This window comes from Cytobacillus sp. IB215316, from assembly GCF_033963865.1.
GTDB classification, from domain to species: Bacteria; Bacillota; Bacilli; order Bacillales; family SM2101; genus Nanhaiella; species Nanhaiella sioensis.
The window spans coordinates 1-57,671 of the sequence record NZ_JAXBMC010000019.1; the positions used below are offsets into that span (position 1 = coordinate 1).

General features: G+C 37.5%; 72 protein-coding genes and 2 other annotated features (1 of these 74 running past the window's edge). Of the genes, 2 read left to right on the top strand and 70 right to left on the bottom strand.

The window, feature by feature from the left end:
- Positions 1–395: 395 nt before the first annotated feature.
- Complete coding sequence (locus tag SLH48_RS19730) at positions 396–623, bottom strand: hypothetical protein (protein WP_214483817.1); 228 nt, start codon at positions 621–623, stop codon at positions 396–398.
- 273 nt (positions 624–896) lie between these two features.
- On the opposite strand from SLH48_RS19730, the gene pdaB reads away from it, so the two are divergent.
- Positions 897–1,658: a polysaccharide deacetylase family sporulation protein PdaB gene (pdaB, locus tag SLH48_RS19735; RefSeq protein WP_320259545.1), complete on the top strand. Its 762-nt coding sequence runs from the start codon at positions 897–899 to the stop codon at positions 1,656–1,658.
- A gap of 81 nt (positions 1,659–1,739) precedes the next feature.
- Here pdaB and SLH48_RS19740 read toward each other — a convergent pair whose 3' ends face one another.
- Positions 1,740–2,336: a KinB-signaling pathway activation protein gene (locus SLH48_RS19740; RefSeq protein WP_320259546.1), complete on the bottom strand. Its 597-nt coding sequence runs from the start codon at positions 2,334–2,336 to the stop codon at positions 1,740–1,742.
- A gap of 145 nt (positions 2,337–2,481) precedes the next feature.
- On the opposite strand from SLH48_RS19740, the gene gerD reads away from it, so the two are divergent.
- A complete protein-coding gene (gene gerD, locus SLH48_RS19745; protein WP_320259547.1) occupies positions 2,482–3,111 on the top strand; it encodes a spore germination lipoprotein GerD in 630 nt (209 codons plus the stop codon).
- Positions 3,112–3,211: 100 nt separating this feature from the next.
- On the opposite strand, the gene SLH48_RS19750 is transcribed toward gerD, so the two are convergent.
- The 68 genes from SLH48_RS19750 to clpC form a co-directional block, all read right to left on the bottom strand.
- Positions 3,212–4,267 carry a P-loop NTPase gene (locus SLH48_RS19750; protein ID WP_214483821.1) on the bottom strand — a complete coding sequence of 352 codons (1,056 nt, stop codon included), beginning with the start codon at positions 4,265–4,267 and terminating at the stop codon, positions 3,212–3,214.
- 99 nt (positions 4,268–4,366) lie between these two features.
- A complete protein-coding gene (gene cwlD, locus SLH48_RS19755; RefSeq protein WP_320259548.1) occupies positions 4,367–5,080 on the bottom strand; it encodes an N-acetylmuramoyl-L-alanine amidase CwlD in 714 nt (237 codons plus the stop codon).
- Positions 5,081–5,237: 157 nt separating this feature from the next.
- Positions 5,238–5,681: a YbaK family protein gene (locus SLH48_RS19760; RefSeq protein ID WP_320259549.1), complete on the bottom strand. Its 444-nt coding sequence runs from the start codon at positions 5,679–5,681 to the stop codon at positions 5,238–5,240.
- Positions 5,682–6,400: 719 nt separating this feature from the next.
- Positions 6,401–6,793, bottom strand: a complete 393-nt coding sequence (gene rpsI / locus SLH48_RS19765) for a 30S ribosomal protein S9 (protein ID WP_214483824.1) — start codon at positions 6,791–6,793, stop codon at positions 6,401–6,403.
- 20 nt (positions 6,794–6,813) lie between these two features.
- A complete protein-coding gene (gene rplM, locus SLH48_RS19770; RefSeq protein ID WP_214483825.1) occupies positions 6,814–7,251 on the bottom strand; it encodes a 50S ribosomal protein L13 in 438 nt (145 codons plus the stop codon).
- Between the two features lie 148 nt (positions 7,252–7,399).
- Complete coding sequence (gene truA, locus SLH48_RS19775; protein ID WP_320259550.1) at positions 7,400–8,149, bottom strand: tRNA pseudouridine(38-40) synthase TruA; 750 nt, start codon at positions 8,147–8,149, stop codon at positions 7,400–7,402.
- Between the two features lie 19 nt (positions 8,150–8,168).
- Positions 8,169–8,966 (bottom strand): energy-coupling factor transporter transmembrane component T, encoded by a 798-nt coding sequence (locus tag SLH48_RS19780; RefSeq protein ID WP_320259551.1) that lies wholly within the window; start codon positions 8,964–8,966, stop codon positions 8,169–8,171.
- Positions 8,956–9,831 carry an energy-coupling factor ABC transporter ATP-binding protein gene (locus tag SLH48_RS19785; RefSeq protein ID WP_320259552.1) on the bottom strand — a complete coding sequence of 292 codons (876 nt, stop codon included), beginning with the start codon at positions 9,829–9,831 and terminating at the stop codon, positions 8,956–8,958. Before SLH48_RS19785 ends, SLH48_RS19780 begins: the two co-directional genes overlap by 11 nt.
- Positions 9,807–10,646: an energy-coupling factor ABC transporter ATP-binding protein gene (locus SLH48_RS19790; protein ID WP_214483829.1), complete on the bottom strand. Its 840-nt coding sequence runs from the start codon at positions 10,644–10,646 to the stop codon at positions 9,807–9,809. Before SLH48_RS19790 ends, SLH48_RS19785 begins: the two co-directional genes overlap by 25 nt.
- 364 nt (positions 10,647–11,010) lie before the next feature.
- Entirely contained in the window at positions 11,011–11,373 is a 363-nt protein-coding gene (rplQ, locus tag SLH48_RS19795; RefSeq protein ID WP_214483830.1) for a 50S ribosomal protein L17, read from the bottom strand.
- Positions 11,374–11,448: 75 nt separating this feature from the next.
- On the bottom strand, positions 11,449–12,393 hold the full coding sequence (locus SLH48_RS19800; RefSeq protein WP_320211083.1) for a DNA-directed RNA polymerase subunit alpha: 945 nt from the start codon (positions 12,391–12,393) through the stop codon (positions 11,449–11,451).
- A gap of 194 nt (positions 12,394–12,587) precedes the next feature.
- Entirely contained in the window at positions 12,588–12,977 is a 390-nt protein-coding gene (rpsK, locus tag SLH48_RS19805) for a 30S ribosomal protein S11 (RefSeq protein WP_214483831.1), read from the bottom strand.
- Positions 12,978–12,996: 19 nt separating this feature from the next.
- Positions 12,997–13,362 (bottom strand): 30S ribosomal protein S13, encoded by a 366-nt coding sequence (rpsM, locus tag SLH48_RS19810; protein WP_214483832.1) that lies wholly within the window; start codon positions 13,360–13,362, stop codon positions 12,997–12,999.
- 21 nt (positions 13,363–13,383) lie between these two features.
- Positions 13,384–13,497 (bottom strand): 50S ribosomal protein L36, encoded by a 114-nt coding sequence (gene rpmJ / locus SLH48_RS19815; protein WP_017473641.1) that lies wholly within the window; start codon positions 13,495–13,497, stop codon positions 13,384–13,386.
- Between the two features lie 33 nt (positions 13,498–13,530).
- A complete protein-coding gene (infA, locus tag SLH48_RS19820; RefSeq protein ID WP_003348578.1) occupies positions 13,531–13,749 on the bottom strand; it encodes a translation initiation factor IF-1 in 219 nt (72 codons plus the stop codon).
- Positions 13,727–14,062 (bottom strand): KOW domain-containing RNA-binding protein, encoded by a 336-nt coding sequence (locus tag SLH48_RS19825; RefSeq protein ID WP_214483833.1) that lies wholly within the window; start codon positions 14,060–14,062, stop codon positions 13,727–13,729. Before SLH48_RS19825 ends, infA begins: the two co-directional genes overlap by 23 nt.
- A 16-nt stretch (positions 14,063–14,078) precedes the next feature.
- Positions 14,079–14,825: a type I methionyl aminopeptidase gene (gene map, locus SLH48_RS19830; protein ID WP_320211084.1), complete on the bottom strand. Its 747-nt coding sequence runs from the start codon at positions 14,823–14,825 to the stop codon at positions 14,079–14,081.
- A complete protein-coding gene (locus SLH48_RS19835) occupies positions 14,822–15,475 on the bottom strand; it encodes an adenylate kinase (RefSeq protein ID WP_320259553.1) in 654 nt (217 codons plus the stop codon). The genes map and SLH48_RS19835 overlap by 4 nt, the downstream gene beginning before the upstream one ends.
- Before the next feature lie 49 nt (positions 15,476–15,524).
- A complete protein-coding gene (gene secY / locus SLH48_RS19840) occupies positions 15,525–16,820 on the bottom strand; it encodes a preprotein translocase subunit SecY (RefSeq protein WP_214483835.1) in 1,296 nt (431 codons plus the stop codon).
- Complete coding sequence (gene rplO / locus SLH48_RS19845; protein WP_214483836.1) at positions 16,820–17,260, bottom strand: 50S ribosomal protein L15; 441 nt, start codon at positions 17,258–17,260, stop codon at positions 16,820–16,822. The genes secY and rplO overlap by 1 nt, the downstream gene beginning before the upstream one ends.
- Before the next feature lie 31 nt (positions 17,261–17,291).
- Complete coding sequence (gene rpmD, locus SLH48_RS19850; protein WP_214483837.1) at positions 17,292–17,474, bottom strand: 50S ribosomal protein L30; 183 nt, start codon at positions 17,472–17,474, stop codon at positions 17,292–17,294.
- 13 nt (positions 17,475–17,487) lie between these two features.
- Positions 17,488–17,988 (bottom strand): 30S ribosomal protein S5, encoded by a 501-nt coding sequence (gene rpsE / locus SLH48_RS19855; RefSeq protein ID WP_214483838.1) that lies wholly within the window; start codon positions 17,986–17,988, stop codon positions 17,488–17,490.
- A 20-nt stretch (positions 17,989–18,008) separates the two neighbouring features.
- The gene (gene rplR / locus SLH48_RS19860) at positions 18,009–18,371 is read right to left on the bottom strand and encodes a 50S ribosomal protein L18 (protein WP_214483839.1); all 363 of its coding nucleotides are present in this window, start codon (positions 18,369–18,371) and stop codon (positions 18,009–18,011) included.
- Between the two features lie 34 nt (positions 18,372–18,405).
- Complete coding sequence (gene rplF, locus SLH48_RS19865) at positions 18,406–18,942, bottom strand: 50S ribosomal protein L6 (protein ID WP_320259554.1); 537 nt, start codon at positions 18,940–18,942, stop codon at positions 18,406–18,408.
- Between the two features lie 29 nt (positions 18,943–18,971).
- A complete protein-coding gene (rpsH, locus tag SLH48_RS19870; protein ID WP_320259555.1) occupies positions 18,972–19,370 on the bottom strand; it encodes a 30S ribosomal protein S8 in 399 nt (132 codons plus the stop codon).
- 31 nt (positions 19,371–19,401) lie between these two features.
- Positions 19,402–19,587, bottom strand: coding sequence for a type Z 30S ribosomal protein S14 (locus SLH48_RS19875; RefSeq protein ID WP_214483842.1), 186 nt, complete (start codon positions 19,585–19,587; stop codon positions 19,402–19,404).
- 32 nt (positions 19,588–19,619) lie between these two features.
- On the bottom strand, positions 19,620–20,159 hold the full coding sequence (gene rplE, locus SLH48_RS19880; RefSeq protein ID WP_214483843.1) for a 50S ribosomal protein L5: 540 nt from the start codon (positions 20,157–20,159) through the stop codon (positions 19,620–19,622).
- A gap of 25 nt (positions 20,160–20,184) precedes the next feature.
- The gene (gene rplX, locus SLH48_RS19885; protein WP_214483844.1) at positions 20,185–20,496 is read right to left on the bottom strand and encodes a 50S ribosomal protein L24; all 312 of its coding nucleotides are present in this window, start codon (positions 20,494–20,496) and stop codon (positions 20,185–20,187) included.
- A 40-nt stretch (positions 20,497–20,536) separates the two neighbouring features.
- Positions 20,537–20,905 (bottom strand): 50S ribosomal protein L14, encoded by a 369-nt coding sequence (gene rplN, locus SLH48_RS19890; RefSeq protein WP_214483845.1) that lies wholly within the window; start codon positions 20,903–20,905, stop codon positions 20,537–20,539.
- 43 nt (positions 20,906–20,948) lie between these two features.
- Positions 20,949–21,212: a 30S ribosomal protein S17 gene (gene rpsQ / locus SLH48_RS19895; RefSeq protein WP_320259556.1), complete on the bottom strand. Its 264-nt coding sequence runs from the start codon at positions 21,210–21,212 to the stop codon at positions 20,949–20,951.
- A 20-nt stretch (positions 21,213–21,232) separates the two neighbouring features.
- Positions 21,233–21,436, bottom strand: coding sequence for a 50S ribosomal protein L29 (gene rpmC, locus SLH48_RS19900; RefSeq protein ID WP_214483847.1), 204 nt, complete (start codon positions 21,434–21,436; stop codon positions 21,233–21,235).
- A complete protein-coding gene (gene rplP / locus SLH48_RS19905; protein WP_214483848.1) occupies positions 21,426–21,860 on the bottom strand; it encodes a 50S ribosomal protein L16 in 435 nt (144 codons plus the stop codon). The genes rpmC and rplP overlap by 11 nt, the downstream gene beginning before the upstream one ends.
- A gap of 2 nt (positions 21,861–21,862) precedes the next feature.
- Positions 21,863–22,519, bottom strand: a complete 657-nt coding sequence (gene rpsC, locus SLH48_RS19910; protein ID WP_320259557.1) for a 30S ribosomal protein S3 — start codon at positions 22,517–22,519, stop codon at positions 21,863–21,865.
- A gap of 3 nt (positions 22,520–22,522) precedes the next feature.
- A complete protein-coding gene (gene rplV / locus SLH48_RS19915) occupies positions 22,523–22,864 on the bottom strand; it encodes a 50S ribosomal protein L22 (protein ID WP_214483850.1) in 342 nt (113 codons plus the stop codon).
- A gap of 17 nt (positions 22,865–22,881) precedes the next feature.
- Positions 22,882–23,160 (bottom strand): 30S ribosomal protein S19, encoded by a 279-nt coding sequence (gene rpsS / locus SLH48_RS19920; RefSeq protein WP_214483851.1) that lies wholly within the window; start codon positions 23,158–23,160, stop codon positions 22,882–22,884.
- A gap of 57 nt (positions 23,161–23,217) precedes the next feature.
- Positions 23,218–24,048 carry a 50S ribosomal protein L2 gene (gene rplB, locus SLH48_RS19925; protein WP_214483852.1) on the bottom strand — a complete coding sequence of 277 codons (831 nt, stop codon included), beginning with the start codon at positions 24,046–24,048 and terminating at the stop codon, positions 23,218–23,220.
- Positions 24,049–24,075: 27 nt separating this feature from the next.
- Positions 24,076–24,363, bottom strand: a complete 288-nt coding sequence (gene rplW / locus SLH48_RS19930) for a 50S ribosomal protein L23 (RefSeq protein ID WP_214483853.1) — start codon at positions 24,361–24,363, stop codon at positions 24,076–24,078.
- On the bottom strand, positions 24,363–24,986 hold the full coding sequence (rplD, locus tag SLH48_RS19935) for a 50S ribosomal protein L4 (protein WP_320259558.1): 624 nt from the start codon (positions 24,984–24,986) through the stop codon (positions 24,363–24,365). The genes rplW and rplD overlap by 1 nt, the downstream gene beginning before the upstream one ends.
- 27 nt (positions 24,987–25,013) lie before the next feature.
- Positions 25,014–25,640: a 50S ribosomal protein L3 gene (gene rplC, locus SLH48_RS19940; protein WP_214483855.1), complete on the bottom strand. Its 627-nt coding sequence runs from the start codon at positions 25,638–25,640 to the stop codon at positions 25,014–25,016.
- Positions 25,641–25,674: 34 nt separating this feature from the next.
- Complete coding sequence (gene rpsJ / locus SLH48_RS19945) at positions 25,675–25,983, bottom strand: 30S ribosomal protein S10 (protein WP_214483856.1); 309 nt, start codon at positions 25,981–25,983, stop codon at positions 25,675–25,677.
- A 371-nt stretch (positions 25,984–26,354) separates the two neighbouring features.
- The gene (tuf, locus tag SLH48_RS19950; protein ID WP_320211093.1) at positions 26,355–27,542 is read right to left on the bottom strand and encodes an elongation factor Tu; all 1,188 of its coding nucleotides are present in this window, start codon (positions 27,540–27,542) and stop codon (positions 26,355–26,357) included.
- Positions 27,543–27,657: 115 nt separating this feature from the next.
- On the bottom strand, positions 27,658–29,736 hold the full coding sequence (fusA, locus tag SLH48_RS19955; RefSeq protein WP_320259559.1) for an elongation factor G: 2,079 nt from the start codon (positions 29,734–29,736) through the stop codon (positions 27,658–27,660).
- A 121-nt stretch (positions 29,737–29,857) separates the two neighbouring features.
- Positions 29,858–30,328 (bottom strand): 30S ribosomal protein S7, encoded by a 471-nt coding sequence (rpsG, locus tag SLH48_RS19960; RefSeq protein ID WP_214483859.1) that lies wholly within the window; start codon positions 30,326–30,328, stop codon positions 29,858–29,860.
- A 38-nt stretch (positions 30,329–30,366) separates the two neighbouring features.
- Positions 30,367–30,789, bottom strand: a complete 423-nt coding sequence (gene rpsL, locus SLH48_RS19965; RefSeq protein ID WP_320211095.1) for a 30S ribosomal protein S12 — start codon at positions 30,787–30,789, stop codon at positions 30,367–30,369.
- Positions 30,790–30,893: 104 nt separating this feature from the next.
- The gene (locus SLH48_RS19970; RefSeq protein WP_320259560.1) at positions 30,894–31,142 is read right to left on the bottom strand and encodes a 50S ribosomal protein L7ae-like protein; all 249 of its coding nucleotides are present in this window, start codon (positions 31,140–31,142) and stop codon (positions 30,894–30,896) included.
- Between the two features lie 125 nt (positions 31,143–31,267).
- Positions 31,268–34,870: a DNA-directed RNA polymerase subunit beta' gene (rpoC, locus tag SLH48_RS19975; protein ID WP_320259561.1), complete on the bottom strand. Its 3,603-nt coding sequence runs from the start codon at positions 34,868–34,870 to the stop codon at positions 31,268–31,270.
- Positions 34,871–35,067: 197 nt separating this feature from the next.
- Positions 35,068–38,628: a DNA-directed RNA polymerase subunit beta gene (gene rpoB, locus SLH48_RS19980; RefSeq protein ID WP_320259562.1), complete on the bottom strand. Its 3,561-nt coding sequence runs from the start codon at positions 38,626–38,628 to the stop codon at positions 35,068–35,070.
- Between the two features lie 256 nt (positions 38,629–38,884).
- Complete coding sequence (locus SLH48_RS19985) at positions 38,885–39,487, bottom strand: class I SAM-dependent methyltransferase (protein ID WP_320259563.1); 603 nt, start codon at positions 39,485–39,487, stop codon at positions 38,885–38,887.
- Between the two features lie 301 nt (positions 39,488–39,788).
- Entirely contained in the window at positions 39,789–40,154 is a 366-nt protein-coding gene (gene rplL, locus SLH48_RS19990) for a 50S ribosomal protein L7/L12 (RefSeq protein ID WP_214483864.1), read from the bottom strand.
- A 59-nt stretch (positions 40,155–40,213) separates the two neighbouring features.
- Positions 40,214–40,714 (bottom strand): 50S ribosomal protein L10, encoded by a 501-nt coding sequence (gene rplJ, locus SLH48_RS19995; protein ID WP_214483865.1) that lies wholly within the window; start codon positions 40,712–40,714, stop codon positions 40,214–40,216.
- A 67-nt stretch (positions 40,715–40,781) separates the two neighbouring features.
- Positions 40,782–40,936, bottom strand: a sequence feature (ribosomal protein L10 leader region).
- Positions 40,937–40,992: 56 nt separating this feature from the next.
- The gene (rplA, locus tag SLH48_RS20000; RefSeq protein ID WP_320211100.1) at positions 40,993–41,694 is read right to left on the bottom strand and encodes a 50S ribosomal protein L1; all 702 of its coding nucleotides are present in this window, start codon (positions 41,692–41,694) and stop codon (positions 40,993–40,995) included.
- 110 nt (positions 41,695–41,804) lie between these two features.
- Positions 41,805–42,230: a 50S ribosomal protein L11 gene (rplK, locus tag SLH48_RS20005; RefSeq protein ID WP_214483867.1), complete on the bottom strand. Its 426-nt coding sequence runs from the start codon at positions 42,228–42,230 to the stop codon at positions 41,805–41,807.
- Positions 42,231–42,549: 319 nt separating this feature from the next.
- Positions 42,550–43,083 (bottom strand): transcription termination/antitermination protein NusG, encoded by a 534-nt coding sequence (gene nusG / locus SLH48_RS20010; protein ID WP_214483868.1) that lies wholly within the window; start codon positions 43,081–43,083, stop codon positions 42,550–42,552.
- A gap of 498 nt (positions 43,084–43,581) precedes the next feature.
- Positions 43,582–43,764, bottom strand: a complete 183-nt coding sequence (secE, locus tag SLH48_RS20015) for a preprotein translocase subunit SecE (RefSeq protein ID WP_214483869.1) — start codon at positions 43,762–43,764, stop codon at positions 43,582–43,584.
- 48 nt (positions 43,765–43,812) lie between these two features.
- Positions 43,813–43,962, bottom strand: coding sequence for a 50S ribosomal protein L33 (rpmG, locus tag SLH48_RS20020; protein ID WP_214483870.1), 150 nt, complete (start codon positions 43,960–43,962; stop codon positions 43,813–43,815).
- Between the two features lie 88 nt (positions 43,963–44,050).
- Entirely contained in the window at positions 44,051–44,707 is a 657-nt protein-coding gene (sigH, locus tag SLH48_RS20025) for an RNA polymerase sporulation sigma factor SigH (RefSeq protein ID WP_214483885.1), read from the bottom strand.
- Positions 44,708–44,764: 57 nt separating this feature from the next.
- Positions 44,765–45,274 carry an NYN domain-containing protein gene (locus SLH48_RS20030; RefSeq protein WP_320259565.1) on the bottom strand — a complete coding sequence of 170 codons (510 nt, stop codon included), beginning with the start codon at positions 45,272–45,274 and terminating at the stop codon, positions 44,765–44,767.
- Positions 45,275–45,279: 5 nt separating this feature from the next.
- Positions 45,280–46,023: a 23S rRNA (guanosine(2251)-2'-O)-methyltransferase RlmB gene (rlmB, locus tag SLH48_RS20035; RefSeq protein ID WP_320259566.1), complete on the bottom strand. Its 744-nt coding sequence runs from the start codon at positions 46,021–46,023 to the stop codon at positions 45,280–45,282.
- Positions 46,023–46,445, bottom strand: coding sequence for a Mini-ribonuclease 3 (locus SLH48_RS20040; RefSeq protein WP_320259567.1), 423 nt, complete (start codon positions 46,443–46,445; stop codon positions 46,023–46,025). Before SLH48_RS20040 ends, rlmB begins: the two co-directional genes overlap by 1 nt.
- A gap of 5 nt (positions 46,446–46,450) precedes the next feature.
- Positions 46,451–47,848 carry a cysteine--tRNA ligase gene (cysS, locus tag SLH48_RS20045; RefSeq protein ID WP_320259568.1) on the bottom strand — a complete coding sequence of 466 codons (1,398 nt, stop codon included), beginning with the start codon at positions 47,846–47,848 and terminating at the stop codon, positions 46,451–46,453.
- On the bottom strand, positions 47,829–48,494 hold the full coding sequence (epsC, locus tag SLH48_RS20050) for a serine O-acetyltransferase EpsC (protein WP_410626603.1): 666 nt from the start codon (positions 48,492–48,494) through the stop codon (positions 47,829–47,831). Before epsC ends, cysS begins: the two co-directional genes overlap by 20 nt.
- A gap of 414 nt (positions 48,495–48,908) precedes the next feature.
- Positions 48,909–49,148, bottom strand: a binding site (T-box leader).
- 157 nt (positions 49,149–49,305) lie between these two features.
- Complete coding sequence (gene gltX / locus SLH48_RS20055) at positions 49,306–50,763, bottom strand: glutamate--tRNA ligase (protein WP_320259569.1); 1,458 nt, start codon at positions 50,761–50,763, stop codon at positions 49,306–49,308.
- Between the two features lie 86 nt (positions 50,764–50,849).
- Complete coding sequence (gene ispF / locus SLH48_RS20060; RefSeq protein ID WP_320259570.1) at positions 50,850–51,326, bottom strand: 2-C-methyl-D-erythritol 2,4-cyclodiphosphate synthase; 477 nt, start codon at positions 51,324–51,326, stop codon at positions 50,850–50,852.
- Between the two features lie 52 nt (positions 51,327–51,378).
- Positions 51,379–52,053 carry a 2-C-methyl-D-erythritol 4-phosphate cytidylyltransferase gene (gene ispD / locus SLH48_RS20065; protein WP_320259578.1) on the bottom strand — a complete coding sequence of 225 codons (675 nt, stop codon included), beginning with the start codon at positions 52,051–52,053 and terminating at the stop codon, positions 51,379–51,381.
- 99 nt (positions 52,054–52,152) lie between these two features.
- Positions 52,153–53,244, bottom strand: coding sequence for a PIN/TRAM domain-containing protein (locus tag SLH48_RS20070; RefSeq protein WP_320259571.1), 1,092 nt, complete (start codon positions 53,242–53,244; stop codon positions 52,153–52,155).
- A gap of 158 nt (positions 53,245–53,402) precedes the next feature.
- Positions 53,403–54,473: a DNA integrity scanning diadenylate cyclase DisA gene (gene disA / locus SLH48_RS20075; RefSeq protein WP_214483879.1), complete on the bottom strand. Its 1,071-nt coding sequence runs from the start codon at positions 54,471–54,473 to the stop codon at positions 53,403–53,405.
- A gap of 7 nt (positions 54,474–54,480) precedes the next feature.
- Positions 54,481–55,857, bottom strand: a complete 1,377-nt coding sequence (radA, locus tag SLH48_RS20080; protein WP_320259572.1) for a DNA repair protein RadA — start codon at positions 55,855–55,857, stop codon at positions 54,481–54,483.
- 127 nt (positions 55,858–55,984) lie between these two features.
- Positions 55,985–57,671 carry the 3' portion of an ATP-dependent protease ATP-binding subunit ClpC gene (gene clpC, locus SLH48_RS20085; RefSeq protein ID WP_320259573.1) on the bottom strand. The gene runs 764 nt beyond the window's last position, so the window shows 1,687 of its 2,451 coding nt (coding positions 765–2,451); the start codon falls outside the window, past its right edge — the gene reads right to left on this strand; the stop codon is at positions 55,985–55,987.

Here is a 57,671-nt window from a genome sequence, read left to right on the forward strand (position 1 = left end):
GCACGCCGCCAGCGTTCGTCCTGAGCCAGGATCAAACTCTCCAATAAAGTTTGATTGCTCATTTGTTCAAAAAATTAACGTTGACGCTTTTGCTTTGTTTAGTTTTCAAAGAACATTTTTTGTTGCTATCGCTCAGAAGCGACTTTATTAATTTAACATTTTTCTTTATTGATGTCAACATTTTTTTAAATGTTTTTTCATGCTGTCATCTATGTTATCGCGTTGTTTATCAGCGACGTTTATTAATATATCACCCTCATACTATGATGTCAATATGTTTTTTTGCTTTTTTAAAAGAACAAAATGTCGTAACAAGATTTAAATAATAAGCATTGGGTATGAACGCTATATATTTATAATTCAAAAGGTCTTCAATGCTTTTATATCATCACTTATCATTCTGAAAAATATGCTTTTTTTGAGCGAACATACCGATTACACTCTGACGGTGTTGCAACCTTTCTAAATAGTTGAAACAATATTTGATATCTTTCCTCCATTGCACGCTTAACTACATAGTCAATTCGAGAATCTTGAAAATCAAGTAGCAATTCTTCTAACTCTCTTTTTATTAAGTATTCAATTTCTTTTATTTCCTTTTTTGTTACTAAAAGTCCAAGCATAATGTCACCTCACTATTAGTTATTCTAGTTATTTCCACTGTGAAACAGTTTTATGAAATTTTTTCTTTAGTAGTCAGTCTTTTATCATATCTTCTATTAGGGAGCATAGTATGTAGACAAGTAATCGTGTAAGCTAGGCTTTTTCGTAAACTTTGTTGTTATTAGGTTCTAGCAAAAAGGATGATACGCATCTTAATAGGTTACATATTTATTTCTTAGTACAAAAAACAACAATGAATACGAACCAGCTGTAAGAAAAGAGGAGGGGGTTATATGAATTTCTTTGTCGTTGTAAATGGTAAAAAGGGAAAACAAGCACTAATAATTATTGTTGCTGCTTTATTTACAGCTATTTTTCTTTATCTTGAAAACGCGCTAAATAATACAGTTTTTTCGACTGAGGATGGTCCTAGAGCTATTTATAAAGGAGATGAACGAGGGGAGAAAATAGCTTTAACATTTGATGTCAATTGGGGTGACGAACATATATTAAACATCCTAGAGGTATTAAAAAAAGAAAAAGTGAATTCAACTTTTTTCATTTTAGCAGATTGGGCTGAACGACATCCTGAAGTCGTAACTCAAATTGCAGAAGACGGACATGAAATAGGCAGCAAAGGATATAGTTATAAGGATTATTCAGAGCTAGAAGCTAGTGAGATTAAAACCGATATTTTAAAATCTAAGGACGTATTTAAGGTATTACAAGTAAAAGCTGCCCCGCTACTACGACCACCTACTGGGAATATAAATGAAGAAGTGATTACTACCGCATCCGAAGTTGGATACACTGTTGTACATTGGAGCATAGATTCACAAGACTGGCTACGGCCTGGTACGAAAGAAATAACTAAAAATGTTACAAAAAACCTTAATGGTGGAGACATTATTTTACTTCACGCCTCTGACTCTGCCAGTCAAACGGCTGAGGCACTTCCATCAATTATTCAATTTATAAAAAAGAAAGGATACAAAAATGTTACAGTGACTGAACTTATTACAAACACAGATACAAAAAGCGGAGAAATTAATTGAGATGACGGGAATAAGAAATTCCTCTCTATTTGAAAAAAAATGAGTGGGTTAAACCTCCACTCATTTTTTTGAAACAAATTATTAGCTATTAGTAAATTTCGGTAATATTAGTAGCTGGTACATGTTACATAGCAATAGGGGAAAAAGCATCAAATATAACCAACTATCATCATTTGCTTGAACCGCTGGTATTAACTCTATAATTGTTACGACTATCATAAAAAACATAGCTGGGACAAATGCCTGTTTATTTGTTTGTTGCTTTTTTAACAATGCAACAACAATGCCTACAAGAGCAATGATTAAAGCTACTACGATGTACGAGAATATTGAATCTCCCTCATCTGCAAACAATTTATATCTAAAATATATAAGATCAAATAACACAAATACAACTAATACAATTTGTACTGCATTCCATAACTTCACCGACCGAAAGATCCCTAAGCCAAAACGATGGATCGTTAAATAAGCAAAAAATCCCATTTGACTAATAACACTAAATATAAGGCCTACACCAACAAACCAAATAAATGCCAATACAATATCCATAAATTCAAACGAAGAGAATAGTTCTTTGTATTCACTCCACTTTACAATAAATCCAATAATACCTGCGCTAATTCCTCCAACAGCTAAGGTCGACATAAATAAACGAACCCAATTTCGACTATTCACAGCAAGACTCCTCCATTACACATTCTCCTAATGATTGTACCAATCGACTGGTGAAAATACCACATTTTCAGTATTAACAACGTATAATTTTTTGTAGATAAACTATCCTAAAGTATAGGACAACCCTGAAAGGAGTTAGTGAGCAATGAAAACAAACGTGTTGCTCCTATTTATCATAGTCACAATTTTAACGGCTAGTGGGTGCGGACAGCAGGAACAAGCACAAGAATTGGATTATGAACAATCAAAGAAAATGATTGTTGATATTTTAAAGACTGATGAAGGAAAAAAGGCGATTCAAGACATTATGTCTGAGGACGGCATGAAGCAACAATTAATTATGGACCAAACAATTGTTACAGCTGCAATTGAAAAATCACTTACTTCTAAAGAAGCTACTGATTTTTGGAAAGAAAGTCTATCAGATCCTGAATTTGCAGAAAGCTTTGCAAAGGGCCTGCAAGAAGAACAGGAAAAATTAATAAAGGAATTAATGAAAGATCCTGAATACCAAGGAATGATGCTAGAACTTTTTCAAAATCCAGAGATGGAACAGCAAACTTTAACTGTGCTTAAAGGTAAAGAATATCGGACTCACCTACAAAAGGTTATAACAGAAACAATAGAAAGCCCCTTATTTAAAGTTAAGATTCAAGAAATTCTATTAAAAGGTGCGGAGGAATTACAAAGCGGTGAAAAGGGCGACGATGAAGAACAAAGCGCTGATAATGAAGAAGGTGGAGATGATTCAGGAGGTAATGGAGGGGGAGGGTAACCTCTTACAAGTATTTGAAAGAAGCAAATAAAAAGGGTCTACCTTACAATTACAAAAAATTGTAGGGTTGACCCTCTGTCTAATAAGAATCTACGACCATTTATACAATCGATGTAACCCTTTCAGCCATGTTCATATAAATTTTACCAAGTTGATGATCTTCAGCATAAATAGAAGGTGCAAAATCATCATCATCCCAATCTGGTTGCTGTAACGGGAGTTGTCCTAGCAGTTCTGTTTGTAGCTCCTTCGCTAATTTCGTGCCACCGCCATTTCCAAAGACATATTCCTTTTCCCCTGTCAGCTTGCTTTCAAAATAAGACATATTTTCAATGACACCAATAACTTCATGCTCAGTGCGCAGAGCCATAGCACCTGCACGAGCAGCTACAAAAGCGGCAGTAGGATGTGGTGTTGTCACAATAATTTCCTTACAAGAAGGTAGCATTGCATGGACATCTAACGCAACATCCCCTGTTCCAGGAGGTAAATCTAACAATAGATAATCCAACTCGCCCCATTCTACCTCTTGAAAAAAGCTATTAAGCATCTTTCCTAACATTGGGCCTCTCCAAATAATAGGTGCATTATCTTCGACAAAGAATCCCATTGAAACCACTTTTACTCCTAATCTTTCAACAGGAATGATTTTCTCGCCTCTAACAACTGGTCTCTTCGTAATACCCATCATGTCTGGTACACTAAATCCATATATATCAGCATCTACTAGGCCTACTTTTTTCCCTAGCCGTGCTAAAGATACAGCTAAATTAACAGAAACAGTTGATTTTCCAACCCCACCTTTACCACTTGCAATCGCAATAAACTTAGTGTTGCTACCTGTTGATAATGGTGAATTACTACCTTCCTCAGAGGGTGATGGACTTTCCGACTTGGCAGTTTTGTCCTTCGGTAATTCTGAAAAACGCAGCCCAACAGATTTAGCACCGGCATCCTTTAATACTTGTACGATATGTCCTTGTATTTGCAACTGCTCGGATGTACCAATCTTTGATAATGCAATTTTTACACTTACATGCCCTTTCTCTTCTTTAATATTTATGTCCTGGATCGCACCGGTTTCTTCAAAAGTTTTATGTAAAAATGGATCTTTTAATTGACGTAATAGCTCAACTACTTGATCTTTCGTTATCAATTATTACACCGTCCTTTTTGTGTATTCGTTTTCATACGTTCACCTGTTAGTATACCATAATTACATATGACGGCTAAAAGAATTCACAATAATTAACTATTACTCAGGAGCCTTCTCCTCGTTAGAGAAATATCTAATAATCCCTTTATATATGGAAAACGCTAGTTTTTCTTGATATGTGTCATCAGATAGTAAATCCCTTTCAGCACTATTAGACAAAAATCCTACTTCGACCAAGGAACCAGGTATATTTGCATTTTTCAATAAGTACACACCACTAATTGCCTTAGCTTTTCTCGTAGTATTCTCTAGAGTTGTTCGAAACTCATCTTGTATAAACCTTGCGATTTCTTTATTTTCAATATAATTGGGGTTATAAAACGTTTGTGCCCCCCTATATTTTGATGAAGGTATCGCATTTAAGTGAACACTGATAAATAAGTCCCCTTGCGACTCATTAATCATTTCTGCTCTTTTTTTCAAATCCTCAGTCTTCCTTTTGCTATAGCCCTTTGTACCGCTAGATGCGAGGTCGTGATCATCTTCACGGGTCAAAATAACGAGCGCACCCTGTTCCTGCAGAAGATCTTTCAATAAAATACTAACCTTTAAAGCTACATCTTTCTCAAGCACATCACCACCAACTGCCCCTCCGTCAGGGCCACCGTGGCCAGGGTCTAAAATAATTATCTTACCAGATAGAGGTAAATTCCACGATTTCCATGAAGCATTTTCTGTAAACTGGTATTGAACGATTATTAGTAGGATAATAAAGCCTATTAAGTATCCAGCAAATTTCAGTTTTTTCTTCACTTTGTCTCTGCCTCCCACTTTTTCCTTGTAAACACTATATGGGACAAGAGGCAAAAATAGACCATCTAGCTTTATGCCTATCGTTAAAAATGCAAGATGAGCTGCGAAGAACATGATCAACTTATTTTTTTATGTTATAGACACCTATCACCGTTTGCTAGTGCAATTTCATTCGATACCGTTTTTCCCCTTTATAAAAACCTTCATTAAACCAATAACTAACAAAATGTTCGCATGTGTAATACATTGATTCATTCATTAAACTAAAATCATCCACGTTCCCCCAATATATAACGTAATCATACAAAGTATTAATTAAATACTTTTCTTCTGTTATACACCTTAACTTTACCTTTTCTAAAGGTTCACCAAAATAACCAAATCGACTATAGCTTGCTCCCAGCAAATATGATTCTACAGCGACGTCAACACATCCATCCTCAATAGCACTAATCGCCACAACACCTAGTTTGTAAAAATCACTAAAAGTTTGTTCAACTTGTTTTTTTAAAATTTCAAGAGATAGCTCTCTTAGCATTTTCCGTTCGTAAATGACTTGCTTTTCCTTCTGCTTTGCAGCAAAAGTTGTTATAACGTTCATTTCTTATTCAACCCCTTTTGAAAGTAGTTTACACTTCCCTAAAAGCTTCATACGTTACTGTCTTTACCAATTAAGAAAAGTTGAGGACATCTCTATCTCTTATAACATGCTCCCATTCAGTAGGCACTGCTGATCTTCTTTAGCTAAGAATAGGCGCTCCATATATCTGTATAACAAGTAGTACGAAAGGCTTTATTCGTAAACTTTGTTGCTTTTTTCATTTACATATAAGTAACTGATGTGTTTAAAGAAAAGGTGCCACGAAGGCTAGTGTATACGTGCTTCTACCTATGAACGAAAAACACCAATTAACACAAAACAGCCATTAGAAAAGAATGCCCTGCTGTTTGACCACGACAAACGTTAGATAGTGTTTTTTGTCTTAATGAAAAGAGGTGAGTGGAGTGACTTCCTGGGGACATGCGGCGAAACTGCATGTGATCGAACTTTTTTGATATTCCCATCGTTTTAAGGGTTTATTCATCTGAACACTAGTTAGTCATAACATTTAGTAAGTATGTTAATTTAAAAATAGTTGAACAAAAGGCTTTTTTATCGTAACCTTTGTTGCTATTGTCGATTTTTCAACAGAAGTAATTGGTGTCATACACTCTAGTAGTGTATGTATTACTTAATTCAAAAAACAATAATCAGTAGAAACAGTCAATAAAAAAGACCCCCAACCAATTTGGTTGAGAGTCTTTGAAACGTAAATAAAATTAACGTTTTGAGAACTGTGGTGCACGACGAGCGCCTTTAAGACCGTATTTTTTACGTTCTTTCATACGAGCATCACGAGTTAATAAACCAGCACGCTTTAATGTTGGGCGAAATTCTGGATCAGCTTGTAGTAACGCACGTGCGATACCGTGACGAATTGCACCAGCTTGCCCAGTATATCCACCGCCATGAACGTTAACTAAAACGTCATAAGCACCTGTAGTTTCAGTTGCTTCAAGTGGTTGTTTTACAACTTCTCTTAATGCTGCAAATGGAATATAGTTTTCAATATCACGATCGTTGATCACGATACGTCCGTCACCAGGAACTAAACGTACACGAGCAACAGAGCTTTTACGACGGCCTGTGCCATAATATTGTACCTGTGCCAAATTAATACCCTCCTAAAATATTATCCGCGAAGTTCGTAAACTTCAGGTTGTTGTGCTTGATGTGGATGTTCGTTACCAGCATATACATGTAACTTTTTAAACATTTGACGACCTAATGAGCCTTTTGGTAACATACCACGAATTGCGCCTTCTAGCATTCTTTCTGGATAGTTCGTACGCATTTCAAGCGCAGTTCTTACTTTTAATCCGCCTGGATGTTGACTATGACGGTAATATAGTTTGTCAGTTAATTTCTTACCTGTAAGTTCAATTTTCTCTGCATTGATGATGATTACATGATCACCAGTATCAACATGTGGTGTATAAGTTGGTTTATGTTTACCACGTAAAATCGATGCAATTTCGCTTGCAAGACGACCTAAAGTCTTTCCTTCAGCATCAACCACGTACCATTTACGTTGTACTTCTGCTGGCTTTGCCATAAAAGTTGTACGCATGATTTTCCCTCCTAAATAAAAAAATCCATGATTGGTTACATATATTATTCAACACGATTTTTCCGGGGCTAATCGTGGTTTTAAAATACATACCATATGATATAATAAATCTTTATGAGACTATTGTCAAGAAAATGTTACACCAGGTTTAGTTGTCATAATTCACTTGCCATAAATACAATCCATGAGATGGCGCCGTTTGCCCCGCTAGCATCCGATTTTTTTGCTCTAAAATAGTTTTTATATCCTGAGGCTTTATTTTTCCTTGACCTACTTTTAATAATGTACCGACAAGAATTCTCACCATATTATATAAAAACCCTGACCCATTAAAGTGCAAAATCAGCTCATCGTTTTCTTCATACAAATCTATATAATAAATTGTTCGAACTTTATCTTCTTTTGCCGTTTTAGCTGAGCAAAAGCTTGTAAAATCATGAGTACCAATTAAATATTCTTTCGCCATTTTCATAGCTGAAAGATCAAGGGGATATGGATAATGATATACATACTTTCTAGTGAATACATCATATTGTTTTGACCTTAGTATTTTATACCTATATTCCTTTGAAGTTACATCGTAGCGCGCATGAAATGTTGGGTCTACCTGCACGACTTCCTTAATAACAATGTCACCAGGGACAATCGAATTTAATGCAGCGGGCCACCTGTTCGCAGGAATATCTAATGGTGAGTCGAAATGGATGACCTGTCCATAAGCATGAACACCCGAATCTGTTCTTCCTGAAGCATAGATTGCAACATGATGTCCCTTATGAATTTTCATTAAGGCTTTCTCAAGGTAACCTTGCACGGTCCGCTGATTTGGTAGAGTCTGAGTTTGAAATCCATTAAATTGTGACCCATCATAGGCTATTGTACATTTTAAACGTTGCATGATTTTTCTACCTTCTCCATTAACTTCTTAATAAAAATAACAAAACAGATACTAATAAAGGACTAATAATTACAATGGTATCTCTACTATGCCACTGCAATTGATGAAATTTCGTTCTACCCTCACCACCACGATAACCTCTTGCCTCCATGGCTGTTGCTAAATCTTCAGCTCTCTTAAACGCGCTAATAAACAGAGGAATTAACAAAGGAACAATTGACTTTATTCGATCTTTTATTGGTCCACTTGTGAAGTCTGCTCCCCTAGCTGTTTGAGCCTTAATTATTTTTTCTGTTTCTTGCATTAATGTCGGTATAAACCGAAGTGATATAGACATCATTAAAGCAATCTCATGAACAGGCAAACCAAACCGTTTGAATGGGTTTAATAGACTTTCCATCCCATCTGTAATTTCTATTGGTGTTGTCGTTAACGTAAGCATAGACGTCATTAAAATCAAATTTAAAAAACGTAGGGAGATAAATACACCTTGCCTGATGCCTTCTTCATAGATTTCAATCCATCCTAAACTAAATAATAGTGCACCTTCCTTAGTTACAAAAATATGTAATATGAAAGTAAAAATAATAATCCAAAATATGAGTTTTAGCCCTTTCAAAATAAAGCGAATAGGTATTCGAGTTAGCAACATCATACCTATTGTATATAAACATAAAATCCCATATGTAAGCTCATTATTTGCTAAAAAAACAACTATGACATAAAGAAATATTAATGATAATTTCGAACGAGGGTCCAACTGATGGACAATTGAAGAACCTGGTACATACCTACCTATTATAATTTTATCCATCATGCTGCTTCACCTTACCCATAATCAATTGTGCTTGTTCTAGTGCATCGTCGATCGTAAGGCATGTGGACGATAGCTGAATACCAAATTTGCTTTCTAGCTTCATCTTGAACTTTAATGCTTCAGGAACATCTAACCCTAGCTTGACTAGCTCCTGTGGCTGAGAAAATACTTCTTCTGGTTTCCCCTTCATTCTAATCGTACCATTATCCATGACAACAATCTCATCAGCATACTTTGCTGCATCCTCCATGCTATGAGTTACCAATACCGTCGTTATCTTCTTCTGTTGATGTAGTTTATAGAACATATCCATTATCTCTGTACGCCCTCTAGGATCTAACCCAGCTGTTGGCTCATCTAACACAAGAACTTCTGGTTCCATTGCTAAAACTCCAGCAATTGCTACTCTTCTCATTTGACCACCACTTAAGTCAAAGGGTGACCTTTGCAAAAATTCACTTGGTAATCCAACTAACTCCAACGCTTCCTGTGCCTTCTTCTTCGCTTCTTTCTCTGATACACCAAAGTTAGTTGGACCAAAACATATATCTTTTTCTACTGTTTCCTCAAATAATTGATGTTCAGGAAATTGAAATACAATGCCAACTTTTTGTCTAAGCTTCTTTATCTTTTTATTCTTTTTCTCAGAGTCGATTGTCATATCACCAACGGTTAAACTTCCTACTGTCGGTTTTAATAGACCATTCAAATGTTGTAACAAAGTCGATTTTCCTGAACCAGTGTGTCCAATGATTGCTAGAAAAGTTCCTGAATTAATAGCTAAATTAATATCGTAAAGTGCTAATCGTTCAAGAGGCGTATGTTGATGATATTTATGTTCTACATTTTGTATTGTAATGTCCATAACTCATCCACCAATCCTTCATCTGTTAAATGATCAACTGTCAAAGGAATACCTGCTCGCCTCATTTTTTTACTAAGTCTAACGGAGAAAGGAAGATCAAGACCTATATTAACGAGCTCCTTCTCTAAAGCAAAAATATCTTCGGGTCGTCCCTCCGTGAAAATATTACCCTTATTCATAACCAATATACGATCAGCTTTACTTGCTTCATCCAAATCATGCGTGATTGAAATGACCGATATAACTTGCTCATCTTTAAGTTTTCTAATTGTTCTTAAGACTTCTTCTTTCCCTTTAGGATCAAGCATAGATGTCGCTTCATCTAAAATAATAATATCAGGCCTCACAGCTAACACACCAGCAATTGCAACTCTTTGTTTCTGTCCTCCGGAGAGATTATGTGGCTCTTGATCAACAAACGCTTCCATTTTCACTCTATTAATTGCTTCGTCCACGCGATCTACCATTTCCGAACGTTCTACCCCATTATTTTCTAACCCAAAAGCTACATCATCAATGACAGTTGTACCAACAAATTGGTTGTCTGGATTTTGGAACACCATACCAATTTTCTTACGAACATCCCAAATCGACTCATTTGTAAGTGTGATACCAGCCACTGATACCTCTCCAGACTCTGGTATTAACAACCCATTCAATATTCTCGCCAGTGTTGATTTTCCAGAACCATTATGGCCTACAATTGCTAACCATTCACCATTTTTAAGTGAAAATGATATATCTTTTAACGCATAATGTGATTGGTCATTATAGCGAAAGGAAACACCTTTGACTGATAATAGTTCATTCCCCATATCCTTTCCTCCTCTATTATTCGACATATTTCCTAAGAAATAAAAAAAACTTTATTGCATCATTAGTTCTGATGGTAAGATGAGGAGACTTAAAGGAGATATGCACTGAGGGTGGACAGTTCGTTAAGCGTAGACTCTCGATTTACCTCAATCCGCCTAATAATTTTCAAGAGTAATTGTAATGCCCCTTGTTGGCCCCTGCTATCATTATAAAGAGAAAAATATGAAGCATCATAGTTTAGACATTTATTAATAGTATAAAAACAATAGCAAAAAAGGGCATAGATTCAGTCATTAAAACTGTCCTGCCCTCATTTACTCATACAAAGATGTTCAAAAATCTCCTTTTGAACATTCAGTAGTATTAAACTAATTCAATAATAACCATTGGTGCTCCGTCTCCACGACGTGGACCCATTTTCATAATACGAGTGTAACCACCTTGGCGTTCTTCATAACGTGGTGCAATATCGCCAAATAACTTTTGAAGAGCGTCGTCACCTGTTTCTTCATTCGCAACTTCATTACGAATAAATGCTGCAGCTTGACGGCGAGCATGTAAATCTCCACGCTTACCTAAAGTTATCATTTTATCTACAAGAGAACGTAATTCTTTTGCACGTGTCTCTGTTGTTTGAATGCGTTCATTGATAATTAAATCAGTAGTTAAATCACGTAGTAACGCTTTACGTTGAGCGCTTGTACGTCCTAATTTACGATATGACATGAGATGTCCCTCCTTTTTAGAGTGTTATCATAGCAGTAAGGAAAACATGAAAATGGCTAGTTAAGAGTCTCATAACTAGTCATCTTTTCGCAATCCCAACCCTAACTCATCAAGCTTTGCTTTAACCTCTTCTAAAGACTTACGACCTAGGTTTCGTACTTTCATCATGTCTTCTTCGGTTTTATGAGCTAGTTCTTGTACAGTGTTAATACCTGCACGTTTTAAACAATTATAAGAACGAACTGAAAGATCTAATTCTTCAATTGTCATCTCAAGCACTTTTTCTTTTTGGTCTTCTTCTTTTTCAACCATGATTTCAGCATTTTGCGCTTCGTCAGTTAAACCAACAAAAATATTTAAGTGCTCAGTCAAAATTTTCGATCCAAGAGCAATAGCCTCTTTAGGACCTGTGCTTCCATCTGCCCATACGTCAAATGTTAGTTTATCAAAATTTGACAACTGACCTACACGAGTGTTTTCAACTTGATATGAAACACGAGATACCGGTGTGAAAATCGAATCAATTGGAATCACTCCTATTGGTTGATCCTCACTTTTATTTGCATCAGCTGAAGTATATCCACGTCCACGTCTTGCGGTTAATCTCATACGCAAATGACCATCTTTTGCTAAAGTAGCGATATGAAGGTCAGGGTTAAGAATTTCCACATCACTATCATGTGTAATATCAGCAGCTGTTACAGCTCCTTCACCTTGTATATCAATTTCAAGCGTCTTGTCCTCGTCTGAATAAATTTTCAATCCGAGTTTCTTTACGTGTAAAATAATAGACGTTACATCTTCCACGACGCCTTCAATTGTTGAGAACTCATGCAGTACACCATCTATTTGAATAGATGTGACAGCTGCACCAGGTAGTGAGGATAATAGAATACGACGTAAGGAGTTACCCAAAGTTGTACCATATCCACGCTCAAGTGGCTCGATGACGAATTTACCGTATTTGGCATCATCGCTGATCTCAACCGTTTCGATTTTTGGTTTTTCAATTTCTATCATTACAAACCCTCCTTCAAAACGTCGAAACCCCGGCTAGACAATTTAATGTTAGTTTGTCTATGGATGTCTAACCGAAATTCCCCAATAATAAGTTCCCGAATGTGCACAACAACTAAAATAATTAATCTGTTTCGCAATAAAAATGATTTATCATAACCCATTATTGACATGAATTCAAAATCTATACAGAGAAATTATACACGGCGACGTTTTGGTGGACGACATCCGTTATGTGGAACAGGTGTAACATCCTTAATTGCAGTAACTTCAAGTCCTGCTGCTTGAAGTGCACGGATAGCAGCTTCACGTCCAGCTCCAGGTCCTTTTACAGTTACTTCAAGTGTTTTTAAGCCATTTTCTATAGAAGTCTTGGCAGCCGTTTCTGCAGCCATTTGAGCAGCAAAAGGAGTAGATTTTTTAGAACCTTTGAAACCTAATGCACCGGCGCTAGACCAAGAAATCGCGTTACCATGAACGTCAGTGATCGTAACGATTGTATTATTAAACGTTGAACGAATATGTGCAATACCAGACTCAATATTCTTTTTCACACGACGTTTACGTGTATTTGTTTTACGTGCCATTTCTTAAGAACCTCCTTTACTATTTCTTCTTATTCGCTACAGTACGACGTGGACCTTTACGTGTACGAGCATTATTTTTAGAATTTTGTCCTCGAACTGGTAATCCACGACGATGACGAATTCCTCTATATGAACCGATTTCGATTAGACGTTTAATATTTAATGATACTTCACGACGAAGGTCACCCTCTACTTTATAGCCGTCGATGATATCACGGATTTTCCCTAATTCTTCTTCAGTTAAATCACGCACACGAGTATCTTCTGAAACTCCTGCATCAGCTAGAATTTTCTCTGCTTTTGTGCGTCCAATACCAAAAATATATGTTAATGATACTACAACACGTTTATCACGAGGAATATCTACACCAGCAATACGCGCCATTATACGTGCACCTCCTTATGCTTATCCTTGTTTTTGTTTATGTTTTGGGTTTTCACAAATAACCATTACTTTTCCATTTCTGCGAATAACTTTACATTTTTCACAAATAGGTTTAACTGATGGTCTTACCTTCACTGTTCTAACCTCCTTGGTAATAACGGAGTTTAATTATTTAAAGCGGTACGTAATCCGTCCGCGAGTTAAATCATATGGTGATAATTCTACAGTAACTTTATCTCCTGGTAAGATTCGAATGAAATGCATACGAATTTTACCTGAAACATGTGCTAATACTGTATGTCCGTTTTCAAGTTCTACCTTAAACATTGCATTTGGTAATGTTTCTACGACAGTACCTTCAACTTCAATTACATCGTCTTTCGCCATCTAAAAGCTCTCCCTTCTTCAAATCAGTAACTTGCTCATTGACAAACTTTGTTAATGCATAGCGCAATTTCCCGTTTGTCACACGACCAGTTTCACTTATACTGTTCTGAACTTCCGGAGATACGTAATCAAAAAACTCAAGGTGTTGAATATTCTTCTTTTTTGGCCGATCATATTTTCGCTTTTCTCCATCCGCAAGTAAAACAAATCGCTCATCAACACTTTTTATAATTATTGCATACTGTCCAGCGTCTCTGCCTTGAGTGATTAAAACAAACTGACCTATGCGCGGACTCGAATCAGAATCGTTCAACTATTATCACCTTCACTTAGGCTTTTGTTAAAATTTCATAACCAGTCTCTGTAATAACAATCGTATGCTCAAAATGTGCACACATTTTACCATCAACCGTTACAACTGTCCAGTCATCTGCTAGCGTTTTTACATATCGACTACCTGCATTTATCATCGGCTCAATCGCCAATACCATCCCTGGTTTCAATCGCGGCCCTTTATTTGGTGGACCATAATGTGGTATTTGAGGATCTTCATGCAAATCTTGACCAACACCGTGGCCTACATACTCACGAACGACTGAGAAATTATTTTCTTCAGCATACGTTTGGATCGCATGAGAGATGTTTGATAATCTTACATGAGACTTAGCTTCTTTTAAACCCTCATATAATGAATTCTCAGTCACATCTAAGAGCCTCTGTGTTTCTTCAGTAATATTCCCAACTGGATATGTCCAAGCAGAATCACCGTGATATCCATTGTATTTAGCCCCAATGTCTATGCTGATGATGTCTCCATCTTTTAAGACACGATCACCAGGAATACCGTGAACTAACTCCTCGTTTACTGAAGCACATATACTCCCGCGAAAACCATTATACCCCTTAAATGATGGAATTGCATCATGTTTCCGAATAAACTCTTCAGCAATTGTATCCAATTGCTTAGTAGTAATACCAGGTTTAATATGTTTCTGTAATTCCTTGTGAGTCAAAGCAACGATACGGCCTGCTTCACGCATTATTTCTATCTCACGTGGGGTCTTACAAATAATCATTTAGATATGCCTCCAAGCAATTTATCTATATCTACAAATACTTTATCAATTGCTTGTTGTCCATCAATGTTTTGTAAATAACCTTTTTGCTTGTAGAAATTTAATAAAGGCTCTGACTGTTTAATGTTTACCTCTAGGCGAGTTTCTACAGTAGCCTCATTATCATCAGCACGTTGATATAATTCTCCTCCACACTTGTCGCAAACGCCCTCTTGTTGTGGTGGATTAAATACTAGATGATATGTGGAACCACAGTTCTTGCAAATTCTTCTACCTGTTAAACGATCTAATAGTATAGATTTATCAACATTTATATTGATAACAAAATCTATCGTACTGTTCATGGCATGTAGCAATTGTTCTAACGCCTCTGCTTGAGCGACTGTTCGAGGGAAACCATCTAACAGAAAGCCATTTTTACAATCATTTTTACCCAATCTTTCACGAACAATACCTATTGTAACTTCATCAGGAACAAGTTTGCCCTCATCCATAAAAGCCTTTGCTTTTAAGCCTAATTCAGTTCCTTCACTTATAGCAGCACGGAACATATCTCCTGTTGATATGTGAGGAATATTATACTTGCTAACAATTTGCTCTGCCTGCGTACCTTTACCAGCACCAGGGAGCCCCATTAATACGAGATTCATATGTGTTCACCCTCATCTAACAATGAGGAAATGGGAGAACCCCAAAACCTCATGACTTAATAAATCCTTTGTAATGACGTTTTACAAGTTGGCTTTCAAGCTGTTTCATTGTCTCAAGTGCAACACCAACAACGATGAGCAAGCTTGTTCCACCAATTTGTACTGATTCCGGAAGGCTGGTAAATTTAATAAAAATGATAGGAAGAACAGAAATTGCAGCTAAGAAAATAGAACCTACAAATGTAAGACGATATAGTATCCGAGTTACATATTCTTGCGTATTTATCCCTGGACGAATTCCAGGAATATACCCACCTTGTTTTTTAAGGTTTTCTGCCATTTGCTCAGGGTTAACTTGAACAAACGTATAGAAATAGGTAAATGCAATAATTAATGCAACATATATTGTCATACCAACAGGTTCGGTATACCTGAATGTATTTTCAATCCACATAGTAACATCGTTTTGTCCAAAGAATGATGCAATTGTTGGTGGTGTAATAATAAACGATACTGCAAAGATAACAGGTATTACACCCGCAGCATTTACTTTTAAAGGTAAATGAGTAGATTGTCCTCCAACTGGACTACGACCCACTAAGCGTTTTGCATATTGAATTGGAATTTTTCGAAATGCTTGTTGGATGAAAATAACACCAACGACGATTGCAACGATCGCGAGTAGTAATAATACTACCGTAACGATACGTAAGAATAGCTGTTCTCCAGCACCTTCAAATTGTGTTGCATACACTTGGTTAGCGATATTCGGAATGCCTGCCACAATCCCAGCAAAGATGAGGATGGAAATTCCATTACCAACACCGTGAGCTGTTATTTGTTCACCTAACCACATTAAAAAGGCAGTTCCAGCCGTCAATACTAATGCTATTAACAAATAAGTTGGAATGCCAGGATTCTCAATTAAAGCCCCGTTCGACATAGTGTTAAAGCCAATGGACATACCAATAGCTTGAATAAATCCAAGAACTATTGTGCCGTAGCGGGTAAACTGAGCTAATTTACGACGACCAACCTCACCTTGTTTTGACCATTCAGTAAACTTTGGAACAACATCCATTTGAAGTAATTGAATGATAATGGAAGCAGTGATATAAGGCATAATTCCCATTGCAAAGATGGAAAAGTTCTGTAATGCTCCTCCACCAAATGTATTCAATACTCCAAATAGATTGTTTTCTCCTGTAACCTGTAGTACTTCAGCATTGATGTTCGGAACAGGAATAAACGTCCCTATTCTAAACACAACTAGCATTAACAAGGTGAATATTATTTTCTTTCTTATATCACCAACGCGCATAAAATTGGAGATTGTTCGGAACATTAAATCACCTCAGTTTTACCGCCTGCAGCTTCAATTGCTTCTTTTGCAGCAGAAGAGAATTTGTGAGCTTTAACAGTAAGCTTTTTCTCAACTTTTCCTTTTGCAAGGACTTTCAAACCCGATTTAAGCTTACTTACTACACCTGTTTCAATTAATAATTCAGGTGTTACTTCCGTACCATCTTCAAAACGGTTTAATGTTTCAAGATTAACGACCGCATACTCTTTTCGGTTAATGTTCGTAAAACCACGTTTAGGTAGTCGTTGAAACAAAGGTGTTTGACCACCCTCGAATCCTGGACGTACGCCACCGCCAGAACGAGACTTTTGACCTTTTTGGCCTCTACCAGATGTTTTACCATTACCAGTAGCAATACCACGTCCTACACGATTACGAGTTTTACGAGACCCTTCAGCTGGTTTAAGTTCATGAAGTTTCATCAGGGCACCTCCTTATTTACTCATGTTAAAATTATTGTTCTTTTACCGTAACTAAATGTGCAACTTTGTTTACCATGCCGCGAATTGCAGCATTATCTTCATGTACGACCGTTTGATGCATTTTTTTCAAACCTAAAGTTTGAACAGTAACTTTTTGATCTTTAGAACGGCCAATAACACTTCTTGTGAGGGTGATAGCTAATTTCTTTGACATTTCATTTCCCCCCTTATCCTAACAATTCTTCAACTGATTTTCCACGCAACTTTGCAACGTCTTCAGCGCGTTTCATATCCTGAATACCACTAATTGTAGCACGAATCATGTTAATAGGTGTATTTGAACCTAAAGATTTTGATAGGATGTCATGTACACCAGCTAACTCTAATACTGCACGTACAGGACCTCCTGCGATAACTCCAGTACCTTCAGAAGCAGGCTTTAACAAGATTTCTCCAGCGCCAAATCGTCCGATAACTTCATGTGGAATTGTTGTACCAACCATAGGTACAGTAACAAGATTTTTCTTAGCATCTTCTATAGCTTTACGAATAGCTTCTGGAACCTCTTGAGCTTTACCAGTTCCAAAACCAACGTGACCGTTTTTATCACCAACAACAACAAGTGCAGCAAAACGGAAACGACGTCCACCTTTCACTACCTTTGCTACGCGGTTTACGGTAACAACACGTTCTTCAAGTTCTAGTTTACTTGGATCAACACGGACCATCTGTATCCCTCCTTTGACAATTAAAATTCTAAGCCATTTTCACGAGCTGAATCAGCTAACGCTTTAATACGTCCATGGAATAGGTATCCTCCACGATCAAAAACCACTTCTTTAATACCTTTTTCTGACGCACGTTTAGCAACTAACTCGCCAACTTTTTGCGCTGCGTCAACATTACCTGTTGACTCTATGCTTAATTCTTTATCTAAAGTAGATGCACTTGCAAGTGTAACACCATTCACATCATCGATTACTTGCGCATATATGTGTTTGCTAGAACGAAACACATTCAAACGCGGGCGTACAGCTGTTCCTGAAATTTTCGCACGAACACGTCCGTGTCTTTTTTTACGAACTGCATTCTTATCAGGTTTTGTAATCATACTATGCCACTCCTTTCTTATACACTAGGCGGTATTACTTACCAGTCTTACCTTCCTTACGACGTACATATTCGCCTTCATAACGAATTCCTTTACCTTTATAAGGCTCTGGTGGACGTACATCACGAATGTTAGCAGCTAAAGCTCCAACACGTTCTTTATCAGTACCTTTAATAACAATTTTTGTATTCGCAGGCACATCTATTTCGATCCCTGCTTCAGGTTCGATTTCAACAGGATGTGAGTAACCCACATTTAGGATTAGCTTTTTACCTTGCTTTTGTGCACGGTAACCTACCCCGATCAATTCTAGTCCTCTTTCATACCCCTTAGAAACACCTTCAACCATATTAGCAAGTACGCTACGAGTCGTTCCATGTAATGAGCGGTGCTCTTTTGAATCAGATGGTCGAACAACTGTTACAGCGCTCTCTTCTATTGTTAATTCCATATCTGCATGGATTGTACGAGTTAATTCACCCTTCGGTCCTTTAACAATAACGTTTTTATTTTCCTCAGTTACCGTTACACCTGCAGGGATAACAATTGGTTTTTTACCAACGCGTGACATAAATTACACCTCCATTCTAAAAAAACTTTTTACCAAACGTAAGCTAGTACTTCTCCGCCTGTTTGCTTTTGACGAGCTTCCTTGTCAGTTAACACGCCTTGAGAAGTAGAAACGATCGCAATTCCTAAGCCATTAAGTACACGAGGTACCTCATCAGCTTTAGCGTATACTCGTAAACCAGGTTTACTAATACGTTTTAATCCAGTAATTACACGTTCATTATTTGCACCATACTTTAAGAAAATACGGAGAATACCTTGTTTGTTATCTTCAATAAATTCCACATCACGAACGAAACCTTCACGTTTTAAAATATCAGCGATATCTTTCTTCATGTTTGAAGCAGGAACCTCTAATTTGTCGTGACGTACCATGTTCGCATTGCGAATACGAGTAAGCAAATCTGCAATAGGATCTGTCATCACCATAATATTTTTACCTCCTTCCCATATCTGGGTTTTACCAACTTGCTTTTTTTACACCTGGGATATGTCCCTTATATGCTAATTCACGGAAACAAATACGGCAAAGTTTAAATTTTCTTAGCACTGAATGAGGACGTCCACATCGTTCACAACGTGTGTACTCACGCACTTTAAACTTTTGATCACGTTTTTGTTTTACGACCATTGATTTTTTAGCCACATTTTCGCCTCCTTATATTTAGATGGCACTGATTACTTTTGGAACGGCATACCCATTTGAGTTAATAATTCACGAGCTTCTTCATCAGTATTTGCAGTGGTTACGATAACGATATCCATACCACGAACTTTCGAAACTTTATCATATTCAATTTCAGGGAAAATCAATTGTTCTTTAATCCCTAATGTATAGTTACCACGACCATCGAATGATTTTTTAGATACACCACGGAAGTCACGTACACGTGGAAGTGCTACAGACACTAGTTTATCTAAAAATTCATACATACGCTCACCGCGTAAAGTTACTTTTGCACCAATTGGCATTCCTTCACGAAGACGGAAACCAGCGATAGATTTCTTTGCTTTTGTAACTACAGGCTTTTGACCAGTTATTGTTGTTAATTCTTCAACAGCATTATCTAATGCCTTTGAATTTGCAACTGCATCTCCAACACCCATATTTACAACTATTTTTTCAAGTTGAGGTGTTTGCATAACTGATTTATAACTAAATTTACTCATAACACTAGGAGTAATTTCTTTTTGATATTTTTCCTTTAGGCGGTTCATAGTAGTACCTCCTTTCTACAACTAGTTATTTATCTAATAATTCACCAGATTTTTTTGCATAGCGTACGTTTTTGCCATCTACTTGCTTATGTCCAACTCGCGTAGGTTCACCCGACTTTGGATCTAATGGCATAACATTTGATACATGGATAGGTGCCTCTTGGCTGTTAATCCCACCTTGGGGATTTGCTTGTGAAGGTTTAGAATGCTTCTTCACAATGTTCACACCTTCCACAAGAACTCTACTTTTCTTTGGGAATGCAGCAAGGATAACTCCTTGTTTACCTTTATCCTTACCTGAAATCACAAGTACTTTATCACCTTTTTTTACATGCATCTTATCTGCACCTCCTTGATAAGGCATTTCAATTTTCAAATTAAAGAACTTCAGGAGCTAATGATACAATTTTCATGAAGTTGCTATCACGTAATTCACGAGCTACCGGGCCAAAAATACGAGTACCACGTGGACTCTTGTCGTCACGGATAATCACACATGCATTTTCGTCAAAACGGATGTAAGAACCGTCTGGGCGTCGTGCTCCTTTTTTCGAACGTACAACAACAGCCCTAACTACTTCACCTTTTTTGACAACGCCTCCTGGTGTTGCTTGTTTCACTGTACAAACAATTACATCACCAATATTTGCATATTTACGTCCAGAGCCACCTAGAACTTTAATTGTTAACACTTCACGAGCTCCAGAATTATCAGCAACTTTCAACCGAGATTCTTGTTGAATCATTCACGAAACCTCCCTTCGGATATAAAATTCATCCGACCTTGTATTATATAATTACCGCTTTTTCAACTACTTCTACTAAACGGAAACGTTTTGTTGCAGATAGTGGACGTGTTTCCATTACTTTAACTACATCGCCAACTTTTGCAACATTTTGCTCATCATGTGCTTTGAATTTCTTCGAATACTTAACACGTTTCCCATAAAGCGAATGAGTTTTGTATGTTTCAACTAATACAGTAATCGTTTTGTCCATTTTGTCAGATACAACACGACCTGTATACACTTTACGTTGGTTGCGTTCACTCATTTAAGCAAACCTCCCCTCATTTATCGATTATTCACACCGATCTCTCTTTCACGTATCACAGTTTTCATACGAGCGATCGATTTACGTACTTCGCGAATACGAGCTGTATTTTCAAGTTGTCCAGTCGCTAGCTGGAAACGTAAATTGAATAACTCTTCTTTTAAAGACTTAACTTTTTGTTCAATTTCGGCAGTGGTAAGGTCACGAATTTCATTAGCTTTCATTAGATTCACCACCAATTTCTTCTCGTTTTACAAACTTACATTTTACTGGAAGTTTATGTGATGCAAGGCGAAGTGCTTCACGTGCCACCTCTTCAGGTACACCTGAGATTTCAAACATAATCTTACCTGGTTTTACAACAGCAACCCAGCCCTCTGGAGCACCCTTACCGGAACCCATTCGAACTTCTAGAGGTTTAGCTGTATATGGCTTGGATGGGAATATTTTAATCCATACTTTACCGCCACGTTTCATATAACGTGTCATCGCAATACGAGCAGCCTCGATTTGGCGGTTAGTAATCCAAGACGCTTCTAGCGCTTGTAAGCCGAACTCACCGAAATTAACTTCAGTGCCGCCTTTTGCACGACCGCGCATTTTACCGCGGTGTTCGCGACGATACTTAACGCGTTTTGGCATTAACATGATTATTTTCCTCCTTCCTCTTTATTCTTCTTTGTAGGAAGGACTTCTCCACGATAAATCCATACTTTTACACCTAATTTACCATAAGTAGTATCAGCTTCAGCTGTACCGTAGTCTATGTCAGCACGGAGCGTATGAAGTGGAACTGTTCCCTCACTGTAATATTCTGCACGAGCGATATCTGCACCACCTAAACGCCCAGATACCATTGTTTTGATCCCTTTTGCTCCAGCGCGTAAAGCACGTTGAATTGCTTGCTTTTGCACACGACGGAAAGATACACGGTTTTCTAATTGACGAGCAATATTGTCTGCTACTAATTTAGCGTCTAAATCAGCTCTCTTGATTTCTACGATATTAAGGTGGACACGTTTACCTGTTAACGCATTTAACGCTTTACGAAGTGCTTCTACTTCTGATCCACCTTTACCAATAACCATTCCTGGTTTTGCAGTGTGAACTGAAATATTTACACGGTTAGCCGCGCGTTCAATTTCCACTTTTGATACAGCAGAGTCACTTAATCTTTTAGTAATGTATTCACGAACCTTAAGGTCTTCATGCAACAAGTCTGCATAGTCCTTATCAGCATACCACTTTGATTCCCAATCACGGATGACTCCTATACGCAAACCGACTGGATTTACTTTTTGTCCCACTGATTATCCCTCCTTCTTTTCTGATACCACTACAGTAATGTGGCTCGTACGTTTATTAATTTGACTAGCACGTCCCATTGCACGAGGGCGAAAACGTTTCATAGTCGGGCCTTCGTTAACATACGCTTCTTCAACAACTAAATTATTAACATCCATCTCATAGTTGTGTTCTGCGTTTGCAACAGCTGATTTTAATACTTTTTCTACTATTGGGGAAGCCGCTTTGTTTGTTAAGCGTAAAACTGCTAATGCTTCACCAATTTGCTTTCCTCGAATTAAGTCCGCTACTAAGCGAGCTTTACGAGGCGCAATTCGAACTGTTCTTGCAACAGCTTTTGCTTGCATTTAGGATGCCTCCTCTCTTAACGTCTTGTTTTCTTGTCATCACTAGCGTGACCTTTATACGTACGAGTTGGTGCAAACTCTCCAAGCTTGTGACCAACCATGTCTTCACTTATATATACAGGCACATGTTTTCGACCATCATAAACTGCAATTGTATGACCAATGAATTGAGGGAAAATCGTTGAACGACGAGACCATGTTTTAACCACACGCTTACCATCGGTTTCATTTAAGCCCTCAATTTTTTTCATTAAATGATCATCTACAAAAGGTCCTTTTTTTAAGCTGCGTCCCATATGTGAACCTCCCTTCGCGATTGGCATACGGTTCCTGTGAACCGTAGCACAACCCCGTTATTTTTTACGACGACGCACGATGAATTTATCTGACTTCTTATTTTTCTTGCGCGTTTTATAACCGAGTGTTGGTTTACCCCAAGGTGTCATTGGTGACTTACGTCCGATAGGAGCTCTACCTTCACCACCACCATGTGGGTGATCAACCGGGTTCATTACAGATCCACGTACAGTTGGGCGTTTACCTAACCAACGAGAACGACCTGCTTTACCGATATTAATAAGTTCGTGTTGTTCATTACCAACTTGACCAATAGAAGCACGGCAAGCAGCTAATACCATACGAACTTCACCTGAAGTTAAACGTACTAAAACGTATTTTCCTTCTTTACCAAGAACTTGAGCAGATGTTCCAGCTGAACGTACTAATTGTCCACCTCTACCTGGTTTAAGTTCAATGTTATGAATAACTGTACCAACAGGAATATTAACTAACGGTAATGCATTACCCACTTTAATATCCGCTTCTGGACCAGACATGATTTCCATGCCCACTTCTAAATTTTTCGGAGCTAGAATATAACGCTTTTCACCATCAACATAGTTTATTAACGCAATATTAGCTGATCTATTTGGATCATATTCGATTGTAGCAACGCGTCCTGGTATACCATCTTTGTCGCGTTTAAAATCAATGATGCGGTATTGACGCTTATGACCGCCACCTTGATGACGTACTGTTAATCTACCTTGGTTGTTACGTCCACCCTTTTTATTCAAAGGAGCCAATAACGACTTCTCGGGAGTATCAGTAGTGATTTCTGCAAAATCAGATACCGACATACCACGACGACCATTTGAGGTAGGTTTATACTTTTTAATCGCCATCTCTATTTCCCTCCTTCACTAGTAAACTTATACTTCAAAAAGTTCGATTTCTTTGCTATCAGCAGTTAACTTCACGATTGCTTTTCTGCGACGATTAGTATAACCACTATGACGACCCATACGCTTGAACTTACCTTTGTAGTTCATGATGTTTACTTTTTCTACTTTCACATCAAAAATTGCCTCAACAGCATCCTTGACTTCAGTTTTATTAGCTTTCACATCAACGTCAAACGTATATTTTTTCTCTTCCATTAAATCTGTAGAACGTTCTGTAATAACGGGGCGCTTAATAATATCACGAGGTTCTTTCATTACGCAAGCACCTCCTCTACTTTTTCCACCGCATCTTTAGTGATCACAAGTTTATCGTGGTTTAATAAGTCCAGTACGTTCACACCTGTAGCAGATACAACTGTTACTCCAGGAATATTACGCGCTGAAAGAGTCACGAATTCATTTTGATCAGCAGTTACGATTAACGCTTTGCGATCTGCAGAAAGACTGTTTAAAATGTTTACCATTTCTTTTGTTTTAGGAGCATCAAATGCTAGGCTCTCTAATACAACGATATCATTTTCAAGCACTTTTGTTGATAGTGCTGATTTAAGTGCTAAGCGACGTACCTTCTTAGGTAGCTTATAGCTGTAGCTTCTAGGTGTAGGTCCGAATACTATTCCACCACCACGCCATTGTGGAGAACGAATTGATCCTTGACGAGCACGTCCAGTACCTTTTTGACGCCAAGGTTTACGTCCACCGCCACGTACTTCAGAACGACCTTTTACTTTGTGAGTTCCTTGTCTTAAGGAAGCTCTTTGCATAATAACTGCATCGAATAATACACTCTTGTTAGGCTCAATACCAAATACAGATTCTTTAAGCTCTACTTCACCTACTGTAGAACCATTTTGACTATATAATGTTACTTTAGGCATTGGTATATTCCTCCTTTCTTACAAAAATTACTGTGCCTTAACCGCACTATTAATAGTTACAAGACCTTTTTTTGGTCCTGGGACATTACCTTTAATAAGTAAAATGTTACGTTCAGCATCGATTTTTACAACTTCTAAGTTTTGAACAGTTATACGTTCTCCACCCATACGTCCAGGTAAAAGCTTTCCTTTGAATACACGGTTTGGATCAACAGGTCCCATTGAACCAGGACGACGGTGATAGCGCGAACCGTGTGACATAGGGCCGCGTGATTGTCCGTGGCGCTTAATTGCACCTTGGAATCCTTTACCCTTTGAAATACCTGTAACATCTACTACATCGCCTTCAGAGAAGACGTCAACTTTGACTTCCTGACCAACTTCATATTCCTCAACGTTCAGCCCGCGGAATTCACGGATGAAGCGCTTAGGCGTAGTATCCGCTTTTGCAACATGTCCTTTAGCTGGTTTGTTAGCAAGCTTTTCACGCTTGTTATCAAAACCAAGTTGTATAGCTTCATAACCATCTGTTGCTTCAGTTTTCTTCTGAAGAACTACGTTAGGTGAAGCCTCAACTACAGTAACTGGTACAAGTACATCTCCAACGAACACTTGTGTCATACCAATCTTTCTACCTAAGATTCCTTTGGTCATTCGTCACACCTCCTGTTATCTAACTTATTATTTATTATAGTTTAATTTCAATATCTACACCTGACGGCAAGTCTAAACGCATTAGTGAATCTACTGTTTTTGGAGTAGGATTTACGATATCAATTAAGCGTTTATGTGTACGCATTTCAAATTGCTCACGAGAATCTTTATACTTATGAACAGCACGAAGAATCGTATAAACAGACTTTTCAGTTGGTAACGGAATCGGACCAGAGACATTTGCACCTGATCGCTTAGCTGTTGCTACGATTTTTTCTGCAGATTGATCAAGAATTCGGTGATCGTAAGCTTTTAAACGAATACGAATTTTTTCTTTTGCCATTATTTTCCCTCCTTTTTCGCCTATTTTATTTAATAGACATTCTCCGTGGAAATTTCCCCACACTCGCCATGGCAAAGCGGCCGGGTGTGTCAGCAACCTTCCACATCATCGCAGTCAAAGACCAACATTCACTATTATATAAAAAAATCACACCTAATGCAATAGCAAATTTTAATCTATCAACTTTTTTAACCCACGACTTAGTATACACGCCTTACAGTCTCTTTTCAATTACTCTAGCACAACATACTATTAGCAGTTTTTGTTAATGCTCTTTTAGGGGCCTTTTGTTCTTCAGGTTCCTTGACAAAAAGCCATTCCATAAAAAAAACAGGTCTACGTATAAACGCAAACCTGTTTCTTTTCTATTATTACTCAGTGATAGTAGCTACTACTCCAGCACCTACAGTACGTCCACCCTCACGAATAGAGAATTTAGTACCTTCTTCAAGTGCGATAGGAGCGATAAGCTCAACTGTCATTTCAATGTTATCCCCAGGCATAACCATTTCTACGCCTTCTGGAAGATTAACGATACCAGTTACATCAGTTGTACGGAAGTAGAACTGAGGACGGTAGTTTGTGAAGAATGGAGTATGACGTCCACCTTCTTCTTTTGATAATACGTAAACTTCAGCTTTAAATTTTTGGTGTGGAGTAATTGAACCAGGCTTAGCTAAAACTTGCCCACGCTCAATGTCTTCACGTGATACACCACGAAGTAATGCACCAATGTTGTCTCCAGCTTCAGCATAATCAAGAAGCTTACGGAACATTTCTACACCAGTAACTGTAGTTTTGCTTGACTCTTCAGCTAAACCGATGATTTCGATTTCATCTCCAACATTTAATTTACCGCGGTCAACACGACCAGTAGCAACTGTACCACGACCAGTGATCGAGAATACATCCTCAACTGGCATCATGAAATCTTTTTCTGTGTCACGCTCTGGAGTTGGGATGTAGTCATCAACTGCAGCCATTAACTCAATAATTTTTTCTTCGTATGCAGCGTCTCCTTCAAGAGCTTTAAGAGCTGAACCTTGGATAACAGGAATGTCATCACCAGGGAAGTCATACTCAGATAATAAGTCACGCACTTCCATTTCTACTAATTCTAGTAACTCTTCGTCATCTACCATATCACATTTGTTTAAGAAAACAACGATGTAAGGTACACCAACCTGACGAGAAAGAAGGATGTGCTCACGAGTTTGTGGCATTGGACCATCAGAAGCTGAAACAACTAGGATAGCTCCATCCATTTGCGCCGCACCAGTAATCATATTTTTAACATAGTCAGCATGTCCAGGGCAGTCTACGTGTGCATAGTGACGAGTGTCAGTTTCGTACTCAACGTGTGCAGTAGAAATTGTAATTCCACGCTCACGCTCTTCTGGCGCTGCATCAATTTGATCATATGCTTGTGCCTCTGCTCCACCTTTTTTAGCAAGAACAGTTGTTATTGCAGCAGTTAAAGTTGTTTTACCGTGGTCAACGTGACCAATTGTACCGATATTCGCATGTGTTTTGGAACGATCGAATTTTTCTTTACCCATTATAATTTATCCTCCTTAATATACATATCATAATTTATATAAGATAGTAGTTGCTATCTTGAACTACTTTCTTTCTTACATAAGTAGTTATACTTTAATAAATGGAATAAATCAATTATTCACCTTTATTTTTCTTAATAATTTCTTCTGAAATTGCTTTTGGTACTTCTTCGTAGTGATCAAAGTGCATTGAGAATGTACCACGTCCTTGCGTATTAGAACGCAATGAAGTAGCATATCCAAACATTTCAGATAATGGAACCATCGCACGAACGACCTGTGCGTTACCGCGAGCTTCCATACCTTCAACGCGACCACGACGTGATGTAACGTCACCCATGATGTCTCCTAAGTACTCATCAGGCATTACAACTTCAACCTTCATAATAGGTTCAAGGATGACTGGGTTACATTTAGAGATCGCATTTTTCAATGCCATAGATGCTGCGATTTTAAAAGCCATCTCAGATGAGTCAACATCATGGTAAGAACCATCTACAAGAGCAGCTTTCACATCAACTAGTGGATACCCAGCAAGTACACCATTGCCCATTGCATCTTCTAATCCAGCTCCAACGGCTGGAATGTACTCACGTGGAACTACACCACCGACGATTTTATTTTCAAACTCAAAACCCTTACCTTCTTCGTTTGGTTCGAATTCGATCCAAACGTGACCGAATTGTCCACGTCCACCTGATTGACGCGCGAATTTCCCTTCAACTTTAGCAGCAGCACGGAAAGTTTCACGATATGCAACCTGTGGAGCACCTACATTTGCTTCTACCTTGAACTCACGACGCATGCGATCAACGAGAATGTCTAGGTGTAATTCACCCATACCTTCGATAATTACTTGGCCTGTTTCTTGGTCAGTATGCGCTCTAAACGTTGGATCTTCTTCTTGAAGTTTTTGAAGAGCTGTTGTCATTTTATCTTGGTCAGCTTTTGATTTTGGTTCGATCGAAAGTGAAATTACCGGCTCTGGGAATTCCATAGACTCAAGAATAACTTGATTTTTCTCTTCGCTCAACGTATCACCTGTAGTTGTAACTTTTAGTCCAACTGCAGCTGCGATATCACCAGCGTAAACTTTTGATATCTCTTCACGTGAGTTTGCGTGCATTTGTAAAATACGACCAACACGTTCACGTTTACCTTTTGTTGAGTTTTGTACATAAGAACCCGCGTCTAATGTTCCTGAGTATACACGGAAGAATGTTAATTTACCAACAAATGGGTCTGTCATAACTTTGAATGCAAGTGCTGAGAACGGCTCATCGTCACTAGAAGGACGAGTAACTTCTTCGTTAGTATCAGGAAGAGTACCTTTGATAGCCGGAACATCTAATGGTGATGGAAGATAGTCAACAACTGCATCAAGCATTAATTGAACACCTTTGTTTTTGAAAGCTGATCCACAAATTACTGGATAGAACTCAACATTAACTGTTCCTTGACGGATTGCAGCTTTAAGCTCTTCCTTAGTAATTTCTTCGCCGCCTAAGTATTTTTCCATTAACTCTTCATCAAGCTCAGCAACCGCTTCAACTAACTTTTCACGGTATTCTTCTGCTTGATCCTTATACTCTTCAGGAATCTCACGAACTTCTATATCAGTTCCTAAATCATTCCCGTAAAATACAGCGTTCATTTCAACTAGATCAATAATACCGTGGAATTCATCTTCCGCTCCAATTGGTAGTTGGATTGCAGCTGCATTCGCTTGTAAACGATCGTGAATAGTGCTTAGAGAATATAAGAAGTCTGCACCGATTTTGTCCATTTTATTAACGAACACCACTCGGGGAACTCCGTAAGTAGTCGCCTGACGCCAAACTGTTTCAGTTTGAGGCTCAACGCCTGATTGAGCATCAAGAACTGCTACTGCTCCGTCAAGCACACGAAGTGAACGCTCAACTTCAACAGTGAAGTCTACGTGTCCTGGTGTATCGATGATATTAACGCGGTGACCTTCCCACTGTGCAGTTGTCGCAGCAGAAGTAATAGTAATACCACGTTCTTGTTCTTGCTCCATCCAGTCCATTTGAGATGCACCTTCATGAGTTTCACCGATTTTATGAATACGACCAGTGTAATAAAGTACACGCTCAGTTGTTGTTGTTTTACCAGCATCAATATGTGCCATGATACCGATATTTCGAGTCTTTTCTAAGGAGAACTCTCTTGCCATTGGGTCTTTCTCCTTCCATTATAAAGTATCGTATTATAATTATTAGTTGACCATCAAAGAGTCAATGGAGATCTTATAATGATTCACATTGCTCTTTATTAGGTCGATCAAGTTTATTGGATTACCAACGATAATGAGCAAATGCTTTATTCGCTTCAGCCATTTTATGCGTATCTTCACGCTTTTTAACTGCAGCACCTGTATTGTTAGCTGCATCTAAAATTTCGTTAGCTAAACGCTCTTCCATCGTTCTTTCTCCACGAAGACGTGCATAGTTTACTAACCAACGAAGTCCTAATGTAGTACGACGATCAGGGCGCACCTCAACTGGTACTTGATAGTTAGATCCACCAACACGGCGAGCTTTAACTTCCAATACTGGCATGATGTTTTTAAGAGCTTGCTCAAAAACTTCCATAGCTTCTTTACCAGAACGTTCTTTTACTAATTCAAACGATTTGTAAAGAATATCTTGAGACTTTCCTCTTTTTCCATCAACCATCATTTTATTAATTAAGCGTGTTACTAGCTTTGAATTGTAAATCGGATCTGGTAACACGTCTCTTTTTGCAACGGGTCCTTTACGAGGCATTGATATTCCTCCTTTCAGTCATTGTTCTTACTATGTTGTTATTTTTTTGCTGCTTTAGGTCTTTTCGTTCCATATTTAGAACGACTTTGCATGCGGTTATCAACACCAGCAGTATCTAACGCACCACGAACGATGTGATAACGTACCCCTGGTAAGTCTTTTACACGTCCGCCACGGATTAATACAACACTATGTTCTTGTAGATTGTGTCCAATCCCAGGAATATATGCTGTAACTTCAATTCCGTTCGTTAAACGAACACGAGCATATTTACGAAGTGCTGAGTTCGGCTTCTTAGGTGTCATTGTACCTACACGTGTACATACACCACGTTTTTGTGGAGATGAAACGTTAGTTTGTGACTTTTTGAAGCTATTGTACCCTTTATTCAAAGCAGGGGACATTGATTTTTTAACTTTCGTCTCGCGACCTTTGCGTACTAATTGATTAATAGTAGGCATCTTGTTTCCTCCTTCCGTATGTTGCTAAGACCACACATCCAGGTGGTTCATTTTTTTACAAAAACAAAGTTTTTGTAGAAAATGATATTTCCACAAAAACAGTTTTAATAAATAATTGCAACTGTTGCTGCTCCCACTTCAATTCCACAAGCTCTACCTAGCTGCTTCATTGAATCTACTTTATTAATAGGCACATCGTTCGCTTTAGCTACATTCATAATTTTACTAATTATGCGTTCATCAGCATCAGCAGCAACGATCACTTCTTTCACAGCTTCCGATTTGAGAGCTTTAACCGTCTGCTTTGTACCTATAATAATCTTTGTTGCCTGTGATACTTTTTCATAAGACAACTTTAATATCCTCCAAAGTAACAGGTTATTTGAAACACCTTTGCAATAATAACATTCTGTTCAACAAATGTCAACAAGAAAAAAAGTTGCTTATAGAGGAGGTTACAAACACTCCTCTATAAACTTCAGTCAACAATTACTGCAGCTTCTTCTTCAATAATCGATGGTAATTCTGGTGTGGCTTTGCGATACTGTGTCATTCCAGTACCAGCAGGAACCAATTTACCAATAATTACATTTTCTTTCAACCCAAGTAAATCATCACGTTTACCTTTAATAGCTGCATCCGTTAACACACGCGTTGTTTCTTGGAATGAAGCGGCTGATAAGAAAGAATCTGTCTCTAATGACGCTTTCGTAATACCTAATAGTACTGGACGACCAGTTGCAGGTGTTTTACCTTCTAATAGCACTTTTTCATTTGCATCTGTAAATTGGTGAATATCTAGTAACGATCCAGGTAACACATTTGTATCACCAGCATTATGGACACGTACTTTACGAAGCATTTGTCTTACCATTACTTCGATATGTTTATCACCAATCTCAACACCTTGCATACGGTATACGCGTTGAACTTCTTTGAGTAAGTACTCCTGAACAGCAGTCATATCTTTTACTTTCAACAACTCTTTAGGATCGATTGAACCTTCAGTTAGCTCTTGGCCACGCTCTATGACCGAACCTTCCGCTACTTTCAATCTTGCGTTATATGGTGCAAGATAATTTCTTGTTTCTACATCATTTCGTATAACAATTTCATGCTGTCTATCACGCGCTTCTTTGATTTCGACGACAGTTCCATCGATTTCAGAAATAATCGCTTGACCTTTTGGATTTCGTGCTTCAAATAATTCTTGAACACGAGGGAGACCTTGAGTAATATCGTCTCCTGCAACCCCACCTGTATGGAATGTACGCATTGTTAACTGTGTTCCTGGTTCTCCAATTGATTGAGCAGCAATAATACCAACAGCTTCCCCAACTTCAACTTCCGAGCCAGTAGCTAAATTGCGTCCATAACACTTCTTACATACACCATGACGAGTATTACATGTGAATGCTGAACGGATCCAAACTTCTTCTACACCCGCCTCAACTATTACACGCGAAAGATCTTCATCAATTTGTTCATTTTCTGCAACAAACACTTCCCCAGTTTCTGGGTGTTTAATTGCTTTACGAGCATATCTACCAATCAAACGCTCTTCAAGCTTCTCAATTACTTCCGTACCTTCCATTAATGAACGAATAAACAATCCTCTGTCCGTGCCGCAGTCGTCTTCACGTACAATAACATCCTGGGCAACATCAACTAGACGACGAGTTAAGTAACCAGAGTCAGCTGTTTTTAACGCTGTATCTGCTAAACCTTTACGAGCACCGTGTGTAGAAATAAAGTACTCTTGTACGTTCAGCCCTTCACGGAAACTTGATTTAATCGGTAATTCAATAATTCTACCAGCTGGGTTGGCCATGAGTCCGCGCATCCCTGCAAGCTGAGTAAAGTTAGATGCGTTACCACGAGCACCTGAATCACTCATCATAAAGATTGGGTTACGCTTATTTAATGACGCCATTAATTTCCCTTGAATAACATCCTTAGCTGAGCTCCAAATAGATATCACTCGATCAAAACGCTCATCATCTGTAATAAGTCCGCGCCTGAATTGCTTTATGACAGTATCTACTTTGTTCTGAGCTTGATTTAATATTTCTTGTTTTTCAGGTAACACGACAATGTCTGATACTCCTACTGTAATACCAGCCTTTGTAGAATACTTAAAGCCTAAATCTTTCATGCGGTCAAGCATTTTGGATGTTTCGGTGATCTTGAATCGTTTAAACACTTCAGCAATGACATTACCAAGAATTTTCTTCTTGAACGGATCAATGATTGGACGTTTTTTAATCTCTTCCTTAACATCAACCGTCTTCTCAATAAAATACTTCTCTGGTGTTTTTTCTTCTAAGTTAGACTTGGTTGGCTCATTAATGTACGGAAACGACTTAGGTAAAATTTCATTGAAGACTAACTTACCTACTGTTGTTATAAGTAATTGATTATTTTGTTCTTCCGTGAAGTTTGGATTATTTAACGTTCCTGCATTTACAGCTACTCTCGTATGAAGATGGACATAGCCATTTTGATACGCTAGAAGTGCTTCATCAGTATCATTAAATATCATTCCTTCTCCAACGGCTCCTTCGCGTTCCATCGTTAAATAATAATTACCTAAAACCATATCCTGTGATGGTGTAACAACTGGTTTTCCGTCCTTAGGATTTAAGATATTTTGAGCTGCTAGCATAAGAAGACGTGCCTCAGCTTGTGCTTCTGATGATAAAGGTACGTGAACTGCCATTTGGTCACCGTCAAAGTCAGCATTATATGCTGTACAAACTAACGGATGGAGGCGAATTGCTCGACCTTCTACCAAAGTAGGTTCAAATGCTTGAATACCTAATCTATGCAATGTTGGTGCACGATTTAACAATACTGGATGCTCTTTAATAACTGATTCTAATACATCCCAAATTTCTGGCTGTAAACGCTCAATTTTACGTTTGGCACTTTTAATATTATGAGCAAGACCTTTTTCCACTAGCTCTTTCATAACAAATGGTTTAAAAAGCTCTATTGCCATTTCTTTAGGCAGACCACATTGATACATTTTTAAATTTGGTCCAACGACAATTACGGAACGACCTGAATAATCAACACGTTTTCCAAGTAGGTTTTGACGGAAACGTCCTTGTTTCCCCTTCAACATATGTGATAATGATTTCAGAGGTCTATTTCCTGGACCTGTTACCGGTCTTCCACGTCTTCCATTATCTATAAGTGCATCAACAGCTTCTTGCAGCATTCGTTTCTCATTTTGTACAATAATGCTAGGTGCACCAAGATCTAACAATCGCTTCAAGCGATTATTTCTGTTAATGACACGACGATATAAATCGTTTAAATCTGATGTAGCAAACCTTCCACCATCAAGCTGTACCATAGGACGAAGTTCAGGTGGAATAACAGGTAAAACATCCAAGATCATCCACGACGGATGATTGCCAGAGTTTCGAAATGCCTCAAGCACTTCAAGTCGTTTAATCGCACGAGTACGACGCTGGCCTTGTGCTGTTTTTAATTCCTCTTTTAGACTTTCTACTTCTTTTTCTAAATTAATATCCTGAAGAAGCTTTTTAATCGCTTCTGCTCCCATCGAAGCCTGGAATGTTTGCCCATATTTTTCTCGATACACACGAAATTCTTTTTCAGAGAGCAACTGTTTCTTGTCTAACGGCGTATCACCTGATTCAGTTACTACGTAAGACGCAAAATATATTACCTCTTCTAGTGCACGAGGAGACATATCTAATACAAGTCCCATGCGACTTGGAATACCCTTAAAATACCAAATGTGCGTTACCGGTGCAGCGAGTTCAATATGTCCCATGCGTTCACGACGAACTTTAGCACGCGTGACTTCTACTCCACATCGGTCACAAACTACACCTTTATAACGAACACGTTTATATTTTCCACAATGACATTCCCAATCTTTTGTAGGACCAAATATGCGTTCACAAAATAAACCGTCCTTCTCTGGTTTAAGAGTACGATAGTTTATCGTTTCAGGTTTTTTCACTTCACCGAATGACCAAGAGCGAATCTTATCTGGTGAAGCGAGTCCAATTTTCATATATTCAAAGTTATTTACGTCTATCAAGGGGCCTACCTCCCTTTTAGTCTCAGGTTTTCCCTTTACACCCAAACTCAATTATACCTAGATGCTCAAAAAGCTAGTGAATAACAACTGTTAAACTAACTAACAAAATGTTTTCGCCATCCTTTTTTGAACACATATTAATATAGAATTTCAAAGGGGATATCCCCTTTGAAAAAAGTATTGCTTTTTACTATCTCTTACTCTTTCACCACTGCATCTACCTCTTGTTCTACAGGAGCTTCTTCATCCATAGATACACTAGCATTTTGTTGATCATCATCATCTTCAGTATCACGCATTTCTATTTCTTGTTCATCACTAGAGAGCATTTTAACGTCCATACCTAAACTTTGTAGCTCTTTAATTAATACTTTAAATGACTCAGGAACACCAGGTTCAGGTACATTTTCACCTTTGACAATAGATTCGTACGTTTTCACACGACCTACGACGTCATCTGACTTAACAGTTAGAATCTCTTGTAGTGTATAAGCAGCACCGTATGCTTCAAGTGCCCAAACCTCCATTTCACCAAACCTCTGACCACCGAATTGAGCTTTACCACCCAAAGGTTGTTGGGTTACTAGTGAATAAGGACCCGTTGAACGAGCGTGTAGCTTATCATCAACCATATGTGCTAGTTTAATCATATACATAACACCGACTGATACACGATTGTCAAATGGCTCTCCTGTACGTCCATCATACAAGACCGTTTTAGCATCGCGAGCCATACCTGCCTCTTGTAATGTAGCCCATACGTCTTCCTCACGAGCACCATCAAATACCGCAGACGCAACATGTATACCGAGTTTCCTAGCAGCCATTCCAAGGTGTAATTCTAATACCTGACCGATGTTCATCCGAGAAGGAACCCCTAATGGGTTTAACATAATATCAATCGGCGTACCATCTGGTAAATATGGCATATCTTCTTCAGGTAAAATTCTTGAAATTACACCTTTATTTCCGTGGCGCCCTGCCATTTTGTCACCTTCAGAAATCTTACGTTTTTGAACGATATATACTCGAACAAGCTGATTAACTCCAGGTGGTAATTCATCGCCATCTTCGCGATTAAACACCTTTACATCAAGGATTATTCCTTCTCCTCCATGAGGAACACGGAGTGAAGTATCACGAACTTCACGAGCTTTTTCCCCGAAAATCGCATGGAGTAAACGTTCTTCAGCAGTAAGCTCCGTTACACCTTTAGGCGTTACTTTACCTACTAACAGATCTCCATCCTTCACTTCAGCACCAATACGGATAATACCGCGTTCATCTAAGTTTCGAAGTGCATCTTCACCTACATTAGGAATATCACGAGTGATTTCTTCAGGTCCAAGCTTTGTATCACGTGACTCTGATTCGTATTCTTCGATATGAATTGAAGTATAGACATCATCTTTCACTAGTCGTTCACTCATGATGATCGCATCTTCATAGTTATAGCCGTCCCAAGTCATAAATCCTACAAGCACATTACGACCTAGCGCTAATTCTCCCAACTCCATCGAAGGTCCATCAGCAAGGATTTCTCCCTTTTTCACTTCATTACCAACAGCTACAATTGGACGTTGGTTGTAGCATGTACCTTGGTTTGAACGAATAAATTTTAATAAACGATATTTATCAAGGTTACCTTTGATCTTTTGACCGTCTACTTCTTCATACCTTCTTACCCAAACCTCTTTCGCTTCAACACGCTCTACTATTCCAGGATGTTTACAAATTACAGCTGCCCCTGAATCCTTACCAGATACGTATTCCATACCTGTACCAACCCTTGGTGCCTCAGGCTGCATCAACGGTACAGCTTGACGTTGCATGTTCGCTCCCATCAATGCACGGTTAGAGTCATCGTTTTCTAAGAACGGTATACAAGCTGTTGCAGCAGAAACGACTTGTTTAGGAGATACATCCATATAGTCTGCACGTTCACTTTTAACAACGATATTTTCACCACGGAAACGGGCAAACACATCATCATCTACGAAAGTCCCGTCTTCTGTTAACCTAGAATTAGCCTGTGCAACTACATAGTTATCTTCTTCATCTGCAGTAAGGTAATCTATTTTGCTAGACACTTTACCAGTTTCAGGATCAACTTTTCGATATGGTGTTTCTATAAAACCAAATCGATTTACCTTTGCAAAAGATGATAATGAGTTGATTAGCCCGATGTTCGGACCCTCTGGTGTTTCAATAGGACACATCCGACCGTAATGTGAGTAGTGAACATCTCGGACCTCGAACCCGGCACGTTCACGGGTCAGACCACCTGGTCCAAGCGCTGATAATCTACGCTTATGAGTTAATTCAGCTAACGGATTTGTTTGATCCATAAACTGAGAAAGCTGTGAGCTTCCAAAGAATTCTTTTATAGATGCGATAACAGGTCTTATATTAATAAGTTGTTGTGGCGTGATTGTATTCGTATCTTGTATAGACATTCTTTCACGCACAACACGTTCCATTCTTGATAGCCCAATACGGAATTGATTTTGGAGTAATTCTCCAACCGAGCGAAGACGACGATTACCTAAATGGTCAATATCATCCGTATCTCCTACTTGATGTAATAGATTAAAGAAGTAACTAATAGAAGCAATAATGTCAGCTTGAGTAATATTCTTAACAGACTCCTCAATATAAGCATTGCCGATCACATTAATTACTTGCTCACCATCTGCATCACTAGGCGCATAAATTTTAATAGACTGCAGTAAAATCTCTTCTTCTATTACTCCACCTACTGTATGGAAGCTTTTAAACCCAGCTCCATCGATTAGCTGAGGAAGTATGCGATCTAGTGTCCTACGATCTAACAAAGTTCCTTTTTCAGCAATGATTTCACCAGTTTCAGAATCAACAAGTGTTTCAGCTAAGCGCTGATTAAATAATCTATTTTTCAAATGCAACTTCTTGTTAATTTTATAGCGTCCTACACTAGCTAGATCATAACGCTTCGGATCGAAGAAACGAGACTCTAGTAGGCTTTTTGCATTTTCTACTGTAGGTGGTTCACCTGGTCGTAGACGTTCATATATTTCTAGTAATGCTTTTTCAGTACTTTCGGTGTTGTCTTTTTCAAGGGTGTTGCGGATATATTCGTTATCACCAATTAAATCGATGATTTCTTGATCAGACCCAAACCCTAACGAACGCAAAAGAACCGTAACCGGTAACTTCCGAGTACGATCGATACGCACGTATACTACGTCCTTCGCATCAGTTTCATATTCTAACCATGCTCCTCGGTTTGGAATTACAGTTGCTGTAAAACCCTTTTTACCGTTTTTATCAACTTTGCCACTGTAATAAACACTAGGTGAGCGTACAAGCTGAGAAACAATTACTCGCTCAGCACCGTTAATAACAAACGTACCTGTTTCTGTCATTAACGGGAAATCTCCCATAAATACATCCTGGTCCTTCACTTCACCTGTTTCTTTATTCACTAAGCGTACTTTTACGCGCAGTGGAGCAGAATATGTAACATCGCGTTCCTTCGATTCTGCTACAGGGTACTTAGGCTCACCCAAGCTATAATCAATAAACTCAAGTGAAAGGTTACCTGTAAAATCTTCAATTGGAGAAATATCTCTAAACATTTCTCTAAGACCCTCATCAAGAAACCACTGATATGAAGAGGTTTGAATTTCAATAAGATTTGGCAATTCTAATACTTCACTAATACGAGCGTAACTTCTTCGTTGGCGGTGTCGTCCAAACTGAACTACTTGACCTGTCAACTGATTCACCCCTCAAATCAAGCGTTTTATTATTACTGCATATATATTTGTCTTACGAACTGAAAAATCATCAGTCATAAGGCAAAAAATAAAAGGGTTTCTTTTTAGAAAACCACATTTTACTCACGAACTATTGATTTTTTTAGTTTTTCCATTCAAACTAAACAATATACAACTAATATGATATTTTTTTCAATTATATTAGAAAAAATACATATTTGGCATTTTATAATATTAACACAACAAAAAATAACCGTCAACTTTTTTTTGCTTTTATGATATAATAGCCTTTTTTCTTAGTAACGATCTCTACTTCCCTGAAGATTGCTTTAAGCTTTTCAACTGCCGAGGGAGCCCCTTGCTTTTTCTGAATAACAACCCATAGCTCTCCACCATCATCTAAATAATCGATACTTTTTTCTAATATCGTATGAACTACTTTTTTCCCTGCTCGAATAGGTGGATTTGATAATATCGCAGAAAAAGACCGTTGATTTACACCCTCAAACAAATCACTTTTATAAATGGTTACATTTGAAACACCATTCAATTGCTTATTTTTTTCAGCTAACTCAAGTGCCCGTTCATTAACATCAACCATTTCCACCCGTTGTTTGTGAAATGCTTTTGCAATCGAAAGACCAATCGGCCCGTAACCACAGCCAATATCAAGTATAGAACCACCTGCTTCAGAAGGCTCAAAATGTTGTATTAATAATTTAGAACCGAAGTCAACTTCACTTTTCGAGAATACACCATTATCTGTAATAAAAGAAAACATAAAGCCCTTTAATTCATAACTCCAAGTTTGTGGGTTGCTATTCACTTTAGGCTTATCTGTAAAATAATGATCCCCCAAAAAACGACCCCCTGTCCTTCTTAAAATTTCGTATTAACTTCTTTAGCATGAATTGTTGTTTCACGCACTTAGAAGTTAACTATTCACAGCATCTTATCTTAATGTTTCATTCTTAATAATTGTTGCTTTTCGTCAATAGAGCTAAAAGCCAATATAACTAACGCTCTTGGCACCTTTTCTCCTCTAAAGACATCAGATACTCAAATGCATGTTAAAAACAACAACAACATATTTTTAATAATATGATTCTTAAAAAAAGCTCGCTAATATTATTAGCGAGCTTTTTTATTATTCAACAAAATTACTTAACTTCTACGCCAGCTCCAACTTCTTCAAGCTTCGCTTTAAGTTCTTCAGCTTCGTCTTTAGAAACGCCTTCTTTAAGTGTTTTTGGAGTGTTATCAACTAATTCTTTAGCTTCTTTTAAGCCAAGACCAGTGATTTCACGAACAGCTTTGATAACTTTAATTTTTTGTGAACCAGCACTTGTAAGTTCTACATCAAATTCAGTTTTTTCAGCAGCAGCGTCTCCACCAGCAGCTCCACCTACTACAGCTACAGGAGCAGCAGCAGTTACACCAAATTCTTCTTCAATAGCTTTTACTAAGTCGTTTAATTCTAAAACAGTCATTTCCTTAACCGCTTCAATGATTTGTTCTTTAGTCATTTTAATTTCCTCCTTGAAAAGTTGTAATTTTTTATACGAATACTATTTGTTTACTTAAATTATGCGCCTTGTTCTTCTTTTTGATCTGCAACAGCTTTTGTTGCAAGAGCAAGATTGCGAATAGGTGCTTGAAGAACGCTAAGCAACATAGATAATAATCCTTCGCGTGATGGAAGTTCTGCAAGAGCTTTAACGTCTTCTACTGATGCGATATTACCTTCAATCACACCTGCTTTAATCTCAAGTGCTTCATGGTCTTTCGCAAAGTTGTTAAGAATTTTCGCAGGAGCTACTACATCTTCAACACCAAAAGCAATTGCATTTGGTCCAGTTAAATGTTCGTTCAACCCCTCTAAACCAGCTTCTTCTGTTGCACGACGTGTTAAAGTATTTTTATATACTTTAAATTCAACACCTGCTTCACGAAGTTGCTTACGAAGTTCTGTTACTTCTGCAACAGTTAAACCACGATAGTCTACTACTACCGTTGATTTACTACCACGAAGTTTATCAGCAATTTCCGTAACGATCTGCTGTTTTTGTTCAACTGCGTTACTCATCCCTACACCTCCTATAATTTTTCTCTGGTTACTTATACCGCTTGGTGTATGCCGAAATTAAATTTTCTTCTCCAGCAAAAAACCTCCACATCTTTAAGACACGGAGGTTTGATATACAATAATTAACATTCTGTTATTACACTGTATATTTACAAAACACCTCGGTGGGAAATTAAGCTCATTACGAGCACCTACTGTCTCCGGTATAAATCATATTCTATTTAAACAACAAGAATGATTATATAGAATCATAACCTGTTTGTCAAATTATTTATTAATTAGTTTGCACCAGTTACTGTTGAAGGGTCAATTTTAATTCCAGGTCCCATCGTTGAAGTTACTGATACATTTTTCATGTACGTACCTTTCGCTGCTGCAGGTTTCACTTTTACCATTGTGTCAAAAATTGTAGTGAAGTTTTCTTCTAACTTCCCTTCTTCAAAGGAAACTTTACCAATTGGCACATGAATGTTACCTTGCTTATCTACACGGTACTCTACTTTACCAGCTTTAATTTCATTAATAGCTTTCGCAACATCAAATGTTACAGTACCTGTTTTAGGGTTAGGCATTAAACCTTTAGGTCCTAATACTCGACCTAATTTACCTACTTCACCCATCATATCTGGAGTTGCAACGATCACATCAAAATCAAACCAACCTTGATTGATTTTATTAATGTAGTCGCTATCACCAACAAAATCAGCACCCGCTGCTTCTGCTTCTTTTGCTTTTTCACCTTTTGCAAAAACTAACACACGTTGTACTTTACCAGTACCATGTGGTAGTACGACAGCACCACGGATTTGTTGATCTGCTTTCTTAGGGTCAACACCTAAACGGAAAGCAACTTCAACCGTTGCGTCAAATTTTGTTGTGTTTGTCTTCTTAACTAGTTCAATCGCTTCTCCCACTGGGTAAGCTTTTGTACGGTCTACTAATTTAGCAGCCTCTACGTACTTTTTACCTCTTTTAGCCATTGTATTTCCTCCTTATTTGTGGTTTTAACGGAACAACCTCCCACGAATAAAGGTTGCGAATGAGAATGCACTCATAGCCGCAACCTCCCAACACCTATATGCGCACGCGATTAATCTTCAATAACAATCCCCATACTGCGGGCTGTACCTTCAACCATTCGCATTGCTGATTCAACATTTGCTGCATTTAAATCAGGCATTTTTGTTTCAGCAATTTCGCGTACTTTGTCACGTTTTACAGTCGCTACTTTATTACGGTTTGGTTCACCTGAACCAGACTCAATTCCAGCAGCTTTTTTAAGTAATACTGCTGCAGGTGGAGTTTTAGTAATAAAAGTAAATGAACGGTCTTCGAAAACTGTAATTTCAACCGGTATAATTAAACCAGCTTGATCAGCTGTACGAGCATTAAATTCCTTACAGAATCCCATGATATTTACACCTGCTTGCCCTAAGGCTGGTCCAACCGGTGGTGCCGGATTTGCTTTACCAGCAGGAATTTGTAACTTAACAACTTTTATTGCTTTTTTAGCCACGAGACACACCTCCTTAAAGTCCGTGATGTGGTAATAGGGTATTCCCTCCCACTCATCGTAAACCTTTATTATCTATTCGAGGATGTCCAAATCGTCTGAGAGAAGGAACCGTCAAGAGACTTAAGTCAGCATACCTTACCACTTCTCATGTACGATGCATATGTACATGAAATTTAGTAGCATAGCCCACTAGTACTTCTTCATCCTTCTTTGAACACTCACTATAATAAAGATATATTATCATCTAGCCCCATATTTTTTGAGACATACTGACTTTGAAATATTACCACTTTTTTTGTGTCATTTCAAGTTTAATTGGTTATATTTTTTCTATTTGGTCAAAGTCTAGTTCAACTGGCGTTTCACGTCCAAACATATTTACAAGGACTTTAACTTTACTCTTATCAACATCAAGCTCTTCAATTTTACCTGTAAAGTTAGCAAAAGGACCATCCTTCACTTTTACCGTTTCACTAAGTTCAAAATCAACCTCAACGACTTTTTCTTCCATACCCATTCTTTTTAATACATGAGTAATTTCATCTGGTAACAACGGAGTTGGTTTTGATCCAGAGCCTGATGATCCGACAAAACCTGTTACTCCAGGTGTGTTTCGTACAACATACCAAGAGTCATCTGTCATTATGATTTCTACCAGCACATATCCTGGGAATACTTTTTTCTTAACGACTTTCTTTTTTCCGTTCTTCACATCTGTTTCTTCTTCTTCAGGAACTACAACTCTAAATATTTTATCTTGCATTCCCATTGACTCAACACGTTTTTCTAAATTTGCTTTTACTTTGTTTTCATAACCTGAATACGTATGAACAACATACCAATTCTTTTCCATTCGATAGGACTTATTATGTCCTTCCCTCCCCAACAATAAAATAGACCTGAAAGCGCAAACAGCGCACTCACTGGTGACAAGCATATGGCGAACCATCAAAAAGGTTGCTTTTTATCCTTATTGACGAATTGGCTTATAACCTCGAGCTGACGGCTGTTGAAGCTAGTCACTCAGCAAAGACCAAACGTCTCATTCATCCCACCAAAAGCACTGGAGTCACCTCACTTGAAGGCGCTTTTTTTGCCTTCTAGTAAAAAGGTATAGTGACCTCATGTAGATGGTTAAGATTCCTACACCTAAAGAGTTAACGTTTCGTCAATTTTCATAAAGGCACTCTCAGACGTAAAACATTCATCAGCAGGTTATATACCTGGTTATCTGCGTCTTCTTGTTAAAGCGTCTGCCATAAATACATTTTTTCTTCCCAAATCAAAAAACCCGTTACCGGGCTTTTCATCTACTAACTTTATCAATCATTATACCATGACAATGCAATTGTTATTCAACTACTAATTCAATTAAAAAAGAAATAATTTGGTCTGTTAAAGCAAAAAACAACACAAAAAATACTACAGTTGAAAGTACCGTAATAGTATAGCGAGTCAATTCCTTTTGTTTAGGCCAACTTACTTTTTTCATTTCACGTACAACATCACGCAAAAATGTTGTTAAACGTTTCATATACGTAACCTCCAGCGCCGGTTTTTATATAATCTAGGTTGTTAAAAATTATTTTGCTTCTTGATGGGTTGTATGTGTATTACAAGTTTTACAAAACTTATTTATTTCAAGTCTTTTCTCTGTTTTTGCATCAGTTTTCATAGTTATATAGTTTCGACTTCCACACTCACTGCATGCAAGGACTATTTTTTTACTCATGATAACACCTACCATAGACATACATGTCCTTAAAAGATTATCATACCATTCTTTTCTATGTCAACAACTGTTAACAAATGGAGGAAAGCTACAAGCTTATCTCTCTCAACTCTAAATAACGCTCAAGCTTTCTTTTTACTCTTTGTAGTGCATTATCAATAGATTTCACATGACGATTTAGATCTTCGGAAATTTCCTGATAAGACCTTCCATCTAAATAAAGAACTAATACCTTTCTTTCTAAATCACTTAATAGCTCTGACATTTTCACTTCAATATCATCATATTCTTCTTGATTTATAATGAGTTCTTCTGGATTCATTACCTTCGTACCAGAAATTACGTCCATTAGTGTTCGATCCGATTCCTCGTCATAAATAGGCTTGTCCAGTGATACATAGGAATTTAACGGAATGTGTTTTTGTCTAGTAGCAGTTTTAATAGCAGTAATAATTTGTCTCGTTATACATAATTCCGCAAAAGCCTTGAATGATGTAAGCTTGTCCTCTCTAAAATCACGTATTGCTTTATATAAGCCTATCATGCCTTCTTGGACAATATCTTCTCGATCTGCTCCAATTAAGAAATACGATCTCGCTTTTGCACGGACAAAATTTTTATACTTATTGATCAAATAATCAAGCGCTTCACTATTGCCACTGTGAACTAATTCTACAATATGTTCATCCTCATACTGCTCATATATTCCCCTTGTCTTCCCTTTGAAGTTCGAAACCACACAGATCCCTCCGACCGTTATATAGAAATATTATACAGCACGATTTTTTTCAACGTCAACCACTCATCGTTGTCCACGTCTCCATTTTTCGAAAATTTCTGCAACTTCTTCACTAAGATGTATTTTAGACTTTGGCTTTTTTTGTTGTGTAACTTTGACCTTCTTCTCAATTCGCTGTTTAATAGCGGTCATTTCATTGTATAGTTCTCGTGCGGATTTTCTCAATGCACCCTGTCCAAAAATCGTCCATTGTTCCATATAATCCGATGTTGCAACATGAATTTGCGTTTGAATATTATTAAGTTCTTTCACTAGCTTCTCTATGCGCTCATCTGCAGTTTCATTCTCACGTGTGAATATGATCTCTACTTTGTGGTTTTTTAATTTCTTTTCAATGCCTTTAACGAGGTGAGCATCAAAAACAATGATTACTCTATAACCAGTATAAGCTTTATATTCAGCCATCTGATTGATTAAGTTATCGCGAGCTGAGTTAAAATCTTTATCCCTTAAAGGTCTTAAGTTTGGCCATGCCCCTATAATGTTGTATCCATCAACAATCAGGATATCCATAAAGGTTAGTCCCCTAACGGGATTCGTTTACGGTAAACCTCATACATTAGTAAGCCAGCAGCAACCGATGCATTTAAAGATGTTACCTTCCCACGCATAGGAAGATTAATGAGAAAATCACATTTTTCTTTAATAAGTCTTCCGATCCCTTTTCCTTCACTACCAATGACAAGTCCTAAAGGCATATTTCCGTCAATGCTCCTGTAGTCATCTTGACCATTTGCATCTGTACCAATGATCCATATGCCATTTTCTTTAAGCTCTTCTATTGTGCGAGACAAATTAGTCACCTTAGCTACTGGAATATACTCTATCGCTCCGGTTGAAGCTTTAGCAACAGTTGCAGTTAATCCTACCGCTCTTCTCTTCGGAATAATAATGCCATGAGCACCAACTGCATCTGCAGTTCGCATGATAGAACCGAGGTTATGTGGATCCTCAATTTCATCGAGTAAGATAAAAAAGGGCATTTCTCCTTTTTCCTCTGCTTTACGGTATAGATCATCTAGGCTTGCGTATTCGTATGCAGCCACTTGAGCAATAACACCTTGATGATTGCCATCAATCATTTGGTCTATCTTTTTCTTTGGGACAAACGAAACTGGTACTTGCTTATCCTTTGCAAGCTGAGCAACCTGTTGCATTTGCCCTCTTTGTGATCCTTCAGCAATCCAAATCTTATTAATTTCACGCTTTGATTTTAGCGCTTCTAACACAGGGTTTTTGCCAATAATATATTCCTGATTCATCATTTACCTCCTTTCTTTTGTTTCTCAATAAATTGAAAAGATTCTCTTACAAGCTCCTCAAACCTATCTTCATTTCCCATTAAATAATGGTACCCTAATAAAGCTTCAAACGCTGTGCTATATCGATATGTTTGTACATCTGTATTTTTTGGAATGGTACCTGATTTTGCATTACGCCCTCTTTTTACGATTGTTTGCTCTTCAATACTAAGGATATCATTTTGGAGAAAGAAGTGTATAACATTCGCTTGCGCTTTTGCTGACACATATGCTTTAGCAATATTGTGTAACTGATTAGGTCTAATATTACCCTTTAGTAATAAGTGATGCCGCACATGACTTTCGTATACAGCATCACCCATATATGCTAAAGCTAGACTGTTTAACTGTTTCACATCAATAATATTAGGTGAATGTAACATCTTCCTTACCCTCTTCTCCATCTTGTACCTTGAGCTGTGTCTTCAAGTATAATATTTCGTTCTTTTAACTCATCTCTAATTTGATCAGATAATGCAAAATCCCTATTCTTTCTAGCATCTATTCTTTGTTGAATCAGTTCTTCTATTTCATCATCAAGTAGCTCGTTATTTTCTAATGTGAGTCCAAGCACGGTAAAGGTTTCTTCAAAGAGCAATACAAATTGTTGAATAACTTGATTGGAAGTGTTTTTTTCCATTAAATATAGATTTGCAGTCTTAGAAAGGTCGAATAATACTGTAATTGCATTGGCAGAATTAAAATCATCATCCATCTCTTCAATAAATTTCTCTTTGTATTGACTAATATTTTGAATCCATTCATCATCATTCGTAGTTAGATTAGCACTGCTATTCATCCGATGTTTTAAATTCGTATATGCTGTACGTAATCTCTCGAGGCTACTTTTGGCACTCTGAAGTAATTCAATATTATAATTTATTGGATTGCGGTAATGAACAGATAGCATAAAAAAGCGCAACACTTGTGGGTCATGCTCTTTAATAATGTCATGAACCAAAACAAAGTTCCCTAATGATTTCGACATCTTTTCGTTATCTATATTGATATATCCATTATGCATCCAATAATTAGCAAGCTGTTTTCCTGTTAAAGCTTCTGATTGAGCTATCTCATTCTCATGATGTGGAAAAATTAAGTCTTGCCCTCCTGCATGAATATCTATTGTATCTCCTAAATATTCTCGCACCATTGCAGAGCATTCGATATGCCAACCAGGTCTACCTAAGCCCCATGGGCTTTCCCAGGAAATCTCTCCTTCCTTGGCTGCTTTCCAAAGAACAAAATCTATTGAATCGTTTTTCTTCTCATCGACTTCAATTCGAGCACCCACTCGCAGTTCGTCAATTGATTGATGAGATAATTTTCCGTATCCGTCGAATTCACGCGTTTTGTAATAAACATCTCCACCTGATTCATAAGCATAACCTTTGTCAATCAAAGCTTGAATAAAGTCAATAATAATATCCATCGTTTCTGTGACTCGTGGATGAGCATCTGCTTTTTTGCATCCTAACGCGGAAACGTCTTCAAAATATGCTTGAATAAACCTCTCAGAGACAGTAGGTACGTCCTCACCTAACTCGTTAGCAGCTTTTATAATCTTATCATCAACATCAGTAAAGTTGGAAATATATTTCACATCATACCCGCGATATTCAAAATATCTCCTAACTGTATCATATATAATATCAGGTCGTGCATTTCCAATATGGATATAGTTATATACTGTTGGTCCACACTTATACATTGTAACCTTATTTTCTTCAATAGGTATGAATAATTCCTTTGCTCTAGTAAGTGTATTATAAATTTGAATTGGCATGTTCTATTTTCCTCTCTTTCATTTCTGCTAGTTCATTTCGTAATTCATTCATTTCTAATTCAATTTCTCTTATACGATCGGCAATCGGGTCTGGTAAATCTCGATGATTAAAGTCTTTTTTAACACGCACACCATTTTTTATAACTATCCTTCCAGGTATACCAACTGCTGTAGAATTGTCAGGAACGTCATGTAAGACAACAGAGCCTCCCCCAATCTTTGAATTCTCTCCAATAGTTATAGATCCTAATACTTTTGCTCCTGCTGCGATAAGTGCATTGTCCTTAATAGTCGGGTGTCTCTTACCCTTTTCCTTACCTGTTCCTCCTAACGTAACACCTTGATATATCGTAACATTATCTCCAATTTCACACGTCTCACCTATGACAACACCCATGCCATGATCAATAAATAAGCGCCTTCCTATTTGAGCACCAGGATGAATTTCAATTCCAGTAAAAAACCTGCTTATTTGTGATATGAGTCTAGCAAGAAAAAACAGTTTTCGCTTAAATAATCCGTGAGCTATCCTATGTGACCAAATAGCATGTAACCCAGAATAAGTAAGGATCACCTCAATATAGCTTCTTGCAGCTGGATCTTGCTCAAAAATCACCTCAATATCTTCTTTAAACATTTTAAACACGGTGTTCCCCTCCATTCTTATTATTTGTTCAAAAGACAAGAAAAGTGCAAGAGCCTCAATCATCCCCACCATGTGTTGAAACAAGACAATTCGATTGTATAGAATGCCAATACTATCAAATGTTTTTATGTTGAAATGACTGTAAGGGCCATATTTTCCATAACTCATCAATAAAGGTGTTGAATTTCTAACGATGCTCTTTTCGTAAACTTCGTTGCTAATGTACCTATACTAGAAAATAAAGATATTAATTTGCGTAAGTGTCATCGTTTTATAGAAGAAAAGATGCACCAAACTTTAGTAATATTCTTGTTAAGTTTTTTACGAAAATTCCTATATAAAAGAAAAGACACGATGGACATAAGTTGTATACGTGTACATATCCATATACGAAAAAACGCCTCTATGCCTATGCACAGAGACGTTTTCACGCGGTTCCACCCTGTTTAGGTAGCTCAAATTTGCAAGCCTACCCCAACTCAACCCTTCTAACGGAAGGGAATCCGTCCTAAGCTAGTTAATCAAAGATTAGTTCACCTAGAATACTCAGAGGTGCATTTCAAAAAGCGGGGATATGAACCACTTTCAGCCGATGATGGTCCTCTCTTAAATATCTTTATCCGCTCATTTACTTTTCCTCGTCAACGTAATTACGTATCATTCATTTTGTAAAAATCTTGTTTCCCAAAATATATATTGTAATTTACATATTTAATCCTTAATACTTAGCAACATCTATGCATAATAGCCTTACTTACACATTTAAACATCGATTCATATATCTTTACTATATTACAAAGTTAAAAAAAAGTTAACTAATTAAGCTTTTTATCCGCTCTTTAATTTTTTCCTTACCGAGTAACTCAATTGCCATTGGTAAGTCCGGGCCATGTGTTTGACCTGTTGTCGCAACACGAATCGGCATAAAGAGCTTTTTACCTTTGTGGCCTGTAGATTTTTGAACAGATTTCATTGCTGCTTTAATGTGCTCTGCTTTAAATAATTCAAGCTGTTCAATCTCTGATAGAAACCCAGTAAGTACCTCATTTACTTGCTCTTCTGATAAAACTACCTTTGCTTCCTCATCATACTTGATATCTGCTTTAAAAAACATTTCGGTTAAACCAATAATTTCTGCCCCGTAACTCATTTTTTCTTGGTGTAATAAAATTAATTTTCGAACCCACTCTCTATTTTCTTCATCCATGTTTTCCTCTATGAGCCCAGCTTTAGTTAAATGAGGCAAGGATAAGTTTACGATGTCATCGGCACTTAGATGTTTTATATACTGATTGTTCATCCATGTCAATTTTTGTTTATCAAATAAAGCAGGTGATTTTGATAAACGCTTAGCATCAAAAATATCAATCAATTGTTCCTTTGTAAATACTTCATCTTCACCACCTGGTGACCAACCTAGAAGTGCAATAAAGTTAAATAAAGCCTCTGGCAAATAACCTAATTCTTCATACTGCTCAATAAATTGAATAATCGCTTCGTCCCGCTTACTAAGCTTTTTCCTGCTCTCATTTACAATTAAAGTCATATGACCAAATGTAGGATACTCCCATCCAAGAGCTTCATAAATCATCATTTGCTTTGGTGTATTAGAAATATGATCATCACCACGTAAAACATGTGAAATTTTCATAAGATAATCATCAACTGCTACTGCAAAGTTGTACGTTGGGGTACCATCCTTCTTAACAATGACATAATCACCAATATCTTGTGATTCAAAAGTCACTTCACCCTTTACCATGTCTTGAAAACGGTATGTCTTTTCAGATGGTACGCTAAAACGAATGCTAGGTTTTCGACCTTCGGCTTCTAAAGACTTGCGTTGCTCATCCGTTAAATGACGACATTTCCCTGAATATTGTGGCATGCCTCCATTTAACGATTGCTCTTCTCGCTCTTTTTCTAGTTCTTCCTCAGTACAATAACATTTATATGCTAAATCTTTCTCTAATAGTTCATTATAATACTGCTGATAAATATCATTTCTTTCCGATTGACGATAAGGTCCATAATTCCCACCTACATCAACACTTTCATCCCAATCAATTCCTAGCCAAGATAAATATTTTAATTGACTTTCTTCTCCACCTACAATGTTACGCTTTTTATCCGTATCTTCAATTCGGATAATAAATTTGCCATCATTATTTCGTGCAAATAAATAATTAAATAATGCCGTACGCGCATTCCCTATATGTAAATGTCCTGTTGGACTTGGCGCATAACGAACCCTTATATCTTTCACCATAATTGTTACCCCCATAATTGTACATAGCAAAGTTTTATCGTTATTTTATCACCAAACATGATTGTATACAAAGCATGTCTATGTTGCTACCTTTTTTTTAGTAAAATAACTACTTGAGCAGCTATTCCTTCTTCTCTTCCTGTAAACCCAAGCTTTTCAGTAGTTGTAGCTTTTACATTTACTTGGTCAATAGAAGCCTCTAGAAGTTCAGCAATTCTTCCCCTCATTTGGTCAATATATGGGGACATTTTTGGTTGTTGAGCAATAATCGTACAATCAATATTGCCCAATTCATAACCTTCATTCTTTACTAGCTTCCAAACGTGTTGAAGTAGTAGTGATGAATCAGCATTTTTATATTGTGGGTCTGTATCCGGAAAATGTTTGCCAATATCCCCTGCTGCAATGGCCCCTAAACTGGCATCTGCAATTGTATGTAATAGTACATCCGCATCTGAATGTCCTAACAAACCTTTTACGTGGGGAATTTCAATTCCCCCTAATATTAGAGGTCTATCATCAGCAAATTGATGAACATCAAAACCTTGCCCAATACGAATCATTACCTTCACTCCCGTTACTTTATCTCTCTATGTTACTCGCTTATCGTTAAAACTACTCACCTAAAATTGCATGTGCAAATTTGATATCCTCTGGTGTAGTAATTTTGATATTTTGATAATCACCTTCGACGATCATTACTTGTTTATTTAGTCGTTCTACTAAACTGGCATCGTCGGTACCAATATATTTATCTTTAATAGCTTGCTCATGCGCTTCTTCCAATAATGATATACGAAAAGCTTGTGGCGTTTGCACTGCCCACAAGCTAGATCGTTCAAATGTTTCCTCCACTTTCAAATCCAGAACACGCTTCACAGTATCTTTAACAGGTACTGCAAGAACAGCCGCCCCGTCTTTGTATGCCCTATTAACCAAAGAATGAATATGCTCGGTTTTAATAAAAGGTCTTGCACCATCGTGAATGAGCACAATATCAACATTATGAACTGCTTTTAAGCCCATATGTACACTATGCTGCCGCTCATCTCCACCATACACGATTTTTTCTATTTTCGAAAAGTTGTTCTCTTCTACAATTTCCCTCATATATTGCTCATCTAGTGAATTAATAACTAGGACAATTCCTACGCAATGGGGGTCAGTTTCAAAAACTTTTAAAGTATGGGCTATGATTGGCGTTGACTGTAATGACATAAACAGTTTATTCATACCTACATTCATTCTTTTCCCCTGTCCTGCTGCAGGAATGACTACCTTATATAACATCATGTTGCTCTCCTAACATTTGTATAGGCATGATAAAGGTTAAGGAACGTGTTCACTTCACCTATAACCTTATCATTTATATAAACTTTGTATTATATCTTATAATGCTCTTTCTAACAACTTCGGCTTAGCAAAGATCATTCTCCCAGCAGAAGTCTGTAGTACACTCGTAACTAACACATCAAGATTTTTACCTATATAATCTCTTCCATCTTCAACAACAATCATCGTTCCATCATCAAGATACGCAATGCCTTGATTTTGTTCTTTCCCATCTTTAATTACTTGGACATTCATCTCTTCCCCTGGAAGAACAACCGGTTTCACGGCATTTGCCAAATCATTAATATTTAACACAGCTACATTTTGTAATTCACAAACTTTATTTAAGTTAAAATCATTTGTAACTACCACTCCAGAAGTAATTTTAGCGAGCTTTACGAGCTTGCTATCAACCTCCTGAATATCTTCAAAATCACCTTCATATATCTCAACGTTATTTGATAATTCCTTTTGTATGCGATTTAAAATATCAAGCCCTCTTCTACCCCTATTACGTTTTAACACATCCGCTGAATCCGCGATATGCTGAAGTTCTTCTAGGACAAATTGGGGTATGACGATCGTTCCTTCTAAAAAGCCTGTTTGACATATATCCGCTACACGACCATCGATAATAACACTTGTATCCAATATTTTTAATTTTTTATCATACAGCTCAAAATCTTCTTCATTGCCTTTTTTTGTTCCTTTACGGTTAGATATTGAAAATAAGTTAATAAGGTCGTCTCGCTTTTTAAAACCTATTTGAAAGCCTAAATAACCTAATAACAGAGTCAAAAATATAGGTATAATGGTATTGAATAATAAAAATTGGAATTTTTGTATTGGGATATTAATAAAAAAAGCAACAATAAGGCCAAAGATTAACCCTAAACTCCCAAAGACTACATCAGTTGCTGGAGCCTTGACAACAGTCTCCTCTAACCAACGTATTAAATTTACTATATAATCTACTAACCAAAATGTAACAAGAAAGAAAATAAGTGCACCTAATATGGCTAGCATGTAATGTTCTCTTAACAATGCAATGTTATCAATATTCATTAAAGGTAATAAATATGGAATATAAAATATACCTAATATCCCACCGATAATGAGAAAAAATAATTGAACAATTCTTTTTAACATTCTTTCACCTCCTTCTATACATTATAAACAGTTTGCAATAATTGAAACGTACTATTACTATTATTTTTTCTATTTGTAACCGCGATGAAATATATTTGTAAAATAAAGACATCTTTCACTTAGCATATCATCCTTTATGTGATGATTGCAAATGACTACTATATTTGACGATCAATTAACAATTGCTGCTGTATTCTTTTAAGTCCTTCTTTAATTTTTCGTGCTCGAACTTCTCCAATCCCCTCTACTTCATCTAATTGTTCTACACTTGCTTTCACGATTTGATTCATATTTTTGAAGGTTTCTATTAAATTTTCTATAACGACTGATGGCAAACGTGGTATTTTATATAAGGCTCGATACCCACGAGGTATTACACCTTTATCTATATTTGTATTTTGAGGATACCCAAGTAATTTTAAGAGTAGATAATCATCAAGAAGCTCCGAGCTCGAAAGCTTTTGTATTTTAAGTAAAATTGCATCAATATCTTCCTTAGCTTCACATGCATAATCTTTAATAAGTAAAATTGCTTCCTCTTCAATATGGGCAACTAATTCGTTCATTTGTAGACGTATTAACCTTCCTTCAGAACCTAACTCAGTGACATAGCTGATGATCTCATTTTGAATTCTCAACACCATTTCAATGCGATGTAGAACTTGTAATACTTCCGAAAAAGTTACTTGCTCTTCAAATTCCAAAGCACCTAAATTGGTCATGCTTTGATTCAAAACAGAGTGATATTTCTCAAGTGTTTGCATAGCTTGGTTTGCTTTCGTCAAAATGACACCAATATCTTTTAATACATAGCGAAAGTCAGCTTTATATAAAGTAATAACATTACGGCGTTGTGAGATAGCGATGACTAAGCTCCCAGTTTGTTTCGCAAATCTCTCTGCAGTACGGTGCCTCATGCCCGTTTCAGATACAACAATACAAGAATCTGGAACTAATTGTGCATTGGATATTAAAATTTTCGACCCTAATTCATTTAAGATAATTGCACCATCCATTTTAGCTAATTCATATAAATATGATGGTGAGAACTGACAATTTATTTGAAAGCCGCCATCAACCAATTTTTTCATTTTATCGTTGTAGCCAACAACGATTAAGCCACCGGTTTTTGCACGTAAGACGTTATCTAACCCTTCCCGAATAGGGGTTCCAGGGGCAATAAGCTTTAATATGTCTGCTACAATTTGCTCGCTATGCACTCTCTCCATTAACTATCTACCCTCCCAATGCATGTTGTAAGGTCTCATTAACAGATGATACTCCAATCACCTCAATTCCAGCTGGAACAGACCATCCTCCTAAGTTTTTCTCAGGCAAAATAACCCTCTTAAAGCCAAGCTTCGCAGCTTCCTGAACTCGCTGTTCAATTCTAGAAACGCGTCGTACTTCCCCAGTTAAGCCAACTTCTCCGATAACTACATCTGTAGGGTTTGATAGTTGGTCTCGAAAGCTTGAAGCGATACTGACGGCTACAGCTAAATCAATTGCAGGTTCATCTAACTTGACTCCTCCTGCAACCTTTAAGTATGCATCTTGATTTTGCAGCAATAGCCCCACTCTCTTTTCTAATACAGCCATAAGCAGTGATACTCTATTATGATCGATTCCCGTTGCCATTCTTCGTGGATTACCAAAACTTGTTGGTGAAATGAGTGCTTGTATTTCGACGAGAACGGGCCTTGTTCCTTCCATAGAGGCTACTACTGTAGATCCAGCTGCTCCTTTTGAACGCTCCTCTAGAAAAATTTCAGATGGGTTTTGAACTTCAGTTAGACCTAGTTCCTTCATTTCAAAGATTCCTATTTCATTTGTTGATCCAAAGCGGTTTTTAACAGCTCTTAATATCCTATACGTATGATGACGTTCACCTTCAAAATAAAGAACTGTATCCACCATATGTTCAAGTAACCGTGGCCCAGCAATTGAGCCTTCTTTCGTAACATGACCAACAATAAAAGTGGCGATTCCTTTCGTTTTTGCAATTTTCATAAGCTCAGCGGTACATTCTCTTACTTGCGATACACTACCTGGAGCTGATGTAACCTCAGGGTGAAAAATAGTTTGTATTGAATCAATAACAACAAATGATGGCTCCATCTCTTCAATGGCTTTTGATATATACTCTAAATCGGTTTCAGCTAACACGAACACATTTTCTCCATTAACCTCTAGTCGATCTGCACGAAGCTTCGTTTGTTTTATTGATTCTTCTCCAGATATATATAATACTTTATGTTCAGAATGAGCTAATTTTGATGATACTTGCAATAACAATGTTGACTTTCCGATACCAGGATCTCCACCTATTAATACAAGCGATCCTTTAACAATACCTCCACCTAACACCCGATTAAATTCCACAAAATCCGTATACATTCTAGGTTCGTTCGTCGTTTCTATTTTTGTTATAGCTGTAGGTTTTGTACTGGTAGAAGTAGGTGCTACATAAAACGATCCCTTCCGAGCAGATTTTGTCTGTTCAATTTCTTCTACCATTGTATTCCACGCATTACACCCAGGACACTTTCCCATCCATTTTGCTGATTCATATCCACAAGTTTGACAACTAAACTTTGTTTTTCTTTTAGCCATTATGTTAAGCTCCTCTATTTAAAATACCTATGTGTATTATATTTTATGACAATATAAATAGATCTAAAGAAGAAAAGGTATACGACTTTGCATGCTGACGTATACCTCTTTTCTTACTTATCGTATTTTATAAGTGGTTTAATTCACTAATTTCTTCTGCTAAGCGAATAGTAAACTCATTCTCAACAACATCTAGCATAACTTTCTGACCTTTTGCAATCGTTCCTTTGAGCAATTCTTCAGAAAGCAAATCTTCAACATGCTTTTGAATGGCTCTGCGCAAAGGACGTGCTCCATACTCTAGGTCATTTCCTTCTTCTGCTAGCTTTTCCTTTGCTGCGTCTGTAATTTCCAGGGCAATTTCTTGCTCCACTAATCTTTTTGTTAATTGTTCTGTCATTAATGTCACGATTTCTTTAAGATGCTTTTTCTCTAAAGAATGGAAAACAATAATTTCATCGATACGATTTAAAAACTCCGGACGAAATGCTTTTTTCAGCTCATCCATCACTTTCCCCTTCATATCTTTATAATTTTGGTTTTCATCCTGTACATTAAATCCAACAAACTTATTTCGTCTTAGCGCATCTGCACCAACATTTGATGTCATAATTAACACTGTGTTCCGAAAATCTACTGTACGGCCTTTTGAATCAGTTAACCTACCGTCTTCTAGAACTTGAAGCAAAATATTAAAAACTTCAGGATGTGCTTTTTCAACTTCATCTAGAAGAATAACTGAGTATGGTTTACGACGAACTTTTTCTGTTAGTTGTCCACCCTCATCATGACCGACATAACCTGGCGGTGAACCAACTAGTCTTGACGTCGAGTGCTTCTCCATATACTCAGACATATCAATTCGTATCATGGCATCTTCTTCACCAAACATTGATTCAGCTAATGCTCTTGCTAGCTCAGTTTTACCAACACCGGTAGGGCCTAAAAATACAAATGAGCCGATAGGTCTTTTCGGATCTTTCAATCCAGCACGCGCTCGACGTACAGCCTTGGCAACTGCTTTCACAGCTTCTTCTTGCCCAATTACTCTTGAATGCAGGATTTCCTCTAAATTTAACAATTTATCTGTTTCAGTTTGAGCAAGTTTAGATACAGGAATTCCTGTCCAGCTTGCAACAACTTTAGCAATGTCTTCTACTGTTACTTCACAGTTTTCTTGACCTTGTTTCTGCTTCCAGCTTTTCTTTGTTTCCTCTAATTGTTCTCTTAAGCGTTGCTCAGTGTCCCGTAGAGAGGCTGCTTTCTCAAACTCTTGACTTTGTACTGCTGCATCCTTCTCTTTTCTTATTTCATCTAATTTTTGTTCAAGCTCTTTTAAATTTGGTGGTGTCGTATAAGACCGCAAACGAACTTTTGATCCTGCTTCATCTATTAAATCAATCGCTTTGTCAGGTAAAAAGCGATCCGAAATGTAGCGGTCGGATAATTTTACCGCCTGTATGATTGACTCATCACTGATTGATACACGGTGATGTGCTTCATACCGATCACGTAAACCTTTCAAGATTTGAATTGATTCCTCATTCGTTGGTTCATCTACTTGTATCGGCTGAAAACGCCTTTCTAACGCAGCATCTTTTTCTATATATTTTCTATATTCATCTATAGTTGTAGCTCCAATACATTGAAGCTCCCCTCTAGCTAATGATGGTTTTAGAATATTTGAAGCATCAATAGCGCCTTCAGCTCCACCAGCACCAATTAATGTATGAAGTTCATCGATAAATAATATGATATTACCTGCTTGGCGAATTTCATCCATTACCTTTTTCAGTCTATCTTCAAATTCACCG

Coding starts and splice junctions, on each gene's coding strand:
- rplP (WP_214483848.1), bottom strand. CDS start 21,860: ATGTTAATGCCAAAACGCGTTAAGTATCGTCGCGAACACCGCGGTAAA.
- secE (WP_214483869.1), bottom strand. CDS start 43,764: ATGAAACGTTTAACAACATTTTTGCGTGATGTTGTACGTGAAATGAAA.
- rplW (WP_214483853.1), bottom strand. CDS start 24,363: ATGAAAGAACCTCGTGATATTATTAAGCGCCCCGTTATTACAGAACGT.
- rpsE (WP_214483838.1), bottom strand. CDS start 17,988: ATGGTCCGTGTTGATCCAAGTAAACTAGAACTTGAAGAACGTGTTGTT.
- rlmB (WP_320259566.1), bottom strand. CDS start 46,023: ATGAATCAGGAATATATTATTGGCAAAAACCCTGTGTTAGAAGCGCTA.
- rplA (WP_320211100.1), bottom strand. CDS start 41,694: ATGGCTAAAAGAGGTAAAAAGTACGTAGAGGCTGCTAAATTAGTAGAC.
- rpsS (WP_214483851.1), bottom strand. CDS start 23,160: ATGGGACGCAGCTTAAAAAAAGGACCTTTTGTAGATGATCATTTAATG.
- rplE (WP_214483843.1), bottom strand. CDS start 20,159: ATGAACCGCCTAAAGGAAAAATATCAAAAAGAAATTACTCCTAGTGTT.
- rpsM (WP_214483832.1), bottom strand. CDS start 13,362: ATGGCGCGTATTGCTGGTGTAGATATTCCTCGTGATAAACGTGTTGTA.
- rplF (WP_320259554.1), bottom strand. CDS start 18,942: ATGTCACGCGTTGGTAAAAAACCAATTGTTATCCCTGCAGGTGTAACG.
- SLH48_RS19790 (WP_214483829.1), bottom strand. CDS start 10,646: ATGGGGAATGAACTATTATCAGTCAAAGGTGTTTCCTTTCGCTATAAT.
- SLH48_RS19730 (WP_214483817.1), bottom strand. CDS start 623: ATGCTTGGACTTTTAGTAACAAAAAAGGAAATAAAAGAAATTGAATAC.
- SLH48_RS19785 (WP_320259552.1), bottom strand. CDS start 9,831: ATGGACATTACAATACAAAATGTAGAACATAAATATCATCAACATACG.
- rpmD (WP_214483837.1), bottom strand. CDS start 17,474: ATGTCAAAGAAATTAGCTATCACCCTCACAAGAAGTGTTATTGGCCGT.
- SLH48_RS19760 (WP_320259549.1), bottom strand. CDS start 5,681: ATGAACGTTATAACAACTTTTGCTGCAAAGCAGAAGGAAAAGCAAGTC.
- rpsH (WP_320259555.1), bottom strand. CDS start 19,370: ATGGTGATGACAGATCCTATTGCAGATTTGCTTACTCGTATTCGCAAT.
- infA (WP_003348578.1), bottom strand. CDS start 13,749: ATGGCGAAAGACGATGTAATTGAAGTTGAAGGTACTGTCGTAGAAACA.
- rpsG (WP_214483859.1), bottom strand. CDS start 30,328: ATGCCTCGTAAAGGACCCGTTGCAAAAAGAGACGTGTTACCAGATCCG.
- rplN (WP_214483845.1), bottom strand. CDS start 20,905: ATGATTCAACAAGAATCTCGGTTGAAAGTTGCTGATAATTCTGGAGCT.
- gerD (WP_320259547.1), top strand. CDS start 2,482: ATGAAAACAAACGTGTTGCTCCTATTTATCATAGTCACAATTTTAACG.
- secY (WP_214483835.1), bottom strand. CDS start 16,820: ATGTTCCGAACAATCTCCAATTTTATGCGCGTTGGTGATATAAGAAAG.
- ispF (WP_320259570.1), bottom strand. CDS start 51,326: ATGATTCGTATTGGGCAAGGTTTTGATGTTCATCAATTTGCTGATGAT.
- ispD (WP_320259578.1), bottom strand. CDS start 52,053: ATGTTATATAAGGTAGTCATTCCTGCAGCAGGACAGGGGAAAAGAATG.
- rplX (WP_214483844.1), bottom strand. CDS start 20,496: ATGCATGTAAAAAAAGGTGATAAAGTACTTGTGATTTCAGGTAAGGAT.
- tuf (WP_320211093.1), bottom strand. CDS start 27,542: ATGGGTAAAGAAAAATTCGATCGTTCCAAAACACATGCGAATATCGGT.
- map (WP_320211084.1), bottom strand. CDS start 14,825: ATGATTATTTGTAAGACCCCACGTGAGATAGAAATAATGCGTGAAGCA.
- rplD (WP_320259558.1), bottom strand. CDS start 24,986: ATGCCTAAAGTAACATTATATAGTCAAAATGGTTCTACAGTAGGTGAA.
- radA (WP_320259572.1), bottom strand. CDS start 55,857: ATGGCTAAAAGAAAAACAAAGTTTAGTTGTCAAACTTGTGGATATGAA.
- rpsK (WP_214483831.1), bottom strand. CDS start 12,977: ATGGCACGTAAAACAAATACACGTAAACGTCGTGTGAAAAAGAATATT.
- rplQ (WP_214483830.1), bottom strand. CDS start 11,373: ATGTCATATCGTAAATTAGGACGTACAAGCGCTCAACGTAAAGCGTTA.
- rplV (WP_214483850.1), bottom strand. CDS start 22,864: ATGCAAGCAAAAGCTGTTGCAAGAACAGTTCGAATTGCGCCTCGTAAA.
- rplO (WP_214483836.1), bottom strand. CDS start 17,260: ATGAAACTTCATGAACTTAAACCAGCTGAAGGGTCTCGTAAAACTCGT.
- rpmC (WP_214483847.1), bottom strand. CDS start 21,436: ATGAAAGCTAATGAAATTCGTGACCTTACCACTGCCGAAATTGAACAA.
- rpsQ (WP_320259556.1), bottom strand. CDS start 21,212: ATGAGTGAACGCAACCAACGTAAAGTGTATACAGGTCGTGTTGTATCT.
- nusG (WP_214483868.1), bottom strand. CDS start 43,083: ATGGAAAAGAATTGGTATGTTGTTCATACGTATTCAGGTTATGAAAAC.
- gltX (WP_320259569.1), bottom strand. CDS start 50,763: ATGGTGAAAGATATAAGGGTTCGTTATGCGCCAAGTCCAACAGGACAT.
- SLH48_RS20030 (WP_320259565.1), bottom strand. CDS start 45,274: ATGGATATCCTGATTGTTGATGGATACAACATTATAGGGGCATGGCCA.
- rplB (WP_214483852.1), bottom strand. CDS start 24,048: ATGGCGATTAAAAAGTATAAACCTACCTCAAATGGTCGTCGTGGTATG.
- SLH48_RS19780 (WP_320259551.1), bottom strand. CDS start 8,966: ATGATGGATAAAATTATAATAGGTAGGTATGTACCAGGTTCTTCAATT.
- truA (WP_320259550.1), bottom strand. CDS start 8,149: ATGCAACGTTTAAAATGTACAATAGCCTATGATGGGTCACAATTTAAT.
- rplR (WP_214483839.1), bottom strand. CDS start 18,371: ATGATTACAAAACCTGATAAGAATGCAGTTCGTAAAAAAAGACACGGA.
- fusA (WP_320259559.1), bottom strand. CDS start 29,736: ATGGCAAGAGAGTTCTCCTTAGAAAAGACTCGAAATATCGGTATCATG.
- rplL (WP_214483864.1), bottom strand. CDS start 40,154: ATGACTAAAGAACAAATCATTGAAGCGGTTAAGGAAATGACTGTTTTA.
- rpsL (WP_320211095.1), bottom strand. CDS start 30,789: ATGCCTACTATTAATCAATTAGTACGCAAAGGTCGCGAGACGAAAGTT.
- rpmG (WP_214483870.1), bottom strand. CDS start 43,962: ATGAGTAAAAAAATAGTCCTTGCATGCAGTGAGTGTGGAAGTCGAAAC.
- SLH48_RS20040 (WP_320259567.1), bottom strand. CDS start 46,445: ATGTTACATTCACCTAATATTATTGATGTGAAACAGTTAAACAGTCTA.
- rpsJ (WP_214483856.1), bottom strand. CDS start 25,983: ATGGCAAAAGAAAAAATTCGTATTCGTTTAAAAGCTTACGATCACCGA.
- rplJ (WP_214483865.1), bottom strand. CDS start 40,714: ATGAGTAACGCAGTTGAACAAAAACAGCAGATCGTTACGGAAATTGCT.
- SLH48_RS20070 (WP_320259571.1), bottom strand. CDS start 53,244: ATGTTAAAAAGAATTGTTCAATTATTTTTTCTCATTATCGGTGGGATA.
- SLH48_RS19835 (WP_320259553.1), bottom strand. CDS start 15,475: ATGAATCTCGTATTAATGGGGCTCCCTGGTGCTGGTAAAGGTACGCAG.
- disA (WP_214483879.1), bottom strand. CDS start 54,473: ATGGAGAGAGTGCATAGCGAGCAAATTGTAGCAGACATATTAAAGCTT.
- rplC (WP_214483855.1), bottom strand. CDS start 25,640: ATGACCAAAGGAATCTTAGGTAGAAAGATTGGTATGACACAAGTGTTC.
- pdaB (WP_320259545.1), top strand. CDS start 897: ATGAATTTCTTTGTCGTTGTAAATGGTAAAAAGGGAAAACAAGCACTA.
- SLH48_RS19800 (WP_320211083.1), bottom strand. CDS start 12,393: ATGATAGAAATTGAAAAACCAAAAATCGAAACGGTTGAGATCAGCGAT.
- rplM (WP_214483825.1), bottom strand. CDS start 7,251: ATGCGTACAACTTTTATGGCAAAGCCAGCAGAAGTACAACGTAAATGG.
- cysS (WP_320259568.1), bottom strand. CDS start 47,848: ATGCCAATTCAAATTTATAATACACTTACTAGAGCAAAGGAATTATTC.